Raw genomic sequence first — 57,671 nt, forward strand, 5'->3', positions numbered from 1 at the left:
AACTTCGGCTTAGGTGGCGGTGCCATGGATATCTCAGGTCTGGACCTGACCTTTATCCCGGGTGCCATCGGCTTTGAATACATTCCGCAGTTCTCAACCCGTCAGTTCATGGACCTGGTGGATCAGCAAGGGCTGCGCACACCTACCAGCCTGAGCAAAAACGGCATTGAAGAAGACACCACGGCTGCGTTTATGTCGCTGGATTTCGCCACCGATTTCAACGGCATGACCGTACGCACCAACGCCGGTGTTCGCTATGAAAAAACCAATGTGGATTCCTACACGGTGACCAATCCGGTAGTAGGCTTTAACTGGATTACCCCATTGGAAATGTCGAAGGTCCTGGCTGCTGATGAGCAGGCGGAAACGTTGGATGGTGACTATGAACACTTCCTGCCAAACCTGTCTGTGGCAATGGAACTGACCGACTCGGTTACCGCACGTGCCGCTTACAGCCGCACCGTTGCGCGCAGTAACATCGATGCCATGTATCCGGGTACCAATCTGACCAACCATCTGTCTACCGGGCCATTCAAAGCCAATCAGGGTAACCCGGGGCTGTTGCCTTACACCTCCGACAACATGGACTTCAGCCTGGAGTGGTACTACGACGAAGGCAGCTACATTTCCGGCGGTTACTTCCGTAAAAATGTAGACAACTTTATTGCTGTCGGTCAGGAAGACCGGGTAATCGAAGGTCCTGATGGCCCTCTGACTGACCCGTCGGCGGCCGCTCGTCCGGGATGTCCAGGTGGTTCTGCGCTGAATCCGGTTCCAGCTTGCTTGTCACAACCCGGCGACCCGGTCATTACCTGGGAAGTGACCACGCCCCAGAACCTCAACAACTCCACCGTTGACGGCTGGGAATTCAACGTGCAGCACATGTTCGGGGAATCCGGTTTTGGGGTGATTGCTAACTACACCATGGTAGACAGCAAGGACAAGTACGACGTCTACAGTCTGGAAAATGATCTGGCGCTGCCGGGTCTGAGTGACTCGGCGAACCTGGTGGGCTTTTATGAAAACCACGGCTTCCAGGCGCGTATTGCTTACAACTGGCGCGACAAATTCCTTCTGGCCAGCGGTATTGAACCCACCTTCACAGCGGCCTACAGCCAGGTGGACCTGAGTGCCAGCTACGACATCACTGAAAACTTCAACGTGTTTGTTGAAGGCCTGAATGTGACTGACGAAGCAACACATCGGTATGGTCGTTGGGAAAACCAGATCCGCGACTATGAGGAATATGGTCCCCGCTACAACATTGGCGTGCGCGCCAAGTTCTGATGTTTACATCCAAGACCGCCTTCGGGCGGTCTTTTCCCGATGTTTTTCGTAAGTGGCCCGTTATGTCGGCTACTTCCGTAAACCTTCGTGATAGGTTGATATGGAAAACAAAGCGGTAAGAAAAGTAGTGATCGTGGGCGGCGGCACGGCCGGTTGGCTGACGGCCGGTGTGCTTGCGGCCCGGCTACGTAGCCAATCAGGTCATGCGGTCAGCGTCACCTTGGTGGAATCGCCGGCTGTGAAAACCGTGGGCGTGGGTGAGGGCACCTGGCCGAGTATGCGGCGCACTTTGAAAGCGATAGGGGTCAGTGAAACCGAGCTGATTCGCCGCTGTAACGCCACCTTCAAACAGGGCGCAAAATTTGCGCGCTGGGTCACCGGCTCCGCACAGGATCACTACTATCATCCGCTGATTCAACCCAATGGTTTTCATGATTTCAATCTCGCACCCTACTGGCTGAAACAGAGCGAACAGGCCAGTTTCTCGGCCGCTGTTTGTCCCCAAGATGCTCTGTGCGACGCCGGACTTGCGCCCAAAAAAATCACCACGCCGGAGTACGCCGGCATTGCCAACTATGCCTACCATCTGGATGCGGGCGCCTTTGCGGATTTTCTGCGAGAGCATTGCGTGACCCGCCTCGATGTGCTGCATCGCCAGGCCCATGTGTCTGAGGTGCGAAGTGACGATCAGGGCGATATCGTGGGTGTCGAGACGAATCAGGGTTTGATAGCAGGCGATTTTTTTATCGATTGCACCGGCAGCCAATCCCTGCTCTTAGGGCAACAGCTTCAGGTTCCCTTCGTGTGCAAAAAGCATCAGCTGTTTGTTGATCAGGCCCTGGCGGTGCACGTCCCCTATGATTCGGATGATGCGCCGGTGGCGTCTCACACCGTCAGTACCGCGCAGAGTGCCGGATGGATCTGGGATATCGGTTTGCAGAATCGGCGCGGCGTGGGCCACGTGTATTCCAGCGCACACCAGTCGCCGGAGATGGCAGAGCGGGAGTTGATGGATTACATCGCGGCCTCTGGCGCGTCGGTAGAAAATTTGTCACCAAAACACATCGCCATTCATCCCGGTCACCGGGCGCAATTCTGGAAAAACAATTGCGTGGCCATTGGCATGTCGGCGGGCTTTCTCGAGCCGTTGGAAGCCTCGGCCATCTTACTGATCGAAATAGCCGCAGGCTATATTGCAGATCAGTTCCCCGCCAGCCGGTTTGCCATGGAGCAACTGGCACGCAAATACAATGACACCTTCCTGTACCGCTGGGAACGCATCATCGAATTTCTCAAGCTGCATTATGTGTTGAGTCAACGCAGTGATACCGCTTTCTGGCGCGATAACCGAAACGCGCAATCAATGCCTGAAAGCCTACAGCAGTGGTTGAGCTACTGGCGGGAACAAAGCCCCTGGCACGGTGACTTCGACCGCGCGGTAGAAGTATTTCCGGCCGCCAGCTATCAGTATGTGTTGTATGGCATGGGTTTTGAAACCCGAACGGACTGGCCACCGGTAAGCGAACAATCCCTTGCGCGCGCGCGCACGCTGTTTCAGCAAGCCCAGAGTGATACCAATCAGCTTCTGAGAGGCCTGCCGGACCACCGCACGCTGCTGAATAAAATCAAACACTATGGCCTGCAAGCCGTTTAAGAGGACTCTATGACCCGAGCAGAAATTATCCAACCCACTGAGCATGCCAAACTCCGGATAGTGCGCGGGCATGGCGCGTCATTTGGCGAAACCGCTCATTTTGTGCCGGTGGTGGCGGAAGAGTTGCGGGCTCTGGTGCTGGAGTACCCGGTGTTTATCATGAAGGATGAAGACACCGGCCAGTTCGGGCTCAACGCACTTTTAGGCCTGGCACCCGGAGAGAATCTGTATTTGCGAGACGATGGGTGGAATGCCAGCTACCTGCCCATCCATATTCAACGGCAGCCATTTTTGGTAGCGAATACCCACGAAGGTGAAGGAAAAATTGCGTTGGATATGGCCAGTAGCCGGGTGTCACAAACCGAAGGAGAACCCTTGTTTGATGAAAATGGCAATGCGACTGGTTATCTGGAGTCTATGCGTGCACTGTTGTCGCGGTTGATGCTGGGCATAAGGGCGACGCAGGCGTTTCTCGACAAACTAGTCGAGTTGGATCTGATTGAAGCTAAGCAACTGACTATTTCACTGCCGGGTGGCGAGCAAAAGCGATTTGCCGGATTTTACTCCATCAACGAACAACGGTTGCAGGCATTGGCGCCAGACCAGCTGCAGGCTTTCTACGCCAGCGGTTACCTGCAAGCCAGCTACCTGTTGCTGGCCTCTGCCGGCAATGTGCAGAAGTTGGTTGCCGCTAAGGTCGCGCGATGAACCGGTTTGGTGTGCTGGCGCTGGTTTTTATCAGCGTGGTGATCAATTACATGGATCGCACCAATATATCGGTAGCCTCTGGCGCACTCAGCGCGGAACTGAATCTTTCCAGTGTGCAAATGGGGCTGATATTTTCAGCCTTTGGTTGGACCTATTCCATTCTGCAGATCCCAGGCGGCATTGCCGTTGATCTGATCAGGGTGCGATTGCTGTACCCATTTATTTTGTTTGCCTGGTCCCTGGTCACACTGGTGCAGGGGCTGGTATCCAGCTTTGCCGCCTTGATCGGCTGTCGCATGGCTATTGGGGTGTTTGAGGCACCGTCCTACCCCTGCAACAACAAAATTGTTACCCAATGGTTTCCTGAACAACAGCGTGCCGGTGCAATCGCCGTTTACACCTCAGGCCAGTTTATCGGTCTGGCGTTTCTGATGCCGTTTCTGACTTACATACAAAGTGTTTTCGGTTGGCGTGGCTTGTTTATTATTTCCGGCGTCATCGGCATGGTATGGGCGTTTATCTGGTATTGGCTCTATCGCGATCCCGAGACGCCCGCTGAGGAAAAACACATTCAGCGTTATTCAGGTGCCGATCTGTGGGCTGCGTTAACGCACCCGAAACTGATGGGAATTTATCTGGCGCAGTTCTGCCTGGGTGGCACCCTGATCTTTTTTCTGACCTGGTTTCCCACCTATCTGGTGGAGTACCGGGGGCTCGATTTCATTAAGTCCGGTTGGTTGGCGTCGGTGCCATTTCTGGCGGCGTTTGCCGGTGTGCTTTTGTCGGGCTTTGTGTCCGATGCACTGGCACGCCGTGGTTATAGCGTGGAATTAGCGCGCAAAGCGCCGGTGGTACTGGGTCTGTTGTTGTCTGGTGCGATTGTGGGCGCCAATTACACCGAGGACACGGCTTGGGTGATTGCCTTCCTGTCCATTGCATTTTTTGGCAATGGCCTGGCCTCTATTGCCTGGGTTTTCGTGTCTTTGTTGGCGCCAGCGCGTTTTCTCGGGTTGGTTGGCGGCTGTTTCAATTTTATCGGCGGGCTCTCCGCGGTGGTGGTGCCCACGGTGATTGGCTTTCTGGTGACAGACGGGGATTTCAAACCGGCTCTGCTGTTTATCGCGCTGCTCGCCTTAGTGGGCTCGTGCAGTTATCTGTTTATCGTTGGGCGTATAGAAAAAGTATCGTTCAGCGCCGCAACAACAACCGACTTCAGTGAGGTAAAAGCAGGATGAAGTGGCTATTGGCGTTTGCAATGTTAGTTACTGGTCTGGTGGATGCGGGCGAGTTGGCGGGCTATCCCGAAACCGGGCGGATTGAACGCTTGAGTGCAGACGCCGACCAGTTGCTGGCGTCTGATGCAAAGGTTCGCGTGCTGGCCGAAGGGTTCAAATGGACCGAAGGCCCTTTGTGGATAACTGAAGGTGACTACCTGCTGTTTTCAGATATCCCCAACAACCGCGTATTGCGTTTTGATTTTGAGCAAGGGATCAGACCCTATCTCGAAAAAACCGGCGCCGACAACCTGCACCCTGGCGATTCACCCCAGGGGTCCAATGGCATGGTATTGGATGGAGCGGGGCGCTTATTGCTTTTGCAGCAGGGCAACAGACGCATAGTGCGTATGGACGCTTCGCTGGATAAGCCGGCCAAACCATTCAGCCCGGTTGCAGAAAATTATCAGGGCAAACGCCTGAACAGCCCAAACGACATGGTGCGCAACCCCAACGGTTTTTTCTATTTCACTGACCCTGCCTACGGCATGCTTTATGGCGTGGATGACCCCAACAAAGAACTTGCTTATCAAGGCGTATTCCGGTTGGCGGAAAATGGTGAGCTGGACCTGATGGACAGTGAACTCACTCATCCGAATGGCATTGGCCAGAGCCCGAATGGCGGTCGGGTTTATGTGGCGGTCTCTGATGCTGAGGCGCCGGCTTGGTATGAATACCGTGTCAACAAGCAAGGCGATCTGGTGGACCGGAAGCTGTTTTTTGATGCGTCGGCATTTGCGATTGAAGGTCATGGCGTGCCCGATGGTATGGCGGTGCATTCCAGCGGGGTGATCTTTGCGACCGGGCCAGGAGGGGTTTGGCTGTTCAGTCCGGATGCTACGCCATTAGCACGTATTTATACGGGCCGGCTCACGGCCAATTGTGCCCTGTCGGCGGATGAAAAGATTCTGTTTATTACCGCGCACGATAGCCTGATGGCCATAGCGCTCAAATAATAAGACCATTAAAAGGAGGAAACCGATGGAAAAGTTTACCCGCGGGCTGCTCTGCGCAGCACTCGCTACCACCCTGGTGGCATGCAGTAATTCGACCACTGCGCCTGAAGCACATGCGTCGAAAACGATAATGCTGGCCGATTTCAACAGTCCCACTGATGGCCTGCAGATTTCCACTGAAGGCGGGGCTGAGTTCACTCGCCTGGAATCGGGTGAATTGACCGTGACCTTTTCGCCCGTGGAGAAATTTTCCAAGCTGATTCTGCAGCCCAGTACACCTTGGGATCTGTCCGGTCGCCCGGAGCTGAATCTGGCGATGGATGTGCAGAATATGAGTGAGGAATCCATTCAGCTATATATCGGCTTTAAAAATGCGCAAGGGCGCGCCACCAACCATTCGGTGAATGTGGCTGCTGGTAGCACCAAAACGGTGTATGTACTGCTGGCGGGCCATGCCGCCAAAGTGGATCTGGGCTTTAAGCATTCGCGTATGCCCGCGTGGGAAAGCGATGATGCTTTAGCGTTCTTCCGTTATGGCGATGACCTGCTGGACTTGTCCGCATTATCAGAAATCTCTCTGTCGGTCAGGGGCAACCTCACGCCTAAACACATCCGGGTAGACAATATCCGCGCCCGGACCAATCCGGACTATCCGTCCGATTTCCACAAGGGCTATGTGGATGCCTGGGGTCAGAATGCCAAAGTGGATTTCCCCGGAAAAATCCAATCTGATGAGCAATTGAAAGCGGCTGCAGATGCTGAACTGGCAGCGCTTTCCAAGTCCGGTTTGATGCCAGATCGCTCTCGGTTTGGCGGTTGGAAAGATGGCCCAAGATTAGAAGCTACCGGTTACTTCCGGCGCGAGAAGGTCGATGGAAAATGGTGGCTGGTGGATCCGGACGGTTATCTGTTTTTCTCCCACGGCCTGGCGAATGTGCGCCTCGCCAACCTGAGCACCACTACCGGTATCGATTTCAAAGACGATTCGGTTCGCTATGTGGATCCGGATGCTGTCACTCCCGAAGATTCCATGGGGATGGTGAAGGTGTCGGATGCGGTGCGCGCAACCCGTTATGTGGCCAGTGAGTTGCGGCACAATGCTTTTACCTGGTTGCCAGGCTACGATGATCCCTTGGCCGATCATTATTCCTATCGGCGCTCGGTGTTTCTGGGGCCGGTAAAATCCGGCGAAACCTACAGTTTCTATCGCGCTAATCTGGAGCGGCGTTACGGCGAGACCGAGCCCGAATCCTACATGCGGACATGGGAGCAGGTTACGCTTGACCGGTTTAATGACTGGGGTTTTACGTCTATGGGTAACTGGGTTGACCCTGCGTTTTATACCAACGAGCAGGTACCTTACTTTGCTAACGGTTGGATTATTGGCAATTTCAAAACCCTGACCAGCGAGGTGAGCTATTGGGCTGATATGCCGGACGCATTTGATCCGGAGTTTGTTCGCCGGGCGCAGGTGACCATTGATGTGATTGCCGAAGAAATACAATCGTCTCCCTGGTGTGTGGGTATTTTCGTGGATAATGAAAAAAGCTGGGGTTTGCGTGAAGGCACTATCAGCCAACGCTATGGTTTGATTCTGGATGCGCTCTCGAAAACTACTGCAGACAGCCCGGCTAAAGCAGCTTTCGTTACGGCATTGAAACAAAAATACCCAACTATTGAAGCGCTGAACGAGGCTTGGGGCACCGAGCTGTCCGGTTGGGCGGCACTCTCTGAAAGCCAGACATTCGATGCATTCCCAGAAGCATTTGTAGCGGATTTATCCATGATGCTGGAAATGTTGTCCGATCAGTACTTCCGCGTAGTGCATGACGCGCTGGAAAAAACGCTGCCCAACCATCTGTACATGGGCGTGCGCATGGCCAGCTGGGGTATGCCGGATGAAACCATCAAGGCATCGGTGAAATACAGTGACGTGCTCAGTTTCAACGTATATGAAGAAGGTTTGCAGCCCAAACTGTGGTCTTTCCTTGATGAGATAGATTTGCCTGCGGTCATCGGTGAATTCCACATTGGCGCCACCAGCGACACCGGCCTCTATCACCCCGGCTTGGTACAGGCGGCCAACCAGCAAGACCGCGCTCAAATGTATCTGGCATACATGGAGAGCATCCTGGCCAATAAAAACCTGGTGGGCGCACATTGGTTCCAGTATGTGGATTCGCCCATTTCCGGCCGCGCCTTCGATGGCGAAAACTATAATGTGGGCTTTGTATCGGCAACCGATATTCCTTACCCGGACATGGTAAAGGCGACGAAAGCATTTAATGCCTCCGTTTATCCCAAGCGCTACAAGCTGGGACGGAAGTAGTTGCTATTGCGCTGATTGTTTTTTTCAATGCTTTAGCCGAAGGTGGCGTTCAGTTTTTCTGATCGTCATCTTCAATTTTATCCAACGCTGTTTTCGATTTTTCTTGGTAACGCTTCGCTATAGTTCTCCGCAGGATTCAGCTGTTCCTGACAACAAACCTGATAATGGAGAGCTTTATGAAGAAACTAACCCTGGCAGCCGCTGTCATGGCTGCGGTGATGGCGGCGCCCACATTGGCGGGCGCTGCAAAATCCAACCAGTTCTGGTGGCCTGAGCAACTCGATTTAACACCCTTGCGTTCCCATGACGTGGCGTCCAACCCTTATGGCGCAGAATTCAACTATGCGGATGCGTTTGCCAAACTGAACCTGGCAGAGGTCAAAGCAGACATCGCCAAAGTACTCACCACTTCCCAGCCTTGGTGGCCGGCAGACTACGGCACCTACGGTCCCTTTATGATCCGCATGGCCTGGCACAGTGCCGGTACTTACCGCGTGGGTGATGGACGCGGTGGCGCCGGCGGTGGCCAGCAGCGGTTTGACCCGCTCAACAGCTGGCCGGATAACGCCAACCTGGATAAAGCCCGCCGCTTGTTGTGGCCCGTCAAACAAAAGTATGGCGCAAGTCTTTCCTGGGCGGATCTGATGATTCTGGCCGGTAATGTGGCGCTCGAAGAAGCCGGCTTCAAAACCTTTGGTTTTGCCGGCGGCCGTGCCGATGATTGGGAGCCCGACGTAGTGTACTGGGGCCCCGAGCAGAAGATGCTGGACGACAAACGCCGTACCAAAGACGGCAAGCTCAAAGGCGACCTGGCCGCGGTACAGATGGGTCTGATTTATGTGAACCCCGAAGGCCCGGGCGGCAATCACGATCCCTTATCAGCGGCGCAGGATATGCGTTTGTCCTTCGGTCGCATGGCCATGAACGATGAAGAAATCGTTGCGCTGGTGGCGGGTGGCCATACCCTGGGCAAAGCCCATGGCGCGAAAAAACCGGGCAATTGTGTAGGCCCTGAGCCGGGTGCCGCGGGCATTGAAGAGCAGGGCTTTGGCTGGACCAACAAGTGTGGCAAGGGCAATGCCGAAGACACGACAACCAGTGGTTTGGAAGGTGCCTGGACAGCAACGCCGACGCGTTGGTCCATCATGTATCTGGATTTCCTGTTCCGGTTTGACTGGAAGCAGGTCAAGAGCCCAGCGGGTGCCGTGCAGTGGATCCCAACCGACCCAGCGGCTGCTAACCTCGTGCCGGATGCACACCTGCCCGACAAGCGCCACGCGCCCATCATGTTCACCACCGACCTGGCACTGAAGGAGGACCCGGGTTTCCGCAAGATTTCGGAACGCTTCCTGAAAAATCCGGCGGAATTTGACCTGGCATTTGCCAAAGCCTGGTTCAAACTGACTCACCGCGACATGGGCCCGCGTGCCCGCTATGTGGGCAGCGAAGTGCCTGCCGAAGTCTTGCTGTGGCAGGACCCGATTCCCGAGGTGAAGCACAAGCTGATCAGCGCGAAAGAAGCCGACAAGCTCAAGCAGAAGATTCTGGAGTCCGGCCTTAGCAATGCGGAATTGGTGCGCACCGCCTGGGCATCGGCGGCGTCCTATCGCTCAACCGATATGCGTGGCGGCGCCAATGGAGCACGGGTGCGTCTTGCGCCACAGAAAGATTGGGCCGTGAACAATCCGAAAGAACTGGCCTCCACATTGGCGAAGCTTGAATCTTTGCAGCAGTCTTTTAACAAGAGTCTGCGCGGCGGCAAGCAGGTGTCACTGGCCGATGTCATCGTGTTGGCGGGCAATGCCGCGGTTGAGCGTGCTGCCAAGCAGGCGGGCGTAAAAGTGTCCGTGCCCTTCGCACCCGGTCGTGCCGATGCGTCGCAGGAACAGACTGATGTGGCGTCCTTCGCAGTGCTTGAGCCCAAGGCCGATGGCTTCCGCAACTACTACAGCAGCGCAAGCTACTATGCGCCGGCTGAAGCCTTGGTGGACCGCGCTAACTTGCTGGGCCTGACCGTACCGGAAATGACCGCGCTGGTTGGCGGTATGCGTGCGCTGGATGCCAACACCGGTGGCGCCAAGCACGGTGTGCTCACCGATCGTCCTGGCCAGCTCACCAATGATTTCTTCGTCAATTTGCTGGACATGTCCACCCAGTGGAAAAAGTCCGCCAAAGCCGAAGGCATCTATGAAGGGGTTGACCGCGCTACCGGTAAAGCCCGCTGGACTGCTACCACGGTAGACCTGCTGTTCGGTTCCAATACCGAACTGCGTGCCGTGGCTGAAGTCTACGGTTCTGCCGATGGTCAGAAGAAGTTTGTCGAAGACTTCGTCAAGGCCTGGCACAAGGTGATGACTGCTGATCGGTTTGATCTGAAGTAATATCAGCAAGCGAGCAACCAAAGTACCAAGGGGTCTGGCGCGACCCGGTCTGGCGTGACCCGGTCTGGCGCGACCCGGTCTGACCCCCTTGGGACTTTGGTTTTTTTTACATTTCCTGAATCACCCGCCAGGCGGCGTCGATGGCGCCATCGACGTAGGCGAAGGCTTCGGAGTCGGAATTGCCGATGTGGATATTGCCGAAGGGCTTGCGGGCAAGTTCGTGCGGGGCTTGGCCGGGCGCATAGTCCGGGTCGAACAGGTCCACGTATTCGTAGGCGTAGCCGTGGGGCCAGCGGTTAACGGTAATGCCGGCAATGTCTTTGTCTGCGTTGAAACCAAATGGGCCAAGTGCTTCGTTCAGCTGATTCACAGCTTCGCGTTCAAAATCTGCAAAACTCAACCCCAGCAGCCGATAGCGTCCGAGCCGGTATTGTTCTTTGGCCGTGAGGCCGGTGCCCAGTTGTTTGGGGTAGTAGGGCAGGTGAAGTACCACGGGTTCATCGGCCGATTGAGGGTATTGGTAGCCACCCATGGTGACCGGAAAGTCCATCGATACCCAGGTGTAAAACGCGCGCGGGCAATTGAATTCGGAAACGCCCGCTTTGTGAAACGCACGCCAGTTATTGAGTGCCACGTTCACATACGCCATGGGCACTTTTACCTGTTCTTTCAATTTTGCTTTTTGCGCTGGGGGCAATGTCGGGCACAGGTGTGGGATGATGGCGTTGTAGCAGGCCAGCACACAGTGGCGGGCGTGTACCTTGTGGCTTTTTCCGTCTTTGACGTACACCACACGGGTGCCTTGGGCGCCATTCTCTGCATTCACCGCAGTGGCGTTCAGGCGGATGCGCACAGCTTGGTTTTCGGTATCGAGTTTTCCGTAATCAAACGCCGCCGACACCACGTCTTCCATGCTGTTGCCTGGGGCAATGCCAGGTATTAACTGGCGCACCAGAAGACGGGCAATACTGGCGTTGCCGTCGGGGAAATGAAAAATGTAGGGCTCGTTGCCGTGTTCTAATTCGGGTTCGGGCAAATTCAGCGCCGCCATCCCGGGCAGACCGTTGCGCCAGGCTTCCAGCGCGGAAATGGCATCGGTGCCGAGCCCCCACCAGCCATCGAGCCGTTCCTGCACCAGATCCAGCACTTTGGCTGGCATCTGCAAGTGTTCGGTGAGGCAATGGCTGTAACTCACAGTGCGCAGATAGCTGAGTTTCTGTGCATCGGTTTTTCCTGGCAGCCAGTCTGTGTTGCCGGTCAACAATACTTTCAGTTTTTGTTTTTCGTGATCAGAGAGCGGAAACTGATTCAGATATTGATCTGTGATTTTTGCCGGATCAGTGCCGGTACGCCAATTGTAGATCTGGTCGTCACTGATCAGGTGGCTGCTGCCGAAATGGGCGCTGTTCAGAAACAGGCCGGCCTTGAGTTGGCGCTTAGTGAAGTAGTCCTTATCGTAGTAATCGTAAAAGCGCTCGGTTTTTATACCAAGGGCGAGCAGCAGCCGTTTGGCAGCGTCGCTGTAGCTGGCCGGTGAATCGATGGATTGACTGCCGCCGTAGCCGAGCAGGGTTTTTCCGCCGGCGTTGAATTCATTGCGTTTGGCGTGGCCGCCAAAATCGTCGTGGTTGTCGAGAATCAGGATGCGTTTGTCGCGCCCGTACTTGGCCTGATAAAACCAGGCGGTGGCGAGCCCGCTGATACCGGCACCCACAACCACCAGATCGTAAGGCGCATCGGTGCTGGCTTCGGGTACCGGCCATTTCACGCCTTCCCGGGCGAGGCCATGGGCCACTTCAAAGCTGCCGGGGTGAGCTCCTCTCAGCCCGGTTTTTGCCGGCGGGTAGGGTGGAATATCGGCCCAACTTGGCACGCTGCCGGCCATTGCACTGGCCACTAAGGTGCCCTGGATAAATTCGCGCCGGTTGATGCCGGGGCCGAGCGGTAATTTATTCTTGCGTGGCATCCTCACCTCCCGTCGGTGAGTAGATCACATACACTTTTTTGTAATCCGTGGATTCCCACACGCCGGTCCATTCTTTGGGCAGGAGCACGGCGTCGCCGGCATTGATTTCGGTGACAGTGCCATCCGTTGATGTGAGTGTGACCTTACCTTCCAGAAACCACATGAATTCATCCACGCCATAGGGTTCGTTCACTGTGAACTTACCGGCGTTGGCCTGATACACCCCGGCGGTAACCTTTTGATCCGATGAGGTGAACATCAAAGCATCTCGCGCGGCCTGAGGGCCCTTGTCGGTGTGTTCGGTGTAGGGCTTGCCCGCTGCTGCCAGCAGTGCGTCGGGAACGGCATTGGCCGGCAGCAGAACGGGTTGGGGGGAGGCGGCTACCGTGCAGGGCAGTAACAGCAGGAGTATCTGGAGTGTGCGTTTGATCATAGGGCGCCCGTGATTTTTGGATTAGATTGGTCTTTGTCCCTAGACTAATGCTAACGCGTAATACTTGCCCTGCCCAAATCGGGGTAGAGTAGCGCAGCATTCAATATACGGAAGAAATTTATGCGTTGTACGCCGATCAAATTGCTGTCCCTGTGTGCGAGTGTCGTTTTACTGGCGGCCTGCGGCGGTGGAGGGGGTGACGGTCACAGTCACCCGGTGCCGAATGTCCCCGATACCAATGAGGTGACCGCCACTTCGGTGTCGGGCAGCGGGTGTTTTAACAATCTGGCCGGTAATTATCCCTGTCTGCACGTGTCCATGGTCTCTGGCCTGGATTTCAACGTGCAGGCATCCGATATCTGGGGCTGGCAAGACAATGTCAATGGTGATGATTACGCTTTTCTCGCGTTGACCACAGGCACCGCGTTTATCCGGATGACCAATCCCGAGCAGCCCGAATTTGTGGCTTTTCTCCCGTCCGCCACCGGCAGTTCTGCCTGGCGTGATGTGAAACTGATCAATGAGCACGCAGTGGTGGTCAGCGAGGCGGTCGGTCACGGCATGCAGGTGGTACACATCAAAGATCTGGTGAATCGCAGCGGCGGTGAAACCATTGCGCCCATTTACCACTACACCCAGTTTGGCAGCGCCCATAATGTGGCGGTCAATGAGGACTCCAAGTTCGCCTATGTGGTGGGCTCGAATACCTGTAATGGCGGCTTGCACATGATTGATATGAACGACCCGCACATGCCGGTATTTGCCGGTTGTTATGGCGGCGACGGCTATACCCACGATGTGCAGTGCGCCACCTATTGGGGGGATGACCTTGATTACCGGGGGCGGGAGATTTGTCTCGGCGCCAACGAGGACACCCTGACCATTGTGGACGTCACCGATAAATCCAGCCCGGTATTGGTTGCCAAACGCAGTTACCCGCAAGTGAGTTACACCCACCAGGGTTGGTTAACCCAAGACCACAATTATTTTGTGCTGGGTGATGAAACCGATGAGACCAGTTTTGGCATCAAAACCCGGACAGTCATTTTTGATACCCGCGATCTGGATAACCCCGTTTATATCAGTGCGTTCAATAACACCACCAACAGTATTGACCACAACCTGTACGTGAAAGACAAGCACATCTATCAGGCGAATTACACCAGTGGCGTGCGCATTTTGCGTCACGGGAATCTGGCCCAGGCGCAATTGCGCGAGGTGGCGTACTTTGACACCTGGCCGCAGAACAACAGCGCGGTATTTGATGGTGTCTGGAGTGTGTTTCCCTATTTCGACAGCGGACTGATCGTCACGGCCAATATCAGCGGCCGGTTTTTTATACTGCAACCGGATCTCGGCGCTATTCCGGAATGCGATGATACGCTGGATAACGACGGGGATGGCGATGTGGACTTTCCCGCCGACAGTAGCTGCTCCAGCGCACAAACAGAATTTGAAAATTAATGGCGCAATTGAATTCAGACGAGGACGTAAGCATGAGCAAAATCAAAGTGGTGTATTTTGATGTGGATGGCGGGCGCGGTGAACCTATCCGGATAGCCCTGCATGCAGCAAAGCTGGCATTCGACGACGAGCGTTTCAGCTTCAGTGAATTTCCCTCGGTCAAAGCGCGCACGCCTTTTGGTCAGGTGCCGGTGGTGGAAATGGATGGCGACATGCTCACCCAGTCCAATGCGCTGTGCCGGTATTTCGGCCGGCAAGCGGGCCTTTATCCCGCCGATGCGTTTCAGGCCTATTTGTGTGACGAAGCCATGGATGTGGTGGAAGACATTACCCATAAACTCACCAGTACCTTTGGTCTTGAAGGTGAGGCGCTGAAAAAGGCGCGCGAAGCGATTGCGCAGGGGCCGATGAAAACGGGCCTGGAGTGGATGAACAAACGCCTGGCGAAAACCGGTACCGGTTATTTTGCAGACGGCAAGCTCACCGTGGCCGATCTCAAGGTTTACTACCTCACACGCTGGATCGCATCCGGCATGCTGGATCATATACCGTCTTCATTAGTGGCAGATGTGGCGCCTTTGGTCGCGGCGCATATCGAGACGGTCGCCAGTGATGAGCGGGTGAAAAGTTACTACGCCAGCCGGCAGGGTTGAATTACTGGGTGGCGATGCACTGCTGCCCGGCAAAGCAAAGTTCGAAGTAAGGCCAGAAGGGGCTTTGGTAAAAGCTGGGCGTCAGCGTGCCGTCTGCGCGCATGGCCGCCAAAGCATCGCGCAACGGCGCTACCCAAGGGGCATTGGCGGCTTTGTGGGAAACATACAGATCTGCGCTGACATCAAATAAGGGCAGGGCAATGCGCAGTTGATCGCCGGCAAAGCCGGTGGCGTGCATGGCAAAAAGCAGGGATTGTTTGGTGGACGCCATGGCGTCGATGCGGCCCGCTTTCAGCATTCGGAGTGCCTGATCCACGTGGGGTATGCTCACGCGTTTGAACGCGGGGTTATTGTCAAACGCGGGCCCATACTTGGAGCCTCGCACCTGACCCACAACCATGCCGGCAAAATCTTCGAGGCGCTCGAATGTATGGGGGTTGTCTGCCAGCACCACGATGACCACGGGCACAGAGAGCACCTGCCCCAGTGATGTGGCGACTTCATCGGCCATAGGGCTTTTGAACATGACCGCCACATCGGCACTGCCCGATGCGACCGCGTGGATCACCCGCGGGTAGGGTTGGAGGTGATTCTGGTAAGCAATGCCGGCACGCTCGAACAGGCTGCGCTGAAAATCCACCAGCATGCCCTGCATAGTGCCCTGATCGTCCATAAAACCCCAGGGTTCCACATCTGAAGTCACTACCCGCGGGGTCGGGAAGGGCACCGTATCCGACACTGCGCCGGCGCCTTGCTGTTCCGGCGATTTACTGCAGGCGACCAGCGCAACACAGCAGGCCAGCAACAGGTAAACGATGGCCCGTGGCCCGGTGAATCGGTCAGAATGCTTGGACTGTGCCACTTGACTGAAAACGGCTTGGGCGGGCATACCGCGGTTTTCCTCTCGCTCAGCTGCGATAGCGCGTACCGGTTGGGGAATGGCGCTGGCTATTCGTTATTATGTAAAGACTAGCTGATAATAACCATGCAACACTTTATTGCCCAGTTCGATGGCGTACTCAATACCGATCAATGCAACAGTCTGATCGCCCGTTTTCAGCAGGATACCGCCCGCACGCCCGGGCGCACCGGCGCGGGTGTGGATATTGCGAAAAAAGACAGTACCGACCTCTACTTGTCCGGTTTGCCCCATTGGGCGGACGTTTGCGCGGATTTGAACCAGCTGCTGCTGCGCGCAGTGATGCAATATGCGCGCGCATTTCCCCACTTGTTGGTGGGCGCGCTGTCGCCAAAAGTTCTGAATGCGGCCGGCCAGCCGGAAGACCTCCGGCCGGATCAGATACCGGCGTTACCCGATGCTGCGCTCGCCGGCATCGTGCAGTCCATGTATGCCTTTGATGACATCAACCTGCAATCCTACCGCGCCGGCACCGGTGGCTATCACCACTGGCACTCGGAGCATTACCCGCACCCCACAGATGCCAGTCAGCGCAGCTTGCGACGGGTTTTGTTGTGGCTCTTGTACCTCAATGATGTGGATAACGGCGGCGAAACGGAGTTTCTTTACCAGGGGGCAAAAGTCAGCCCCAAGGCCGGCCGGCTGGTGTTGGCACCCTGCGGTTTTACCCATACTCATCGCGGCTGCGTGCCCGTTTCCAATGACAAATATGTGCTCGCCAGCTGGGTCATGTTTAAAGAGGCCAAGGCGCTATATGGACAGTAGCCGGGTCTGACCATTCGGCCATGGCCGCCTGCAGGACATAAAAAACGGCCCCGAAGGGCCGTGCAAAGGAGGGGTAATGGTCTTGCTCAGGAGGCTTTTGCCAGGCTCACGGACTCTGTGTCTGCGTGCAGGGCTTCCAACCGGTCGCTTTCTTTCAACAGGTAGTCAAACGCTGCCAGTGATGCCTTGGCGCCTTCGCCCATGGCCACCACAATCTGCTTATAGGGCACGGTGGTCACATCGCCGCAGGCATAAATGCCGGGCTCTGAGGTTTGCCCGCGCGCATCGATGACAATTTCACCGAAGCGGGTTTTCTCCACCAGGTCACCCAGAAAACCGCTGTTGGGCACCAGGCCAATCTGTACAAATACGCCATGCAGGGGTTGCGTGCGGGTCTCGCCACTGGCGCGATCCTGATACACAATGCCGTCCACTTTGCCGTTGGCAGCGGTGATTTCCTGCGTGGCCACGTTGCGGAAAATGGTGATGTTGCTTTTGCTCTCCGCTTTTTCCACCAGCACCTTGTCCGCTTTCAACTCCGGCATGAATTCGAACACGGTCACCGATTTCACAATACCGGCCAGATCCAATGCCGCTTCGATGCCCGAGTTGCCGCCACCGATCACGGCCACGTCTTTGCCTTTGAAGAAGGGGCCGTCGCAGTGCGGGCAGTAGGCGACGCCGTTGCCGATATTTTCCTTTTCGCCGGGGATGCCCAGCTCGCGCCATTTGGCGCCGGTGGCAATGATCAGGGTTTTGGTGTGAATCACTTCTCCCGATGAGAGTGTCAGGGTTTTGATATCGCCCTTTTCCACAGCACTCACTTTGAGATGTTCTTTGACCGTGACCTCATAATCATTCAGGTGCTGCATCAGCGCGCCCGATAATTCCGGCCCGGTGGTTTTGGGTGTGCCGATCAGATTCTCGATGCCCATGGTGTCTTTCACCTGGCCACCGATGCGATCGGCAATCAATGTGACTTTCAGGCCTTTGCGCGCACTGTAGATGGCACTGCTGATGCCGGCTGGGCCACCACCAATGATGGTCACGTCCTGCAGTGGCAGCTGTTCGGCGTTGTTGCCGTCGGCCAGGTGCGGATAGCGGGCCAGCAGTTTTTCAATCAACTGGGCGGCGTCTACCTTGCCGTTGGCAAAGAGTTCGCCGTTCAGGTACACAGTGGGCACACCCTGAATGTCGCGCGCTTTGATCACGTCCTGAAACAGCCCGCCGTCAATCATCTCGGCGCGGATGTTCGGGTTAATTAGTGCGAACTGGTTCAGCGCCTGCACCACGTCCGGGCAGTTGTGGCAGGAAAGACTGATGAAGGCTTCAAAGTGCAGCGGCTCGTCCACGCGTGCCAGCATGGCCTTCAGGCTTTCATCGAGCTTCATGGGGGTGCCGGTGGCGTGCAATACCGCCAGTACCAGCGAATTGAATTCGTGGCCACTGGGGATGCCGGAAAATTCGATGCCGGTGTGCTCGCCGTCCACTTCAAGCGTGAAGGTCACGGGACTGCGAAGGCCGGCGTCCTGCTCGCGCAGGCTCAGGTGCTCGCTCACGCTTGCGAAGTCGTTAAGGAATGTCACCAGTTCGTCGCGCTTGGTGTGTTGACCGGTCTGCAGCACGAAAGCCACAGGTGTCGCAATGTTTGCGGTGTACTGGCTGAGGGCTGCCAGAATGTCTTTGCTGATCATGACCTTCTCCTGAAAGTTAATTGGGTAAGTTTTTGTCCGAATCTTTGGATAGCCACGGCGGTGCCCTGGCTATGCAGAGATCGCCGGGGCCGGGGCCCCGGACAATGTTTTGCGTTTAGATCTTGCCCACCAGGTCCAGTGAAGGCGCCAGTGTGGTTTCGCCTTCTTTCCAGGCGGCGGGGCAGACTTCGCCCGGGTGATTGGCCACGTACTGGGCCGCTTTCACCTTGCGCAGCAGGTCTTCGGCGTCGCGGCCGATACCTTCGGCGGTGATTTCCATGGCCTGAATCACACCGTTGGGGTCAACCACGAAGGTGCCGCGGTCAGCCAGGCCCTGCTCTTCGCGCATCACGTCGAAGTTGCGGGTAATGCGGCCAGTCGGGTCGCCGATCATGGTGTACTGGATCTTGCCGATGGTCTCGGAGCTGTCGTGCCAGGCTTTGTGGGTGAAGTGGGTGTCGGTGGACACCGAGTAAATCTCCACGCCACGCTTCTGGAACTCGTCGTAGTGGTCCGCCAGGTCGCCCAACTCGGTGGGGCACACAAAGGTGAAATCCGCCGGGTAGAAGAAAAACACGCTCCACTTGCCTTCGAGGTCTTTGTCGCTCACTTCGATGAATTCACCGTTTTTGAACGCCTGAGCGGTAAAAGGTTTGATCTGGGTATTGATAAGTGCCATGTGAAAATCTCCTTGAGTCGGTTGTGTTTTGGCAACGGGGTCTAATGTAGGGAATTCCCTTGTTTCGGTAAATTTGATTAAATTGGACGTGTCGTTCACTTAAATGGATCAAGGCGATGATCAGTCTCAAACAGCTCCATTACGCACTGGCCGTGGGCGAGCACCTGCATTTCCGCAAGGCGGCCGAGGCCTGCCACGTGAGTCAGTCGGCCTTGAGCTCGGCGTTATCTGAGCTGGAGAAGCAGTTAGGCGTGCAGCTGTTCGAGCGGGACAATAAAAAAGTGCTGGTCACCCCCGAGGGGCAGGAATTACTCAAACGGGCCAGGCGCATCCTGCTGGACGTGGACAGCCTGACCCAGCTGGCGCACAGCGCCCAGGGGCCGCTGAAGTTCCCCATGAGCGTGGGGGTGATCCCCACCATCTGCCCTTATCTGCTGCCCAATCTGCTGCCCTGTCTGCAGGCTGCGCACCCGGAGTTTGAGCTGACCGTGGTGGAAGAGCAGTCGGCGGATCTGGTGGACCGGGTCCGCAACGGCGAAATCGATGCCGCCATACTGGCGTTGCCCTATGAACACGAGGGCCTTTTGGCGTTTGAATTCTGGCAGGAAGATTTTTACTGGGTGGCGCACAAAACCCAGGTGAAATCCGGCTTGCGGGAAGTGGCCAGCAAGGAGCTGGAACAGGCCAAGCTGATGCTGCTGAAAGAGGGCCATTGCCTGAAGGACCACATTATCGATGCCTGCAAACTGGGCAAACAAACGGCGAATCAGGGCTTTGGCGCCACCAGCCTGAATACCCTGATCCAGATGGTCACCGGCAAACTGGGTTCTACCCTGGTGCCGGCCATGGCGCTGGATTCGCTCCTGGGCCACCACCCGGAACTGGTGGCGGTACACCTGAAGGAGCCGGGCCCACACCGACGCATCGCCTTTTTGGTTCGGCCCAATTACGCACGGGTGGAGGATGTGCAGATCCTGATGAAACTGTGTGAGCAAGCGCTGTCCGCTTGAGTCGGCTAATTGGCACAAGTTTTTACACGGATTGTCCAGAATACCCTGTAAAAATGCCGCGCCCACTTCGCGCAGCAGCGGGTGCAATGCTATCCTTGCGCCCCATTCGTTACTGTTGAAACCTTTCGTTTACCGATAGGAAGACAGGTGACACGCCAACCAGCCAGAGAGTTGCAATGACCGAAGATCGTCAGACCCCCAGCCGCCATCCCGCCCTCGATTATCACGAGTTCCCCAAGCCCGGCAAACTTGAGATCCGAGCCACCAAGCCCATGGCCAATGGCCGTGATCTGGCCCGCGCCTACTCGCCTGGCGTGGCTGAAGCCTGTATGGAAATCAGCAAAAGTCCGGTGGAGGTCAGCCGTTATACCGCGCGCGGTAATCTGGTGGCGGTGGTCAGCAACGGCACGGCGGTGTTGGGTCTGGGCAATATCGGCCCGTTGGCGTCCAAACCGGTAATGGAAGGCAAAGCGGTGTTGTTCAAAAAGTTCGCCAATATCGATTGCTTCGACATAGAGGTGAACGAGTCCGATCCGGTGAAGCTGGCTGAAATTGTTGCATCACTGGAGCCCACGTTTGGTGCAATCAACCTGGAAGATATCAAAGCCCCCGATTGCTTTATCGTGGAAAAATTGTGCCGGGAAAAAATGAACATTCCGGTGTTTCACGATGACCAGCACGGCACTGCGATCGTGGTGGGCGCGGCGGCCACCAATGCCCTGCACGTGGTGGGCAAGAAATTTGAAGACATCAAAATTGTTTCCACCGGCGGTGGTGCCGCCGGTATTGCCTGTCTGAACATGCTGCTGAAACTGGGTGTGAAGCGCGAAAATGTCTGGCTGTGTGATCTGGATGGATTGGTGTACCAAGGTCGCACCACGCAAATGACCGAACAGAAAGCGGCCTATGCACAGGCGTCGGATTTGCGCACGCTGGATCAGGTGATTGAAGGCGCGGATCTGTTTTTGGGGCTTTCAGGTCCCGGTGTGCTGAAGCCCGAGATGGTGAAAAAAATGGCCGCCAAGCCAGTGATTTTTGCTCTCGCCAATCCAACCCCGGAAATCATGCCCGACCAGGTGCGCGCCGTGGCACCCGATGCCATCATCGCTACCGGCCGTTCGGATTATCCCAATCAGGTCAATAATGTTCTGTGCTTCCCGTTTATTTTCCGGGGCGCACTGGATGTGGGTGCCACCGAAATCAACGACGCCATGCAGATTGGTTGCGTGGAAGGGATTGCGGCGCTGGCGCGTGCCACCACCAGCGCGGAAGCGGCGGCGGCCTATGAAGGCGAAAACCTCACCTTTGGCGCCGAGTATCTGATTCCCAAGCCGTTTGATCCACGCCTGCTGGCCACCGTCGCGGGTGCAGTGGCAAAAGCCGCGATGGAAACCGGTGTCGCCACCCGGCCATTGCCTGATCTGAAGAGCTACAAAGAATCGCTCAACCGCTCCGTATTCCGCTCGGCGTTCATTATGAAGCCGGTGTTTGAAGTGGCCCGGGCCGCCAAGCAGCGCATAATTTTTGCGGAAGGCGAAGATGAAAGGGTACTGCGTGCAGCCCAGGCCATGCTCGAAGAGGGTACCGGCAAACCGATTCTGATTGGCCGGCCCGATGTGGTAGAAGACCGCTGTGAAAAATTCGGCTTGTCGGTTAAACCCGGGCGCGATTTTCATCTGGTCAACCCGGAGCACGACGACCGCTTCCGCGACTATTGGAGCACTTACCACGAACTGATGCAGCGCCGGGGTGTGACCCCCGATCTGGCCAAAGCGGTGATGCGTACCAACACCACCGCCATCGCCGCCGTGGCGGTACACCGGGGCGATGCAGACTCCATGATCTGCGGTACCTTTGGTCAGTATCTGTGGCATTTGAACTACATTGAGCAGATTCTGGGTGATGCCAAGCGCCAACCCCAGGGCGCATTGTCGCTCATGCTGATTGAACAGGGTCCGCTGTTTATTGCCGATACCCACGTATTCCCCGAACCCACGGCCGAACAGGTGGCGGCCATTGCTGTGGCCGCTGCGCGCCATGTGCGACGCTTCGGCCTTGAGCCGCGCATTGCGCTGTGTTCGCAAAGCCAGTTTGGCAATATGCAATCGCGTTCCGGCCAGACCATGCGCGATGCCATTGCCCTGTTGGACAGTGTGCCGAGGGATTTTGCCTATGAGGGTGAAATGACACTGGACCTGGCACTCGATCCTGCCCTGCGTGAACGCATCTTCCCCAATGCTCGCTTCGAGGGCGCCGCCAACGTGCTGCTGTTCGCCAATGCAGATGCCGCCAGCACCGCGCGCAACATGCTGAAAACCTGTGCCAATGGCCTGGAAGTCGGGCCCATCCTGATGGGCATGGCCAACCGGGCGCACATCGTCACGCCCACCATCACCGCCCGCGGCTTGTTGAATATTTCCGCGCTGGCCGGCACGCCGGTGCAGAATTACGGCTGATCGATTGTGGTAACCCGGATTGAATTCGTGTATTCATACATTGATTCAATCCGGGAGACGCCCATGCGTGGATTTATACTGACTCTGGCATTGCTGTTTGCACTGCCCACTTTTGCCGATGACAAGCAGGCACTCCAGCAGCTGCTTGATCAGTTTCTTGCCGGTGCCCATCTGAAGACCCAACACCAGCGGTTCTGGACCGACGATCTGATTTACACCAGTTCATCGGGCACTCGCTTCGGTAAAGCGGACATTCTCGCCGGTTTCAAAGATGACACACCCGCTGAAGCGCCCGACAGCGTGTATCGCGGTGAAGATGTGGATATCCGCCTGCTCGGCGATGTGGCCGTGGTGGCCTTTACGCTGGTGGGGGTGACCGGCGACAGCGAGCAACGCTATTTCAATACCGGCACCTTCATCAAGCGCGATGGCGAATGGCGCGCCATGGCCTGGCAGGCAACCAAGGCCCAGGCCAAGGACGTAGCTGGGAAATAGCGCCCATGATCAGCCATTTCTTCGCCTACATCAGCAAGCTTCGGTGGATTTCCCGATGGGGCTTAAAGCGCAATGCCATTGCTGAAAACGTCATGGAGCACAGCTGGGAAGTGGCGACCATTGCCCATGCCCTGGGTGTGATCCGCAACCGCGAATACGCCGGGCAGGTGGATGTATATCGCCTGGCCACGCTCGCGCTCTATCACGACTGCAGTGAAGTAATTACCGGCGATATGCCTTCGCCCATCAAATACCATTCACCCGCCATCAAAGATGCCTACAAGGCCATAGAGGCCAGTGCAGAAAGAGAACTGGTGGCTTTGTTGCCGGTCAATTTGCAGCAAGACTTTGCGGCGGTGATGTTGCACGAGCGCATGAGCGATGCTGAACAGCAACTGGTGAAAGCCGCCGATACGCTTTCAGCCTATTTAAAGTGCCAGGCCGAAATTGCGGCCGGCAATCGCGAATTTACCGGCGCGGCCGAAGATATTGCGCGCAGACTGAAGAAGCTCGCATTGCCGGAAGTGAATTATTTCCTGCGGGTGTTTGCGCCCAGTTATCAGCTGACCCTCGACGAACTATTGGCCACGGAAACTTGATCCGTGTCATGGCTTAGGCATGAGGCTGTGCTAGGGTGGTAGCTGAACCAATGCTTGGGAGGTGAACAATGGACGATCTGAAAAAACTGTTGGAAGACGCGTCAGCCCGGCTGAAAGATGTGCGGGAAAAAGTGAAATCCGGTGCAGACGAATTAGGCGATAAGGCTGAAGATTACCGTGATGCATTGGCGGCTAGCCTACATAAAATGGATCATCGGCTGCAGGAAGGATTACAACACCTGCACGAGAGCTCTGATGAGGCCCGCTTGCAGGCTCATCTGGCGGCAATGGAAGTCGGCGATTGGTGGCGCGGTGCCAGCAAAGAGCTGGACCAGCTGAGCCAGAAAGCGCGTACCGAAATGGATACCGCAGCACTCAAACTGCATTTAGCCAAACTGGAGGCTAAAGATTTCATGGCCCACGACGGTAAAGCTTACGCCCAACGATTTAACAAAGCCCGTAAAGACGCCGAGGCTGAGGCCCGTGATGTTTTAAAATACCTGCGTGAGCACGCCGAAAAAGTGGCGGCTAATTATCGCCGTGAAGGCCCCTGATATTTAACAGACTGCTATGCCACAACGCGTTTACGCCATTCCGGGTACCCAGTGTGATGAGCGCTTGTGGAACCCGTTGACAAGTCACCTGCCAGAATTGGAATGGATACACCTGCCAATCTCCACAGCGGATGGAATGGATCGGTTGGTGCAGGATCTGTTGCAGCAGTTGCCGCCAGAGCCGGTGGCGCTTCTGGGCTTTTCTCTGGGGGCCTATCTGGCCGCCGGTATGGCGTGCGCTGCACCTGCGCGTATTGAGCGTTTATTCCTGTGTTCCAATACCCCGTGCGCATTGCCCGATGAAGAATTGCAACAGCGAGAACAACTGCTGCAATGGGTGCGACGCAATGGCTATCAGGGCATCAGTGACCGCAAAATCCGCACCATGTTATCGCCCATCAATCACCACCGCATGGATGTGTTTGCCACCATTAAGGCAATGGATGCCAATCTGGGGGCCGCCTCGCTCGTACAGCAGCTATCCGCCACCAGCCGGCGGCAAGATTTGCTGACGCCCTTGAGTCAGCTTGCGATCCCGATCCACTTTTGCGCCGGGCGTGATGATGCGCTGGTCAGTGTGAGCTGGTTGTCAGCGTGGGAGGCACTCGGGAAGCTGCCCTGTTGCTGGGTGGAAAAAGCGGGCCACATGTTGCCTTTGGAAGCGCCGGAAGCCTTATCGGGCGCAATTCGTCGTTGGCTGGATTGTTCACCGGAGAATGTATCGCTGACCGATTAAGAGCGTATACGGATTTCAGTCTGTTGGCGTTTCCGACATTCTGGATGTTTCTGCCAGGCCTTTTATGTAGTTCACAAAGTCCGGGTCCTCCCCTTGCAGCATCTGCGGCAGCAGCGAGCGATAGTGGGGCTTGCGGCACCATTCAATAATGTAGTCTTCCCACGAGTTCCAGCGCCGTTTCTGTTTGGCGGTCATGGCATCTTCGTACAACAGCAGGTAAGCGCGCTCGAACAATGATGTGAGCATGCTGAAAATAATCAGTTGCCGCTCGCGCTGTTCTTCCGTCGCCGGCTCCAGACCGGTTTGGGAAAACAGCCGGAGGTCGGGATTGTCGAGCGCGACCCGCAGAAAATCCTGGTAGTTGTCTGACAGCAGCTGGTACACCTCTTCTTCCTCACTTTCCAGCGATTTCCGGTGCTCAAACAGAAACACGAAAATGGCCAGCGGCAGACCAATCACAGTGACGACGTAACTCAACAATTCCCAGGTTTCGGTAGAGGGCATAGGCGGTTTCCGTGGCAGGCTTTGCGGCCACTATAGCTGATCCCGTGGGCTTTTCAGTAGCCTGCTACACTTTCAATAGCGCAGTCCGCGCTGATTCAGGAGGAAGTGCAATGCACAAGAAGCCATTTGCCAACGCATCAGACCAGTCCGATATCGATCTCACGCCCATGCTGGACGTGGTGTTTATCCTGTTGATCTTCTTCATTGTCACCGCAAGCTTTGTGAAAGAGCAGGTACTGGACGTGTCCTTACCCGAGTCGATCACCGAAGATAAATCCACCGTGCAGCAGCCGATTGTGGTGAAAGTGGATGCAAGTAATCGCATCTGGCTGGAGGAAAGACAGGTGGATGCGAGGGCGCTCCGGGCCAATTTTGAACGGCTGCATGCGGAAGATCCGAAGGCGCCGGTCGTGGTGCGGGCGGACCTTAAATCCAACGCGGCAACTTATGTGGCGGTGGCCGATGCGGCCAGACAGGCGTCAATAGTGCAGGTGCAGCTGTTGCCGGTGAGCGAATCCATCTAGCAGGCTGCCTGCCGTTGTCATAAAAAAAGCCGCATTTGCGGCTTTTTTCGTGCTGGGCTTGTTAACCCAGGCTCAACCAAAACGCGGCCAATATGAGCAGCGGGCAAATGATCTTGACGTACAAAGGCCAGATCTTCCAGAACAGGGTTTGTGCGATATCTTCCTGGCCTTCCTGCAGCTCTTTCAGCAGTGCGTGGCGTTTGAATATCCAGCCGCAGTAGAGACAGATCACAACGCCAAGCAGCGGTTGGCTGTACTTAGTAGTCAGATCGATGACAAAGCCGAACAGGGTGCCGAAATTGAAAATCAGCAGGCAGGAGATGGCAAAGATACTGCCGCCAATCACCAATGCGGCGACCGGGCGTGACACGTTAAAACGCTCGACCGTCATGGAGACCGGCACTTCCAGCATGGAGATGGAGGAGGTTAGGGCGGCGATGGTCATCAGGGTGAAGAATGCCAGCGCGACGAAATTACCCGCCGGACCCATGGAGTCGAACAGAGGCGGCAGCACCTGGAACACGATGTCGGAGTCACCGATCAGATTGCCCGCGGCATCGGTAATGGTAATGCCGGCTTCCTGTGCCACAAACATGGCGGGCAGAATCAACAGGCCGGCGGTGAAGGCAATGCCGACATCAATGACCGTCACCAACGCACCCATGCGCGGCAGGCTTTCTTCCTTTGACAGATAGGAACCGTACACCAGCATGGTGCCCACACCCAGGCTCAGAGAGAAAAACGCCTGGCCCATGGCGGACACAATCAGGGTGGGTTCAAACACGCGGGACAGGTCAGGTAACAGGTATACCTTCAGGCCTTCCATGGCGCCCTTCTGGGTCAACACATAGGCGATCAGCAGGAGCAGCAGGCCAATGAGTGCCGGCATCAGTCGGCTGGACCACTTTTCAATCCCGTCCTGAACGCCGCTGGAAATAATGTACAGCGTCAGACCGGCAAACACGGCACTGGAGAGCAGGTTACGCTCGGTGCTCATGCTGGTGAGCCACTGGGTTGCCTGGTCTTGCCCCAGGAGGTCGGTGCCTGCGGCGGCCAGGTAGCAGATCATCCAGCCGGCGACGATGGTATAGAAACTGAGAATCAGGCTGGCGGTAATCACACCATAGAAGCCCGTAAACCGGCCAAAGAGCGAGGCGGCAGGCTTATCGGACAGGCCGCCCAGCGCGGTAACGATATTGGCCCGCGCATGCCGGCCAATCACCAGTTCGGCCATGAGTGCAGGGTAGGCCAGTAAAAAGGCGAGTACAAAATAGACCACCACAAACGCCGCTCCGCCATTGCTGGCGGTCTGGGTGGGGAAGCCCCAGATATTACCCAGACCCACTGCCGAACCGGCCGCAGCCATGATGAAACCGAATTTGGTGGAGAATTGACCTCGGGGTGCGCTCATTACATCGTCCGTTTTTCATTATTCTGGTGGGGCAGGCCGCAGGCCACTACCCCTTTGGTGTTATCTTAAACGGGCGAGGCGGAAAAATCCGCAATACGGGTGCTATCGGTTGTGGTCGCGTACGATGCGTTGCTTTTCACGGCCCCAGTCGCGATCTTTTTCGGTCTGACGCTTATCGTGTTCGGCCTTACCCTTGGCCAGAGCCACAGCGGCTTTGACCAGATGGTTTTTCCAATAGAGCGCGGTACACACCACGGTGTAGCCCTTTTGCTCAACCCCTTGCTGCAGGCGAGCGAGCTCGCGCCGGTGCAACAGCAGTTTGCGCTTGCGGTTGGGTTCCGCCACATAGTGCGTGGATACAGACTGGATGGGGGAAATAAGCGCGCCCATCAGCCAGGCTTCACCGCGGTGAAACTGAACAAAGCTGTCCACCAACTGTACCTTACCGGCGCGCAGGCTTTTCACTTCCCAGCCTTGCAGCTCAATGCCGGCTTCGAACTTTTCGCCCAGGGCATAGTCGAAGCGCGCCTTCTTGTTCTGGGCGATAGTGTTGTCTGCGGTTTTTTTCTTTGCTTTTGCCATAGGGCGGCGATTATATAGAGGGGGCGTGACAGGCGCCAGCGGCGCCTGCACGGAGCGGTGGCGTTCTGCTCAGAAGCCGATGGCCGCGAGCAGGGAGTGGCCGAAGAACTTGATGGCCACGGTGTTGATGAAAATCACCGCAAGAATGAAGGGGATAAAGGTGCCGAGCGAGAAATGCATATAGCGCTCCAGCAGAGACCCTTTGAAGCCTTCGTCACCGGACTCCAGCTCCGCATCCAGATTGTGCTTTTTCCAGCGATAGATCACAAACAGACAGATCAGCAGGCCATTGAGAGGCAGGATGGTGTCGTAGAACACGTCGTACACAATATCGAACAGAGACTTGGGTGCGCCCGCGTAGCGGGTGAACTCGGTCAGCCAGTCCACCATGCCAAATGAGGCGGTACAGGCCAGGGTAAACACCAGCATCAGTGCATTCAGTACCAGCAGGGATTTTTTCCGGCTGTATCCCTTCTGGTCCACCAGGCTGGCGGCGGGCACTTCGATGATCGAAACCAACGATGTCAGGGCGGCAAAAAACACCAACAGGAAAAATACACTGGCCACAGCCGAGGCGCCGGTGTAGCCAATGCTCGCTTCCAGCGCCAGGAAAATTTTGGGCAGGAAGGTAAAAATCAATGATACGGAAGAATCCGACAGGTTGGCCGGGTTGGTATCCGGGTTAAAGCTGAAAATGGCCGGCAAAATCATCAGGCCCGCGCAAAAGGCCACGCCGGTATCGGCCAGCGCGACCATTTTGGCCGAGCCCGGGATCGAGCTGCGTTTGTCCATGTAGGAGCCGTAAGTAATCAGAATACCCATGCCCAGGCTCAGGGAGAAGAATGCCTGTCCCAGCGCCCCGCTGACTACGGGCCCGGTGATTTTGCTGAAATCGGGGATCAGGTAGAACTCAACACCGGCCATGGCGTTGTCGCGGGTGAGCACGAAAATCACCATGCCAATCAGCATCAGGAACAACGTTGGCATAAGCACTTTGGCACTGCGCTCAATCCCTTCTTTCACGCCCCCCACCAGAATCAGGTTCACAATCGCCAGCACAATGGCCAGATGGACAAAGATGGTGCCCCCGCTGATGAATTCGCCGAAGGTGCCGGGCTCGGCCAGCAGGCGCAGGTCGCCGGTGATCGCGTTGTAAAGGTATTCGAAAATCCACACGGTAATAACCGTGTAGAACACTGCAATCATGAAGGGCGTAATGGTGGACAGCCAGCCGGCGATAGCCCAGCCGCGGTGCTTGTTGGTCAGGCTGGCGTACATGCCCAGCGGGCCTTTGGCCGAATGGCGGCCAGCGGCCAGTTCCGCCATCATCACCGGTACGCAAATGGTAAACACGAAGATGGCGTACATCAGCAGGAAGGCACCGCCCCCGTTTTTGGCCGCATTCACCGGAAAACCCACCAGGTTCCCGATACCCACAGCGGAACCCGCAGCAGCCAACACAAACCCTAAACGGGACCCAAATTGCTCTCGCGATGCAGCCATAAGATGTCACTTCTTGTTGTTTATTGTGTGCTTTGACACCGGTGCACAGGCAGCGGTAGGCGCCCGTTCGGCCAGGTGTCGACAAAGGAGACGATTCTAACAGCCTTTGCCACAAGTATGTGATGGCGCCGCACAGCGGTTTTCCGATGAGCCCGCACTGGCTACAATGCGAGCCCTGTTGATGAGGAGAGGCTATGGCCGACATCGAACGCACGGCCTTGGTGGCCTATCGCTGTGAGCAGATGTTCGCGTTGGTGAATGATGTTGCACGCTATCCGGAGTACATGCCGGGATGCCTGGCGGCCGAGATTATCGACCAATCGCCCACCCAGCTCAGTGCCCGACTGACATTGGGCAAGGCCGGGATCAAGCAGGTCTTTGCCACCTGCAACCGATTGGAGCCGCCACACCTGATGGACATGGTGCTGATCGACGGGCCATTTGAAAATTTTACCGGGCGCTGGCACTTTCAGCCCCTGGGGGAGCTGGGCTGCAAGGTAACCTTCAGCCTGCGCTTCCGGATGACCAGCCGGCTGCTGGAGGCAACAGTGGGTAAGTTAATTGAGTCCTCCGCCAGCGAGCAGGTGGATGCCCTCTGCCGACGGGCAGAATTGATATATGGAGCCTGAATAAATGCCTGACCGAGACCTGATCCGGGTGGAAGTGGCCTACGCCTTGCCAGACCAGCAGAAGATAGTGGCGCTGTTGGTGGAACCCGGGACAACTGCCTGGCAGGCGGTAGAACGCTCGAACATCACCCAGTATTTCAAGGGGCTGGATATCGAAAACGCCAAAATGGGGATTTTCGGCCAGGCCCTGGGAACCAAGGGGCTCAAGCCCGCCAAAGAGCACGTACTGAGTGCGGGTGACCGGGTAGAAATCTACCGTCCGCTGATCTCAGACCCCAAAGAGGCCCGCAAAAAGCGGGCGGCGAAAAAGACCGAGGACTGAACCCCGGCGGCGGTCAGATGGGTTGGTCCTGCGGGGAGTCAGTCTCTTTCTGCACCTGACCTTTGACGTAGTCACCTTCGAACTTGGCCAGATTTTCACCGTCGAAATAAACCGTGAACAGCTTGCGTTTGGTGTCGCCGTTAGGGTATTTCATGGTCCACATGTAGTCCCAGCGATCCGCATGGAAGGTATCTTCTACCAGGGGTGTACCCAGAATGAAGCGCACCTGACGCCGGGTCATCCCCTGTTGCAGCTGATCGACCATCTCGTCGGTCACAATGTTGCCCTGCTGCACGTAGATGCGGTAAACCCCGGGGAATTGAAAGTAGCTGCAGCCACCTAAAACGCCCGCTAACAATAATAAAATCAAGGTGTTAGCGCGTAGTCGGGACTGAATGAAACGGATCGGGGACTGCATTTAAGGGGTTCCACAAGTTCAAGCGAACGGGGATAATACCGGACTCACTCGCAAGTCGCCAGATAATCAAAAGAGGATGCCAAATGAGCTCAGAGAATCAGGAACTTCGCAAAGCGGGGCTCAAAGTGACCCTGCCACGCGTGAAAATTTTGCAGATCCTGGAGAGTGATGGCACCCATCATTACAGCGCGGAAGAAGTGTACAAAACCTTGTTGGAGCAAGGCGAAGACGTGGGCCTGGCGACGGTTTACCGGGTGTTGACCCAGTTTGAGACGGCCGGTCTGGTGACGCGTCACAACTTCGATGGTGGCCATTCCGTGTTCGAAATGGATCGCGGTGACCACCACGATCACATGGTCTGCACCGAAACCGGCAAAGTTATAGAGTTTCACAACGATGAAATCGAAGCGCTGCAGGAGATGATCGCTGAGAAACACGGCTATGAGCTGGTAGACCACAACCTGGTGCTTTACGTGAAGCCGAAGAAGTGACGTCATTCCCTTGGCGCGCGGGCGTTTTGTGGGAGCGGCTTCCCAGCTGCGAAAGGTGGGGACCTATCCTGATTAATATCGACGTCGCCAGATGTTTCGCGGCTGGGAAGCCGCTCCCACAGGGCCGCCGCGCCGCTTCAGTAAATTAATCCAGGTTTCTCAGCAACTCAGCTCCAGCATCTCGCGCGCATGCGCGCGCGTCTGCTCGGTCAACTCCACGCCGCCCATCATGCGGGCAATTTCCTCGATTTTTTCTTCGCCGGCCAGGTGCACCAGAGTGGACTGGCTGTTGCCTTTACGTTGCAACTTGCGCACTTGCAGGTGCTGGTGGGCCTTGCTGGCGACTTGCGCCAGGTGGGTGACGCAAATGACCTGCCCGTCTTTCCCCAGCTGGCGCAGCAGTCGGCCAACGATATCCGCAGTCGCGCCGCCAATGCCCACATCCACTTCGTCGAATACCAAGGTGGGGATGGTGGATTTGTTGGCCACGCAAACCTGAATGGCCAGGCTGATGCGCGACAATTCACCGCCCGAGACCACTTTGGCCATCGGCCGCGCCGGTTGCCCGGGGTTAGTCGCAACATTGATGGCGATGGCATCGGTACCGGTCGCCGAAGCGTCGGCGTCGGTGACGGCGATATCCACCAGCGCGCCGGCCATGCTCAATTGTTGTAATTGACGATTGATGCCACGTGATAACTGGGTGGCGGCCTGCTTACGCTGTTGCGACAACTCTGTGGCCAGCTTGCGGTAATTAAGCTCAGCCTCTGCGGTAGCGTGGGCAAGGCCATCCAGGCCGCCTTCTGCTGCCGCCAGCGGCGCCAGTTCTTCCGCCAACTGCTGATGTAACTCTGTCAGCTGTCCGGGGCTGACGCGGTGTTTACGCGCGATCTGGTAAATGCTGTCGAGGCGGGCCTCCAGCCATTGCAGGCGTTCCGGGTCGGCTTCAAAACTGTCGATGTGGTGCTCGATGGCGCTGACGGCTTCCTCGATGTGTATCTGAGCGTTGATCAGCAATTGCTCTGCTTCTTGCAATTGGCTCGATTTATCGGGCAGCTCCCGCAGTAGCCATAAGCCTTTGCGCAGCCCATCCAGCAGGCCCTGCTCGTCATCGCTGCACAGAGCCGCGAGTTGCTGGCTGCTGGTGAGTACTTGCTCCGCATTGGCCTGCTGCCGGTGCTCGCTTTCCAGTTGCTCCAGCTCGCCCGGCTGCAGGTTGAGTTGATCCAGCTCCTCTACCTGATAGCGCAGCAGCTGGCTGCGCGCGCTCATCTCGGCCTCGTTGTCGCGTTGGTACTGCAGTTGAGCGGCAAGTGATTGCCACTCTTTCCAGCTGGCCTTGACCGCCTGATACAGGCTGGTATGGCCGCCAAACTGGTCTACAAGCGCGCGTTGGTGGTCGGGTTTGAGCAGGTTCTGGTGAGCGTGCTGGCTGTGAATATCCAACAGCAGCTCGCCCAGGGTTTTCAGTTGTGCCAGTGTTGCGCTCTGGCCGTTGATGAAGGCCCGTGACCGCCCTTCAGCAGTGAGTGTGCGACGGAGTATGCACTCACTATCGGTCTCGAAATCATTGTTTTTCAGCCACTTGTTGGCGCGGGGTAACTGGGTGATATCAAAGGTGGCGCTGACTTCCGCCCGCTGACAGCCATGCCGTACCTTATCGGCATCGGCTTTTTCGCCCAGCGCCATACCCAGCGCATCCAGCAGCAGTGATTTGCCTGCGCCGGTCTCGCCGGTAATGGCGGTTAATCCGTCGTGCAGTTCAAGATCCAGCTGCTCTACCAACGTGAAATTGCGGATGCACAGAAGCGTTAACATAAGCGGTCACCAGGGCGAAAAATCCATGTATATGTAAACAGTGTTTATTTATACAGTAATTTTTGCGCTTTTCAAGCCCGGCATAACACTTGAATGGCGCGTGTGAGCCCCCATATAGGCTGCAGGTTGTGGTAATCACACCGCAGTAATCATTTATCAGAGTACTTATCAGCCAGTTTGAACAGGGGAACACGCGTGTCGACTGAACAACAAAAGCCGCCCGTTGAAGAAACCGATGTAGCGGTAGAAGCCGAAGCCAGCCCGGATGTGGAGGTTGAGCTGTCAGAACCCCAGGGCCTGGAGGCCGACATTGCGCGCCTTGAAGCCGAGTTGCAGCAGGCAAAAGACACCGCGCTGCGCGCCGCTGCCGAGGCCCAGAACGCCCGTCGCCGTGCGGAGCAGGACGTAGAGAAGGCCCACAAGTTCGGCCAGGAGAAACTGGTGCAGGACATGTTAGTGGTGGCCGACAATCTCGAGCGTGCCCTGGCCAACGTGAACGCCGATGACGAGGCGATGAAGTCGGTGGCCGAAGGGCTTGAGTTGACGTTGAAAAGTCTCATTGACGGTCTCAAGCGCCATCAGGTGGTCCAGATTAACCCCGTGGGCGAACCGTTTGACCCCAATCTGCACCAGGCCATGACCCAGGTGCCCAACCCGGACATGGAACCCAATACCGTCATGGATGTGTTCCAGAAGGGTTACACCCTGCACGGTCGCCTGGTGCGTCCGGCCATGGTGGTGGTATCAAAGGCACCATAAATTGCTGTTATCACGCCTTGAAAATTGGCAAACAGCGCCAATATAGAGAACAAGGCAAAACAACCGGCCGCGCTGGACTGAACCGGCGCCGCATTTGAAACAAGTTTTTATTCGGAGATTTTTCCATGGGCAAGATTATCGGTATTGACCTGGGCACCACCAACTCTTGTGTGTCCGTTCTGGAAGGCGACAAGACCCGCGTGATCGAAAACGCGGAAGGTGATCGCACCACGCCCTCAATCGTCGCTTTCACCGAAGATGGCGAAGTACTGGTTGGCCAGAGTGCCAAGCGCCAGGCCGTCACCAACCCCACTAACACCCTGTTCGCGGTGAAGCGCCTGATCGGCCGCAAGTTCACCGATGACGTAGTGCAGAAAGACATCAAAATGGTGCCCTACAAAATTGTTGGCGCCGACAATGGTGATGCCTGGGTAGAAGTGAAGGGTGACCGTAAGGCGCCGCCGCAGATTTCTGCCGAAGTGCTGAAAAAGATGAAGAAAACCGCCGAAGACTACCTGGGCGAAGCGGTGACCGAGGCGGTAATTACCGTACCGGCTTACTTCAACGATTCCCAGCGTCAGGCCACCAAAGACGCCGGTAAAATTGCCGGTCTGGAAGTGAAGCGCATCATCAACGAACCCACTGCCGCGGCCCTGGCCTACGGCATGGACAAGGTGAAAGGCGATCGCACCATTGCGGTTTACGACCTGGGTGGCGGTACCTTCGATATCTCCATCATCGAAATCGCCGACGTGGATGGCGAGCACCAGTTTGAAGTGCTGGCCACCAACGGTGACACCTTCCTGGGGGGTGAAGATTTCGACCTGCGCCTGATCGACTACCTGGCGGACGAGTTCAAAAAGTCCAACGGCATTGATCTGCACAACGATCCACTGGCACTGCAGCGTCTGAAAGAGGCTGCAGAAAAGGCCAAGATCGAGCTGTCTTCCAGCCAGCAGACTGAAGTGAACCTGCCCTACATCACCGCTGATGCCACCGGTCCCAAGCACTTGGTGGTGAAGCTGACCCGCGCCAAGCTGGAGTCACTGGTCGAAGATCTGGTGAAGCGCTCTATGGAGCCGGTGAAGCAGGCCATTGCCGACGCCGACCTGTCTGTGGGCGAGATCAACGACGTGATTCTGGTGGGCGGTCAGACCCGTATGCCGCTGGTACAGAAATACGTGACCGAATTCTTCGGCAAAGAGCCGCGCAAGGATGTGAACCCCGATGAGGCGGTGGCCATGGGTGCTGCGATTCAGGGTGCGGTACTGTCCGGCGACGTGAAAGACGTACTGCTGTTGGACGTAACCCCGCTGACCCTGGGTATCGAAACCATGGGCGGCGTGGCCACGCCACTGATCGACAAGAACACCACTATCCCGACCAAAAAGTCGCAGGTGTTCTCTACAGCCGATGACAACCAGACTGCCGTGACCATTCACGTGGTTCAGGGTGAGCGCAAACAAGCGGCGCAGAACAAATCGCTGGGTCGTTTTGACCTGGCCGACATTCCGCCCGCACCCCGTGGCATGCCGCAAATTGAAGTGACCTTCGACATCGACGCCAACGGTATTCTGAACGTGAGCGCGAAAGACAAGGCCACGGGCAAGCAGCAGTCCATCGTGATCAAGGCTTCTTCGGGTCTGTCCGATGACGAAATCGACAAGATGGTGCGCGATGCCGAAGCCAATGCCGAGGCAGACAAAAAGTTCGAAGAACTGGTCACTGCGCGCAACACCTTGGATGGCCTGATTTCTGCCACCAAAAAGACGCTGACCGAGGCCGGCGACAAGGCGACCGAGGAAGAGAAAGCGGCTATCGAAGCGGCACTGACGGAAGCCGAAACGGCGGTCAAAGGTGACGACAAGGCGGCCATGGAAGCGGCGACCCAGAAGCTGACCGAAGCATCCAGCTCGCTGGCACAGAAGCTTTATGCCGAGCAGGCGCAGGCCCAACAGGCCGCCGGCGGCGCGGGCGCAGCCGGTGCCGAGCAGGCCAAAGCCGATGACGGTGTGGTAGACGCCGAGTTTGAAGAAGTGAAAGACGAGCAGAAATAAAGTCTCGTGGCTCGGACACGGGCGAACGCGTTGTTCGCCCGGTGTTAACCTTCTCTCAGGCGCGGCCCGCAAAGCCGCGCCATTGTTTTTAGCGAAGATACCGAAACTATGTCAAAGCGTGATTATTACGAAGTGCTGGGTGTGGAGCGCGGCGCCGACGAAAAGGAGCTGAAAAAGGCCTATCGTCGCGTGGCTATGAAATTTCACCCGGATCGCAACCCCGATAACAAAGAGGCCGAAGACAAGTTCAAAGAGGCTAACGAAGCCTATGAAGTTTTGTCCGATGCTCAGAAGCGCGCCGCCTACGACCAGTACGGTCACCGCGGTGTTGAGGGTATGGCGGGCGGCGGTGGCGGCGGCCAGGGCTTTGGTAATTTCAGCGATATTTTTGGCGATGTGTTCGGCGACATTTTTGGTGGCGGCGGTGGCCGCGGTCGGGGTGGCCCTGCGCGCGGCTCCGATTTGCGTTATACCCTCGATCTGGATCTGGAAAGCGCCGTCAAAGGCACCACGGTAAAAATCAAAGTACCGACGCTGGTCGCCTGCGAGCCCTGTGATGGCACGGGTGCGAAAAAAGGCACCAAAGCCAGTACCTGTACCACCTGTGGTGGCATCGGTCAGGTTCGCATGCAGCAAGGGTTTTTCTCGGTACAGCAAACCTGTCCCAACTGTCGCGGGCGTGGCACCATCATTACCGATCCTTGCACCAGCTGTCACGGCCAGGGTCGCAAAGAGGAAACCCGCACCCTGTCAGTCAAAGTGCCGGCAGGCGTTGATACCGGCGATCGCATTCGTCTGGCCGGTGAAGGGGAGGCCGGTGAGGCCGGTGGCCCGCCCGGTGATCTGTACGTGCAGGTGCACGTGAAAGAGCACAGTATTTTTGAGCGCGATGGCCGCAACCTCTATTGCGAAGTGCCTATCAGTTTTGTGGATGCGGCACTTGGCGGTGAGTTGGAAGTGCCCACGTTGGACGGTCGGGTCAAACTGAAAGTGCCGGCGGAAACCCAGACCGGAAAAATGTTCCGTTTGCGCGGCAAAGGGGTTGTGCCCGTGCGGGGAGGCAGCCCCGGTGACCTGATGTGCAAAGTGGTCGTGGAAACACCGGTCAATCTCAGCAACAAGCAAAAAGAACTGTTGAAAGAGTTCCAGTCCACCATGACCGGTGACAAGCACTCGCCACGCCAGAGCAGCTGGTTTGAAGGCATGAAAAACTTTTTTGGCGATATGAAAATATAAGCGACTGATTTATTGCTAGTCACTGGCAACATTAGGATTTTTTATGACCGTTAAACTTGCAGTAACCGGTGCCGGCGGGCGCATGGGGAAGATGCTGATCGAGGCGATTGCCAATGCCGACGGCGTCGAGCTGGCGGCGGCGATCGAACGCCCGGGTTCCAGCCTGGTGGGGGCAGACGCCGGTGAAATTGCGGGTGTCGGCAAGCTGGGTGTGGCCGTGGTGGACGATATTCACGCGGTGATCGATGATTTTGATGTGTTGATCGACTTCACAATCCCCAAAGCCACGCTGGCCAATGCCCGGGTCTGTGCCGACGCGCACCGCTCTATAGTGATAGGCACCACCGGCTTCTCCGACGATGAAAAAACCGAGCTGCTGGCGGCCGCCGATGCCACCGGGATGGTGATGGCAGCCAATTACAGCACAGGTGTGAATCTGTGCTTCAAGTTGCTTAAATCTGCTGCGGAAATACTGGGTGACGACTACGACGTCGAGGTCTACGAGGCGCATCATCGCCACAAAATCGATGCCCCGTCCGGTACTGCCTTGCGCATGGGGGAGGTCCTGGCGGATGCACTGGGCCGCGACCTGGACAAGGTGGCGGTCTATGGCCGGGAGGGGCAGACTGGCGCCCGCGAGCGCGATACCATCGGTTTTGCCACCGTGCGGGGCGGGGACGTGGTTGGCGATCACACGGTGATGTTCATGGCCGAGGGCGAGCGCATTGAAATCACCCATAAGGCTTCGTCCCGCATGTCGTTTGCCCGCGGTGCGGTGCGGGCTGCCGCCTGGCTTAAAGGCAAAGACAGTGGCCTGTTTGATATGCAGGATGTTTTAGGCTTGCGCTGATCCTGCGCGTTATCCGTTCTCCTTAAAGCCCGCACCTTGCGGGCTTTTTTCTGACTCAAATCCCTCCTTTGGTCGGGCCAATTTGGTGCTTTGGCTGATTGATGACTATGCTCAAGTGTGCTCGCCACTTTTTGCGTGCCTGTATAAATACCGTCTGAAGGAACCACTGTGGCGTTTGGGGAAACCTTTGCGAGATCTGTGCATTTGCTTCTCAGAGGCACGCTGCTGCTCGGCCTGTGGCTGGTGCTTTCCCAGCAGTCGCTGGCGGATCGTCTCAGCGACACCTACAACGGGCGCAAGGTGCTGGCGGATTTTATGGTGGGTTTGGCCAAGCACGTAACCTGGCCGGATGAAGCCTTTGCAGGCAGTCGGTCGGATTTTGTGGTGTGTGTGCTCGGACCCGATCCGTTTGAGGGCAGTCTGGCTGCCAAATTCGGCGGACGCCGGGTCGGGCCTCGCGAAATCGTGGTCCGCGTGATGGAGCAGGTACCCGACGGGGGATTTACGGGTTGTCATCAGTTGTTTATTGCCGCGGGTTTAAGGGCCGAAGTTAAAGAAATCCTGCAACGGCTCGATAACCTGAAGGTGCTGTCGGTAAGTGACATGGAGGGATTCGCCTCCGCAGGTGGCATGGTGGGTGTAGTGGGTTCGGGTAACCGGGTCTCTATGCAGATTAATCGCACTGCATTGCTTGCCAGCGGGTTGACCGTGTCACCTGCATTATTGAGATTGGGTCGATAGTGGCCCGGAAATACTAAGTGCTTGAAAGTTAAGGTATCTATCACATGAATATGTTCAGCCTGTCGTTAAAGTGGAAGGTGTTTCTGGGCATAACCGTCACCAGTCTGTTGGCGGTCATTATCTCCAGTACCCTGTCGGTACGGGCGGAGGTTAAGCGCGCTGAGGCAACGATCCAATCGGATACCCAGGACCTTGCAGAGATTATCGGCAATGCCACCGTGGGTGCCATTGCGTTTGGCGACAGTGCGTCGGCCCGCGATATTCTCGGCAGCTTGCAGTTGCAGAACCGGGTGTTGAGCGCAGTCATTTACGGCAGTGATGGCAAACCCTTTGTTTGGTACGAGCGCGGCCGTAAAGGCAGCGAAAGCTTGCCGGCAGGGGCCCCGTCGAGCCCGGGCAACCTCGGCGTTGTATTGCTTGAAGACAGGGTCAGTGTGACCTCGGTGATCGAATCGGGCGGCAGCAAAGTCGGTACCATCTACTTGTTGACCAGCCTGGATGAGTTGAAAGAAGCCGTTGCTGATGCAGTCTGGGGCGCGATTGTCACCGTGGTGGTCATCGGTGTTCTGGCTGCGATCATATCCTTCGTACTGCAGGCCGGTATCGTGGGCCCCATCAACTCGGTGGCCGAAGCGTTGGAAGACATTGCCGGGGGCGAGGGCGATCTGACCCGGCGTTTGCCGGTGAATTCCCAGGACGAAGTGGGGCGCCTGTCGACCGCGTTCAATACCTTTGTTGATAAGGTGCACGGCATTATCGCTGACTTTGCGGAAACGGCGACTGACCTCAACAGCCAGGCCAATGGCCTGTCCGGCACGGCGAAAGAAACCGAGCGCGGCGTGGTGCGCCAGCAAACGGAAATCCAGCAGGTGGTGACCGCAGTGCGGGAAATGGCCGCCGTGGTGGGCGACGTGGCGTCCAATGTGTCACAGGCTGCCGCCAACGCCGAGGAAGCCGACAAGCAGGCCAATGCCGGTCGTGCCGTTGTGAGCAGTACAGTAAGCAAAATTGAAGGGCTGGCCCGCGACATTGATGCCGCCGCCGAAGTGATCGACAAGCTGCGCGCAGAGACGGATTCCATTGGCAGCGTGTTGGACGTGATCCGGGGTATCGCCGAGCAAACCAACCTGTTGGCATTGAACGCGGCCATTGAGGCGGCCCGGGCCGGTGAACAGGGACGCGGCTTTGCGGTGGTCGCAGATGAGGTGCGCACCCTGGCCTCGCGCACGCAATCGTCCACCCAGGAAATTCAGGTGATGATTGAGCGCTTGCAGTCGGGTGCCCGCGAAGCGGTGCAGATGATGGAAAAGGGCACAGGTCAGGCCTCTGAGTCGGTTACCCAGGCCGAGGAAGCCAGCCAGGCGCTGGATGCCATCACCGGTGGTGTGGGTGCCATCAAAGATAAGACCAACCAGATTGCCAGTGCATCGGAAGAGCAAAGCGCCGCGACCCGTGAAATGGAACGCAACATGGAAAACATTGCCGATGTTGCCCGCAAGGCCTCCGAGGGCTCGATTGAAATCGCCACCAGCACAGCACGATTGGCGGAAATGGCGGCCCGCATGGCCAAGATTGTTAAGCAATTCAAGGTGTGAGGACAAAAGTGTGCCGGCCGGGTGAAATTTACCCGGCTTTTACGTGGACACTGGCGGCACCATTGCGTAAAATTGCGGGCTAAGTAAGGTCTGACCAAAGCCCAAGGCCGCAGGAAATGTCCAACGCCAAATTCTGAAAAGCGAGATGAAACCCTGTTTCATCTCGCTTTTTTACAACCTGCGGCGCTCTTCTTGTCATGAAAAGCTGTAAACGTCGGCAAACGTGCAGAAATGCATGGTTGCTTTGCTCAGCCTGAAAAAGGTGTTACCCATGGCCCGCGCGCGGGTTTTGGGTGCGTTGACCCGAACTTTATGCCAGCCCTCAGGAGGTCGACTTGTTTACTGGTGCCCATCGTCCCGCCATTCTCGTGTTAGAAGACGGCAGTATTTTCCGCGGTAAAGCCATTGGTGCTGACGGTCAGTCAGTGGGAGAGGTGGTGTTCAACACCGCCATGACCGGTTATCAGGAAATCCTCACCGATCCCTCCTATGCCCGCCAGGTGGTCACACTGACCTACCCCCATATCGGTAACACCGGTACTAACAGTGAAGACGAAGAGTGCGAAACCATCTGGGCTGCAGGCCTGGTGATTCGCGACCTGCCCCTGTTGGCCAGCAATTTCCGCAACACCCAGACGCTGGAAGACTATCTGGCCACGCGCGGCATCGTCGGTATCGCCGATATCGATACCCGCCGCCTGACCCGGATCCTGCGTGACAAAGGCGCTCAAAGCGGCTGCATCATGGCCGGCGAGATCGATGAAGACGCCGCGCTGGCCGCTGCCAAAGCCTTCGGTGGCCTGAAAGGCATGGATCTGGCAAAGGAAGTGACGGTAGACAAGCCCTATGCCTGGACTGAAGGTTCCTGGCAGCTGGGCCAGGGCTTCCCGACGCCCACCGAGAAAAAATTCAAAGTGGTGGCCTACGATTACGGCGTCAAGCGCAATATCCTGCGCATGCTGGTAGACCGCGGTTGCGACCTCACCGTGGTGCCGGCGCAGACACCTGCCGCCGACGTGTTGGCGATGAATCCCGATGGCATCTTCCTGTCCAACGGCCCGGGTGACCCGGAGCCTTGTACCTACGCTATTGACGCGATCAAAGCCTTCCTGGACACCGACATTCCGGTGTTTGGTATCTGTCTGGGCCACCAGCTTCTGGCGCTGGCCAGTGGTGCCAAAACGGTGAAAATGAAGTTCGGTCACCACGGGGGTAACCACCCGGTGCAGGACCTGGACAACAAGACCGTGATGATTACTGCACAGAACCACGGTTTTGCGGTCGACGAGGCCAGCTTGCCCGCGAATCTGCGTGCAACCCACAAGAGCTTGTTCGATGGTTCGCTGCAGGGCATTCATCGCACCGACAAACCGGCCTTCAGCTTCCAGGGGCACCCGGAAGCGAGCCCCGGTCCGCACGATGCGGCCCCTTTGTTCGACCATTTTGTCGAGTTGATGAGCGCGCGGGCCTGACAGGACCCGCTCTGTACACCCAAAACCAGACAAACTAATTTTGAGATTCAGGCGACAGCACAATGCCAAAAAGAACTGACATTAAAAGCATCCTGATTATCGGTGCCGGCCCCATCGTGATTGGCCAGGCCTGTGAATTCGACTACTCCGGCGCTCAGGCTTGTAAAGCCCTGCGCGAAGAGGGTTACCGGGTTATCCTGGTGAACTCCAACCCGGCCACCATCATGACCGATCCGGCCATGGCGGACGCCACCTACATCGAGCCCATCGAGTGGCAGACGGTTGCGGCGATCATCGAAAAAGAGCGTCCCGATGCGGTGCTGCCCACTATGGGTGGCCAGACAGCGCTTAACTGTGCGTTGGCGTTGCACAAGCACGGTGTGCTGGAAAAGTTCGGCGTTGAATTGATCGGTGCCAACGAAGAGGCGATCGAAAAAGCCGAAGACCGCGAACTGTTTGACCAGGCCATGAAAAAAATCGGCCTGGAGTGCGCACGCGCCAAGATCGTTCACACCATGGAAGAAGCCAAGGAAGTGCCGAAAGAATTTGGCTTTCCGTGCATCATCCGCCCGTCGTTCACCATGGGTGGCTCTGGTGGTGGTATCGCCTACAACTGGGAAGAGTTTGAAGAAATCTGTGCCCGCGGCCTGGATCTCTCGCCCACTAATGAGCTGTTGATTGATGAATCGCTCATCGGTTGGAAAGAGTACGAAATGGAAGTGGTGCGCGACAAAAACGATAACTGCATTATCGTGTGCTCGATCGAAAACTTTGATCCCATGGGTGTGCATACCGGCGATTCCATCACCGTGGCACCGGCGCAAACCCTGACCGACAAAGAATACCAGATCATGCGTAACGCCTCGGTGGCGGTATTGCGCGAGATCGGTGTGGAAACCGGCGGCTCCAACGTGCAATTTGCGGTGGACCCGAAAACCGGTCGCCTGGTGGTGATTGAGATGAACCCGCGCGTGTCGCGCTCATCCGCGCTTGCCTCCAAAGCCACCGGTTTCCCCATCGCCAAGGTGGCGGCGAAACTGGCCGTGGGTTACACGCTGGACGAATTGCAAAACGACATCACCGGTGGTGCCACCCCGGCGTCGTTCGAACCGTCTATCGACTATGTGGTTACCAAAATTCCGCGCTTTACCTTCGAGAAATTCGGCGAAGCCGATGCGCGTCTGACCACGCAAATGAAATCCGTGGGCGAAGTGATGGCCATCGGCCGCACCTTTCAGGAATCGGTTCAAAAGGCACTGCGCGGTCTGGAAGTGGGCTCGGCCGGTTTTGAGCCTATCGTCGATCTGAATGAACCCGATGCCATGACCCTGATTCGTCGCGATCTCACCACGCCCGGTGCCAAGCGCATCTGGTACGTGGCCGATGCGTTCCGCGCCGGACTGAGCGTAGACGACGTATTTAATCTGTCGGCCATCGACCCTTGGTTCCTGGTGCAGATCAAAGACATTGTGGATACCGAATTGAGCCTGGCGTCTGTGACAATGTCGTCACTGGACGCGGAAAAAATGTTCGCGCTCAAGCGCAAAGGGTTTTCCGACAAGCGCCTGGCCAAACTGTTGGGCGTTACCGAGAAAACTTTCCGCAAACACCGTCAGGGGCTGAATATCCGCCCGGTGTACAAGCGGGTGGATACTTGTGCGGCCGAGTTCTCTACATCCACTGCTTACATGTACTCAACCTACGAGGAAGAGTGCGAAGCGAATCCGTCAGGGCGCGATAAAATTCTGGTTTTGGGTGGCGGCCCGAACCGCATTGGGCAGGGTATTGAATTCGATTACTGCTGTGTGCACGCGGCGCTGGCCATGCGCGATGACGGTTACGAAACCATCATGGTCAACTGTAACCCGGAAACCGTGTCCACCGATTACGACACCAGTGATCGCCTGTTCTTCGAGCCCGTGACACTGGAAGATGTGCTGGAAATCGTTGAACTGGAAAAACCCAAAGGCGTGATCGTGCAATTCGGTGGCCAGACGCCGCTGAAACTGGCGCGCGCGCTGGAAGAGGCCGGTGTGCCGATTATCGGCACCAGCAGTGACGCCATCGACCGCGCCGAAGACCGTGAGCGGTTCCAGCAGATGGTGATTCGTTTAGGCCTTAAGCAGCCCGCCAACGCCATTGTGCGCTCCACCGAAGAAGCGTTGCGTTCGGCTGAAGGGGTGGGCTATCCATTGGTGGTTCGCCCTTCCTACGTGCTGGGTGGTCGCGCCATGGAAATCGTCTACAACGAATCCGAACTGAAAACCTACATGCGCGAAGCGGTGCAAGCCTCTGAAGATGCGCCGGTATTGCTGGATCACTTCCTGAATAACGCCATCGAGGTGGATATCGACGCAGTATCCGACGGCAAGGATGTGGTGATCGGTGCGATCATGCAGCACATTGAACAATGTGGTGTGCACTCGGGTGACTCCGCTTGTTCACTGCCGCCTTACTCGCTGGATAAGGATGTGCAGAATGAGATGCGCGAGCAGGTACGCAAAATGGCCATCGAGCTGGGTGTGATCGGCTTGATGAACGTGCAGCTGGCGTATCAGGACGGCGAGATTTACGTCATCGAAGTGAACCCTCGTGCGTCGCGCACGGTGCCGTTCGTGTCCAAGTGCATCGGCGTGTCTCTGGCCAAAGTGGCCGCGCGCTGCCAGGCGGGTATGTCGCTGGCTGATCAGGGCTTCACCCGCGAAATCGTACCGAGCTATTACAGCGTTAAAGAAGCGGTGTTTCCGTTTAATAAATTCCCTTCAGTGGATCCGATTCTTGGTCCGGAAATGCGCTCCACCGGTGAGGTGATGGGTGTAGGTGATACCTTCGCCGAAGCCTTTGCCAAAGCCCAGTTGGGTGCAGGCGACGTGTTGCCCACCAAGGGTAAAGCGTTTATCTCTGTGCGTGACTTTGACAAGGATTCCATGATCACCGTAGCCAAAGAGTTGGCTGATCTTGGCTTTGAATTGTGCGCCACCCGTGGCACCGCCGCCGTGATTGAGGCTGCGGGTTTAACCGTGCAAACCGTCAATAAAGTCAATGAGGGACGGCCTCATATTGTCGATATGATCAAGAACGATGAAATCGATCTGATCATCAATACCACTGAAGGTAAGCAGGCGATCAAGGATTCAGCCTCGATCCGCCGTGGTGCAGAAGGTCATCGGGTCTATTACACCACCACCCTGGCTGCGGCCGAGGCATTGTGTGTTGCCATTCGCTTTGGTCTGAAGACAGAAGTCCGTCGCCTGCAGGATTTGCATAAGAGGATCATTGCATGACTAAATTCCCTATGACCGTAGAAGGCGCCGAAGCGCTGCGTGCGGAATTGGAGCACCTGAAAAAAGTGGAGCGGCCACGCATTGTGACCGCCATTGCCGAAGCGCGTGAACACGGCGATCTGAAAGAAAATGCTGAGTATCACGCCGCGCGTGAACAGCAGGGTTTTTGCGAAGGCCGTATTCAGGAAATTGAAGGTAAGTTGGGCAATGCCCAGATTATCGATATCACCAAGATCCCGGAGGGGGATAAGGTGATCTTTGGTACCACCGTCGATATTCTGAATATTGAAACCGACGCGGTCGTAACCTACAAAATTGTGGGTGAAGACGAGGCCAATGTGAAAGAGAATAAAATTTCCATTACCTCACCCATCGCTCGCGCCTTGATAGGTAAAACGGTCGGCGATGTTGCTCTGGTGCGCACACCGGGCGGCGAAGTGGAATACGAAATCGACGCGGTGTATCACCGCTAAAACAAATCGGGGTCAGACCCTATGGTACTTTTCACCTAGCGCTCTGCGCTAAGTAAAAAGTACCATAGGGTCTGACCCCGCTTTTCTTTACGTTACACCCGCAATTTATCCGCAATACAAAACGCCAATTCCAGTACCTGATCGCCGTTCAGACGCGGGTCGCATTGGGTGCGATAACAGTTGGCCAAATCCTCGTCACTCAGTTGATAGGCGCCACCGGTACATTCGGTGACGTGCTGGCCGGTCATTTCCAGATGGATGCCGCCGGGTTCGCAGTTTTCACTTCTGAGTGCAGCAAAAAACTCATTGATCTCTGTGAGGATGGCATTGAAGTCGCGGGTTTTGTAACCATTGCTGCTGGTGACCGTATTGCCGTGCATGGGGTCGGACGACCAGACCACCTGCCGGCCCTCGGCTTTCACTTTGCGTGCCAGTAACGGCAGTTTATTCGCCAACTTGTCTGCACCCATGCGGGTGATCAGGGTCAGCCGGCCGGGGATATTGTCGGGGTTGAGCGCATCGATCAGCCGGATCAATTCGTCTTCACCCATGCCGGGGCCGACTTTCACGCCAATGGGGTTGTGAATGCCGCGGAAAAATTCCACGTGGGCTTCATCCAACTGGCGCGTGCGTTCGCCAATCCACAGCATGTGCGCCGAGCAGTTGTACCAGTCGCCGGTGAGGCTGTCGCGGCGGGTCAGCGCCTGCTCGTAATTGAGCAATAACGCTTCGTGCGACGTAAACAGGCTGGTGGCGTGCAGCGGCGGGGTGTTGTCGGAATTCACGCCGCACACTTCCATAAACGCCAGTGCGTCCTGAATGCGTTCGGCTACCGCCAGATAACGTTCGCGCAATGGACTCGCTTCGGCAAAATCGAGATTCCACTGGTTGACCTTGTGCAGGTCGGCCAGGCCGCCGGTGGCGAACGCGCGCACCAGATTCAGTGTGGCCGTGGACTGGTGATAAGCCTGCAGCATGCGATGCGGATCGGGCGTGCGCGCGGCTTCAGTGAAATCCAGTTGATTGATGATATCCCCGCGGTAGGAAGGCAATGAAACCCCGTCCTGGGTTTCCAGATCAGCAGAGCGTGGCTTGGCGAACTGGCCTGCCATGCGTGCCACCTTAACCACGGGTTTGCGGCCGGAGTAGGTCAGCACCACGGCCATCTGCAGCAGGACTTTGAATGTATCTCGAATGGAGTTGGCGGAAAAATCCGAAAAACTTTCGGCGCAATCCCCACCCTGCAATAAAAATGCTTTGCCCTGGGCCGCGCGGCCCAGCTGCTCACGCAGATCGCGCGCTTCCTGGGCAAATACCAAAGGCGGCATTTTGGTTAATTGGGCTTCTACCTGCGCCAGTTGATCGGCGTTCGGGTACTGGGGTTGCTGGCGAATGGGATAGCCGCGCCAGCTGTCGGGGGTCCATGATTTCATGTTATGCCTTAAACAGGTGCGGGGTCAGATCCTATGGTGCTTCTTTCTTCCGGGCGCTACCTGGCGGGTAGCCCTAAGAGGAAAGTACCATAGGGTCTGACCCCCATGTTAAAACGCAAGGTTATTTCTTCAGTACGGCAACGATCGATTCGGCCAGGTAGTCTACGTTGGCCTGACTGATACCGGCGATATTGATGCGGCTGGAGTCTACCAGATAAATGCTGTAATTCTGCACCAACTGCTGGACCTGGTCTTTATTGATGCCCAGAAAAGAGAACATGCCGGATTGATGCTCAATAAAGCCGAAATCCTGTTGCGCGCCTTTTTCGATCAGCTTTTGATTCAGTAATGCGCGCAGCGCTTTGATGCGATTGCGCATTTCCGCCAATTCATCGTGCCACATGTTGGTGAGTTCAGTACTGGCCAGAATGGTCTCCACAATGGCGCTGCCATGATTCGGCGGCATGGAATAGATACCGCGCACCACACTCAGCAGGTTGCTCTGGCCTTTGTCCGCATCGGCGGCACTTTGGTACACAATGGACAATCCGCCCGCGCGCTCGCGATAGAGACCGAAGTTTTTGGAGCAGGAGCTGGACACAATCAGCTCCGGTACTTTTTCCGCCATCAGGCGCACGCCGTAAGCATCTTCATCCAGGCCTTCGCCGAAACCCTGATAGGCCATATCGATAAACGGGGTAAAGCCGTTTTTCAACGCCAGCTCCGTGATCGCCTGCCATTGCTCGCGGTTCAGGTCGGCGCCACAGGGGTTGTGACAGCAGCCGTGCAGCAGCACCAGGTCACCTTTACCCACCGTGCCAAGCGTTTCCATCATGGCGTTGAAATTTACCGCGCGGGTGGTGGCATCATAGTAGGGGTAGGTCTTGATGGTGAGCCCGGCATTGCCCAGCAGGGGAATGTGGTTGGCCCAGGTGGGGTCAGACACCCAGATAGTGGCGGGTGGGTTGGCCTTCTTGATGAATTCGGCCGCTACCCGTAATGAACCGCAACCGCCCGGGGTCTGGATGGTACGCACGCGGGTGCTGGTCACGGCCGGATGCGAAGCGCCGAAAATCAGGTTCTGCAACAGGGTGTTGGCGCCGGCCGCGCCGGGCGGGCCAATATAGACTTTGGAGCTTTCGCTGTTGAAATAGGCAAGCTCTGCCTGTTTTACCGCCTTGAGTACTGGCGTGTTGCCTTGCTCGTCTTTGTAAACGCCTACACCCAGATCAATTTTTTTAGCGTTGGTGTCGGCTTTGAAGGCGGCGGACAGGCCGAGAATCGGATCGGCGGGCAAAGCTTTCAGTATTTCAAACATCGGTTATTCCTTGTTCAGTGTGGCGGGATTGACGTTGTTGCGCTCCCACTGATTGACGCGTTTTTGCAATTTATTGGTAATTTGCTTGAGCGCTTGTTGCTCCTCATCGCTGAGTTGATTGAGCAGGTCCTGCTCATAGCAGCGCGCAAGCGGAATAATGCGCTGGTAAATATCACGGCCCTTGGGCGTTAGCGTGAGCAATGCGCGGCGCCGGTCGTCTTCGTCCAGCTCCCGGTGTATGCACTCCATGTCCAGCAGGCTGGACACGGCCCTGCTGATGGCAACTTTATCCATTGCCGTGCGCGACACCAGGTCGGCCGCGGTGAGATTGTCCTCCAGCCCCAGCACAGCCATGACTCGCCAGGCGGGTATCGTCAGGTGAAACCGGCTCGAATAGGCTTCGGCAATGGCGTAACTGATACGGTTGGCCAAAGTGGCAAGCCGGTAGGGCAGAAAGTCGGCCAGTTGTAACAGCTCAGTTTTTTCGTTTTGTGTGGTCATACGGCAAAAGGGCGATCTCAGGGTTGCCAACAGCGGCGCACAATGGTTTCATATGTAACCTTATCTTGCAAACCTTTCGACGCAGAGAGGCGTCGGGGTTTGTCCCCGGCCGCAAGCCACAGTCCGGCGTGGCATATAAGCATAACCAGAACAGGACGATTCCATGGCCAGCATACACGGTCAAGACGCATTTATTCCCTTGCAATACAGCCGCATGCCTGAACAGGACATGTGCCGGGAAGCGCAAGCATTCTACCAGAGGATGAAGACGCGTAGGAGCGTGCGCGACTTTTCCGCTGACCCGATTCCACGGGCAGTCATCGAGCAAGCGCTGCGCACGGCCGGCACTGCGCCCAGCGGTGCAAACAAGCAACCGTGGCATTTTGCGGTGGTGACAGACCCTGCCGTCAAACGCGAAATTCGCCTGGCCGCAGAAGCGGAAGAGCGCGAGTTCTATGAGCGCCGCGCCAGCGATGAATGGTTGAAAGATCTGGCGCCGCTGGGAACTGATGATCAGAAGCCTTTCCTGGAGACCGCGCCCTGTTTGATTGGTGTATTCCTGCAGAAATTCAATCCGGGTGACGACGGTGGCAAGCATAAAAACTATTACACCAGCGAATCGGTGGGGTTGGCCACAGGCATGCTGATCAGTGCGCTGCACCTGTCGGGGCTGGCAACACTGACCCATACGCCCAGCCCGATGAAATTCCTCAACCGTATTCTGAAGCGGCCCGACGATGAGCGGCCCTTTCTTCTGTTGGTGGTGGGTTATCCGGCAGAGGGAGTGAAAGTACCCAACATTTCCCGCTATGAGCTGGAACACACCTGTTCTTTTTTTGACTAATTGACACCATTGGATTTCACGAGTTTTACATGGCACTCACTTACGGCGATTACCTTAAAGTCAACGAACTCATTCAGTTGCAAAAACCTTTATCCAAAGGGCCTGAGCACGATGAGCTGTTGTTTATTACCATACATCAGGCCTACGAGCTCTGGTTCAAGCAATTGCTGCATGAACTGGATCACCTGTGTGTGTTGTTTCGCGAGGACGAACGATTCCGGTGCCTGCACACACTCAAACGCGTACGCACCATACTGAAGACGTTGGTGCAACAGGTGGATATTCTGGAAACCATGAGCCCGTTGGAGTTTTCTTCCTTCCGCGAATTTCTGGATACAGCTTCGGGCTTTCAGTCGTTCCAGTTCCGTGAAATTGAATTCTTGCTGGGGCTGAAAAACCCGGCAAAAATGAAACCCTATCCGGAAGGCTCGCCCGAACGTGAACGCCTGGAAAAGCGCCTGAAAGCGCCGGCAATGTGGGATGTGTTTCTGGCCTTTTTGTCCCGTCGCGGATTTGCCGTGCCGCTGGATGTGATGCAGCGGGATGTGACCGAGTCGATCAAGCCTGATACCGAATTGCAGGACTTGCTGATCATGATCTATCGCACTGAGCCGCTGTTGTCAGAACTGATGGAAGCGATTGTGGATATTGATGAGGGCCTGCAGGAGTGGCGTTACCGACACGTCAAAATGGTGGAGCGCACCATTGGCATGAAGCCCGGCACTGGCGGCTCAAGCGGTGCAGAATATCTGCGGTCGACCCTGTTTGCACCGGTCTATCCGGATTTGTGGAATATTCGGTATCGGCTTTAAATAACGTTGCTGGCTACTGGCAATCAGGAACTGAACCACCATGCCGTTGAGCATAGAAGATTTGCAAAAACCCGTTAACCCGCTGGCGGATGATTACCGGCATTTTCGCGTGGCCGACAGGCTGCTGCTCACCGGCCATTCCCACCAAGCCTGGCCCGATTGCGCCTTCAGCGCTCAACAGCAGGCCTGGTTGGATGCGGCTGAGTACGTTGACGACAAGTGGGCGCTGGCCGCGGAAAAGGCAGACCAGGTTAAGGCCGGGTTTGCCCGGCTGCTGAACGAGCCGGCGGCGGATATCGCGCTGGGTCAGAATACCCACGAGCTGGTGTTGCGTTTCTTGTCAGCGCTGGATCTGAATGCGCGCCCTCGCCTGATTACCACCGACAGTGAGTTTCACACACTGCGTCGCCAGCTCAACCGCCTGAAAGAGACCGGGGTTGAGTTGGTGGTGGTGCCACAAGTGCCCATGCAGTCACTGGCCGGGCGCATCATCGATGCCATGGATGATTCAACAGCGGCTGTCATGGTATCTCAGGTGTTTTTTAATAGCGGTAGAATATTTGCTGATTTGCCTGCGGTGGCCGAGGCGGCAAATCGGAAAGGCATACCGCTGTTAGTGGATGTGTATCACGCGCTTAACGTGGTGCCCGTTGATGTTCAGGCCATGGGGCTGGTGCAGGCATTTATTGTGGGCGGTGGCTACAAATACTGCCAGCTCGGTGAGGGCAATTGTTTTTTGCGGGTGCCGCCCGGTTGCGATTGGCGCCCCGTGAATACCGGTTGGTACGCGGAGTTCGCACTACTGGAATCGAGCCACGGCGACCAGGTGCAGTACGGTAAGGGCGCCGCGGCGTTTGCCGGTTCTACCTATGACCCCACCAGCCATTATCGGGCGGCAGCGGTGTTCGATTTTTTCCAGCAACGGGCGCTAACGCCGGCACTGTTACGACAGATCAGTCAGCATCAGACTGGGGTATTGCTCGACTGCTTTGATGCCCTCAATTTACCGGAAACCATCGGCCCGGATCGCGCCATGGCGCGGGAGGAGCGGGCCGGTTTTCTGGTGCTGGACACGGAATGGGCACAAGCCCTGAGCGCGGGCCTGAAACAGCGCGGCGTGCTCACCGATGCGCGTGGCCGCAGTTTACGCTTCGGTCCCGCGCCTTATCTTTCCGATCATCAGTTGTATGAGGCAATGCAGGCGCTGGCTGAAGCCTGGCGCGCGCTTTAATCCGCGCGTTAATCAGAGGTTGTTGAGGCCCAGCCGGGCCTTGTCGAACCAAACCCGCTCGGGCGTTTCGTCGGTGGGTGCGGCGTTGTCGCCGTCCAGCAGGGTTTGCCAGGCGGTGCGAGCGGCTGATCGATTGCCCAGCTTTTCTTCACACAAGCCCAGGCGATAACGCACCTTGGCGGTGGCGTTGTATTGGCTTAACGCCTGGTATTCGTCCCGCGCCGCCGGCCACTCTTCGAGCGCGTAAAGTGCCTCGGCATAGAGTTCATGCCCGCTGGTGGAGCGGTGGTCCGGGTTTTTCGCAATCAGGGTTTCCAGGGTTTGCCGGCAGGCCGCCGGCCGTTGATCTGCCAGCTGTACCCGCGCGATACGTTGCAAAATGTGCGGGTCGTGCTGGTACTGGCCGGTCAGCGCCTGCTCGTAATACTGCTCTGCGTCGGACAGCATGCCGGCCTGCTCACACTGTTCGCCCATGCGGACAAAATTATCCACGCTCTGCTGTCGCTTGAGGGCGTGGGCGGCTTCCCGCATGCCGCGGCTTGGGTCGAGCCTTTGATTAAACTTTTCGCTTGCACGTTTGACGTTGCGGTTGTGCTTGAGGCCCGGTAGCACCTCGATGATCAGGTACGCGAGGCCGCCAATCAGCGGCGCCATCAGTAAAACCCAGACCCAATAGCGGTCGCGGCCGGTTTTCATGACATGGACCACCAGGGCCAATTGGAGGAGTACCGATAACACGAGAAAGGGCATGGGCTGGTTCCTTTGCATTAGATTTATGCAGACCTGACGGGAGAGCTTAATGCATGCAGGCGCCATAGGATATACTGCGGCCTTTCCAAGCAGCAGTCAGGATCAGACGCCAAGATGTCACAGTCGCGTTTATGGAGCCCCGCGGTCAGCCGGCTCGAGCCCTATGTACCCGGCGAACAGCCGAAAGTCCTCAATCTGGTCAAGCTCAATACCAATGAGAGCGCTTTTGCGCCGTCACCGCGCGTGGCCAAAGCCCTGAGCGCGGACCAAATCGACCGTTTGCGGCTCTACCCTGACCCGAATTCCACCAACCTTAAAATGGCTATCGCCCGGCATTTTGATTTGCAGGTGAATCAGGTGTTTGTGGGCAATGGTTCGGATGAAGTGTTGGCGCATGCGTTCTATGCGTTTTTCCAGCAGGCGTCGCCGCTGCTGTTCCCGGATATCACCTACAGTTTCTACCCAACCTACTGCAACCTCTACGGCATTGAGCACGAGCGCATTCCGCTGGCCGACGACTTCAGCCTGAACCTTGCGGATTATCATAAACCCAATGGCGGCATCATTTTTGCCAACCCCAATGCACCGACGGGCATGCTGGTCGGGTTGGCGGATATTCGCGCGTTGCTCGAGCACAACCGGGATTCGGTGGTGCTGGTCGACGAGGCCTATATCGATTTTGGTGGTGAGTCTGCGGTGAGCCTGATCAACGAGTTTGATAATGTCTTAGTGGTGCATACCACCAGCAAATCACGTGCTCTGGCGGGTATTCGTCTGGGGTATGCGTTGGGGCATCCGGGCCTGATTGACGCTTTGGATCGGGTGAAAAACAGTTTTAACTCCTACCCTGTCGACCGGCTGGCGGAGCTCGCCGGTATTGCCTCGTTTGAAGATGATGATTATTTTCAGCAAGGTTGCGCCGATGTGATTGCCAATCGAGAGTTCTGTGTTGAGCAGTTAACCAAGCTTGGTTTTGACGTTTTGCCCTCGGCGGCAAATTTTGTGTTTGCTAAGCCAACGTTTGCGCCGGCGGCAACGGTGTTTGAACAGTTGCGCGAGCGCGCGGTGCTGGTGCGTTATTTCAACAAACCGCGGATCAGCGACTATTTGCGTATCAGTATTGGTTCGCGCGCCGATATGAAAGCGCTGGTGGCGGCGCTGAAAGACATCGTTCAAAAAGGTTAATCGTTTTGAGTATCGATCGCAGGACCGAGCTGCCGGATTGGCAGGAGACCCACGCGGCCATCTGGCGACCGCGGCGCCAGCAAATGCGGGCAGTGACCCAATTGGACAGTGTCCGGCTGGCGGATCTGTTGGGCATCGACCGGCAAAAGGCCGCGGTGGTGGATAATACCGAGCGTTTTCTGGCGGGCAGGAAAACCAATAACGTGTTGTTGTGGGGCTCGCGCGGCACGGGCAAGTCCAGTCTGATCAAGGCCCTGTTGAATGAGTACGCCGAACGGGGCTTGCGCGTTATCGAAGTGGATAAAGACGATTTGATTGACCTGCCGGAAATCGTTGATGACATCCGCGACTTGCCCCAACGCTTTATTATTTTTTGTGACGACCTGAGTTTCGAGGCGGGCGAGGGAGGCTATAAGCACCTGAAAAGTGTGCTGGAAGGTTCGATCGAACTGCCGCCCGACAATGTGTTGATTTACGCCACCAGCAACCGCCGTCACCTGATGCCGGAACATACCAGTGACAATGACGGTACCCGCATCGTCAACAACGAACTGCATCACGGCGATGTGGTGGAAGAAAAACTTTCGCTGGCCGATCGGTTCGGTTTGTGGTTGAGTTTTTATCCGATTCACTGGGATGAATATTTCCGGGTGGTGGATCATTTGTTTGGCGACCTGCCTGCCGATGAAAGGGCATCGCTGCACAAAGCCGCGCGGGAATTTGCGCTGGACCGGGCCAATCACAGCGCGCGGGTGGCCAGACAGTTCTGGTTGTCCAGGCAGTAGCCGTTGGGTGTTTTCTGGCGCTTACTTTGCGCGGTGACCTGACCTGCCTTTGCACTGACGGCTGCCGGAAACATACACCATCAATAATAAGCGCCGGACCTTACCGGCCAGGGGGCAGCTTTGTTCAGACAATGGCAGGATCACCTTATCTATGTGGCGCCGTTGGTGGGTGCGTTGCTGGCGTGGTTCATGCACGCCCACGGTTGGCAAACCCATGCCTGCCTCACCGCCGGGCTTACGGTGGTGTGTGCCCTCTGGTGGATTTTTGAGCCCATCCCCATTCCGATTACATCACTGATTCCGCTGGGTGTTTTTCCGCTGCTGGGTATTCTGGATGGCAAACAGGTGGCTCAGGCCTACGGTTCGCCACTGATCTTATTGCTTGCCGGCGGTGCCATGTTGTCCAAGGCGATGGAAAAATCCGGTGCGCATAAACGCCTGGCCGTGGGCATGGTGCGCCTGTGCGGCGGCAGTTCCCATCGCCGGCTGGTGGTGGGCTTTATGCTGGCATCAGCCATTTTGTCCATGTGGATTTCCAACACCGCCACCGTGTTGATGCTATTGCCTGTGGCTCTGGCCATTGTCGAGCGTGCGCACGACAAATCCTTTTCCGTTCCGCTGCTGTTGGGTATTGCCTACGCGGCCAGTATCGGGGGATTGGGGACGCCCATTGGCACGCCTGCCAATGTGATTTTTCTGCAGGTGTATGCCAACACCACCGGTGAGCCAGTGAGTTTTCTGGGTTGGATGCTGATGGCACTGCCGGTTGTGGTACTGCTGATACCGCTGGCGGCCTGGTGGCTGACCCGTTCGTTGAGCTCCAGCGGCGCATTGGCGTTGCCTGAAATGGGCGCCTGGCGGCCGGCCGAGCGGCGAGTGTTATGGGTTTTTGCGGCTACGGCGTTGGCCTGGATGACGCTGTCGGAGCCGGCGGGCGGCTGGACTCAATGGCTCGGGCTTGAAACTGCAAATTATGCTGCGGTGGCGCTTACCGCCGTGATTGTGCTGGCGTTGATCCCCGACGGGGATGGTGGCCGCTTGCTGGATTGGGAATCAGCGCGGGACATTCACTGGGGCGTTTTGCTGCTGTTTGCGGGCGGTATTGCTCTCGCGGCCGCGTTCACCGCGACGGGCTTGTCGGAAGCCATCGGCAATGTGCTGTCGGGTCTGGTTAACCTGCCGGTGTGGCTGCTGGTATTGGTGGTAGCGCTGTCGGTTACCTTCCTGACCGAAATAACCAGTAATACGGCGACCGCCACGTTGCTGATGCCGATACTGGCTGCCGCCGGTGTGGGCGCGGGCCTCGACCCTATGCTGCTGATGCTGCCTGCGGCACTGTCGGCCAGTTGTGCATTCATGCTGCCCGTGGCCACAGCACCCAACGCCATTGTGTTTGGCACTGGCGAACTCACGGTAGCGCGCATGGCGCGCGAGGGCTTTGCGATCAATCTACTGGGTGCCGGGATCATTACACTGGTAATCAGTGTAATGATCTGAGAACTTACTCCGACAGGTGCCTGAGGCTGTCGGCGTGCTGTTCCCAGTTCTGGCCATCAAACGGCTCAAGGGTTACGCGTGGCGGGCGGGTCTCCAGGCAGCGCAGATTGACGCTGAACCCGTCCGGGTTTGAGCGCGGCGTATAAAAAGGCTTTACACCACAACGGCTGCAGAACGTATGTTTGGCAACACCGGTATTAAACGTGTAAGTGGTAATGGCGTCCGCGCCCTGAATCAGTCGAAAGCGCGAAGTGGGCACAATAATGTGTTGAAAACCGAGCTTCTGGCACATGGAACAGTTGCATTCCTGTACCGTAATAGCATCGGGCAGCAGGCATTCGGCTTTCACTGCGCCGCAGTGACAGCTGCAGATATAAGATTTCTCAGTCGTCGACATAATAAAATCCAGCAGGAGAATAACTATGACTAAGCAGATTATCACAGGCATTGCCGGCCTGGTGTTTATCCTGACTGCCGCGATCAGCGTGCCAGCAGTGGCCGGTGCTACCGAAGTGCAGGCATTGCTGGCCGCACCGGAAAGAAGCGCGGAGGACCGGCAGCGGGATCAGAGGGACAAGGCTGCTGAGCTGGTTGCGTTCATGAATCTCAAGTCGGGAGATCAGGTGGTGGATGTTTTCGCCGGCGGCGGCTATTGGAGCGAATTGTTTGCCGCGGCCGTCGGGTCCACCGGTAAAGTGTTGGTCCACAATAACAAAGCCTACCGAAGCTTCGTCGGGCCCGATGTCCACAAACGCTTTCACGACAAACCCCTGTCGCAGGTGGGGCTGCATGACCGGGAAGTGGATGATCTGGATCTGACGCCGGCCAGTCAGGATGTCATCTTCATGGGATTGTCATTTCACGATCTCTATTTCGCCGATGCCGCGCAAGGTTGGCCAGCGATTGACGATCAGGCCTTCATACAGCAGTTAGCCGATGCCCTGGTCACACAAGGGCGGTTGATTATTGTCGATCACGAGGCCAAATCCGGCACCGGTGTGAGCGCGGCCCAGACCTTACACCGCATCGAGCGTAAAGCCGTCATCGAACGTGTCACGCCCTTTGGTTTTAAGCTGGTGGCCCAATCGGCGTTGTTGGAAAACAAGACAGATCCACTCGATATCAGCGTATTTGACCAGCGGGTCAGAGGTAAAACCAGCCGGTTCATTCTGGTATTTGAGAAAATGAGCAAGATACAATCAAACTAAACTACCAAGCTGGTGCGACAGCGTTCAAACACTAGCGTTTAACCAGTAGTATTGCGGGCATTAACACTGGTGAATAAGAGTTCAGATTAATGCACGTAAGAATACTATGGGGCTTGCTGTTGTTGCCGGCTTTGCTGTCATGTACGGATGGGCGGGATCAACATGCAGGTGCCAGCGCGGAGGGGCAGGCATATGACGCGACTGACATACCGCTTAGTTCACGCTCCGAACCTGCTAGTTCCGGGTTGGCTGGTTCTGGCACCTCTGGCACCGAACCATCGCCTGAGGTCCGTGAACCAGCGTCTTCTTCCACTGAGATCGGACCTGGTGCGTCAGTAGCACCGGCCTCTGGAGCCGTCGAGCGAGAAATTCTCACCACGCACAAGCCACGTAATGCCATTGAAACGGCCAGGAACAGCACGGTGT

Annotated in this window: 53 protein-coding genes (2 of these 53 cut by a window edge); 37 read left to right on the forward strand and 16 right to left on the reverse strand. The window is 56.5% G+C overall.

All coding sequences use genetic code 11. The features are described 5' to 3' along the window. From M5M_RS16690 to katG, 7 genes are all read left to right on the forward strand, one after another. A protein-coding gene (locus tag M5M_RS16690) for a TonB-dependent receptor (protein WP_015048682.1) crosses the window boundary here: on the forward strand, positions 1-1,287 show its final stretch. 1,485 nt of this gene lie to the left of the window's left edge; the window shows 1,287 of its 2,772 coding nt (coding positions 1,486-2,772); its start codon lies off the left edge, out of view; it ends in the stop codon at positions 1,285-1,287. 100 nt (positions 1,288-1,387) lie between these two features. After that, positions 1,388-2,941: a tryptophan halogenase family protein gene (locus tag M5M_RS16695; RefSeq protein WP_015048683.1), complete on the forward strand. Its 1,554-nt coding sequence runs from the start codon at positions 1,388-1,390 to the stop codon at positions 2,939-2,941. Positions 2,942-2,950: 9 nt separating this feature from the next. Next, the gene (locus M5M_RS16700; protein ID WP_015048684.1) at positions 2,951-3,649 is read left to right on the forward strand and encodes a SapC family protein; all 699 of its coding nucleotides are present in this window, start codon (positions 2,951-2,953) and stop codon (positions 3,647-3,649) included. Continuing rightward, entirely contained in the window at positions 3,646-4,884 is a 1,239-nt protein-coding gene (locus M5M_RS16705; protein ID WP_015048685.1) for an MFS transporter, read from the forward strand. The genes M5M_RS16700 and M5M_RS16705 overlap by 4 nt, the downstream gene beginning before the upstream one ends. A gap of 20 nt (positions 4,885-4,904) precedes the next feature. Then, on the forward strand, positions 4,905-5,879 hold the full coding sequence (locus M5M_RS16710) for an SMP-30/gluconolactonase/LRE family protein (RefSeq protein WP_162141138.1): 975 nt from the start codon (positions 4,905-4,907) through the stop codon (positions 5,877-5,879). 25 nt (positions 5,880-5,904) lie between these two features. Beyond that, positions 5,905-8,208, forward strand: coding sequence for an agarase (locus tag M5M_RS16715; RefSeq protein WP_015048687.1), 2,304 nt, complete (start codon positions 5,905-5,907; stop codon positions 8,206-8,208). 176 nt (positions 8,209-8,384) lie between these two features. Next, positions 8,385-10,589, forward strand: a complete 2,205-nt coding sequence (katG, locus tag M5M_RS16720; RefSeq protein ID WP_015048688.1) for a catalase/peroxidase HPI — start codon at positions 8,385-8,387, stop codon at positions 10,587-10,589. 106 nt (positions 10,590-10,695) lie between these two features. On the opposite strand, the gene M5M_RS16725 is transcribed toward katG, so the two are convergent. Next, entirely contained in the window at positions 10,696-12,555 is a 1,860-nt protein-coding gene (locus tag M5M_RS16725) for an NAD(P)-binding protein (RefSeq protein WP_015048689.1), read from the reverse strand. Continuing rightward, entirely contained in the window at positions 12,539-12,988 is a 450-nt protein-coding gene (locus M5M_RS16730; RefSeq protein ID WP_016389829.1) for a cupin domain-containing protein, read from the reverse strand. Before M5M_RS16730 ends, M5M_RS16725 begins: the two co-directional genes overlap by 17 nt. A gap of 120 nt (positions 12,989-13,108) precedes the next feature. Between M5M_RS16730 and M5M_RS16735 the strand changes: the two genes are divergently transcribed. Both M5M_RS16735 and M5M_RS16740 read left to right on the forward strand, forming a co-directional pair. Next, the gene (locus M5M_RS16735; RefSeq protein ID WP_015048691.1) at positions 13,109-14,452 is read left to right on the forward strand and encodes a choice-of-anchor B family protein; all 1,344 of its coding nucleotides are present in this window, start codon (positions 13,109-13,111) and stop codon (positions 14,450-14,452) included. A 32-nt stretch (positions 14,453-14,484) separates the two neighbouring features. Then, positions 14,485-15,105, forward strand: coding sequence for a glutathione S-transferase family protein (locus tag M5M_RS16740; RefSeq protein WP_024330132.1), 621 nt, complete (start codon positions 14,485-14,487; stop codon positions 15,103-15,105). 1 nt (position 15,106) lies between these two features. Here M5M_RS16740 and M5M_RS16745 read toward each other — a convergent pair whose 3' ends face one another. Continuing rightward, positions 15,107-15,994: a substrate-binding periplasmic protein gene (locus M5M_RS16745; protein WP_015048693.1), complete on the reverse strand. Its 888-nt coding sequence runs from the start codon at positions 15,992-15,994 to the stop codon at positions 15,107-15,109. A gap of 96 nt (positions 15,995-16,090) precedes the next feature. On the opposite strand from M5M_RS16745, the gene M5M_RS16750 reads away from it, so the two are divergent. After that, entirely contained in the window at positions 16,091-16,789 is a 699-nt protein-coding gene (locus M5M_RS16750; RefSeq protein ID WP_015048694.1) for a 2OG-Fe(II) oxygenase, read from the forward strand. 86 nt (positions 16,790-16,875) lie between these two features. Here M5M_RS16750 and ahpF read toward each other — a convergent pair whose 3' ends face one another. Together ahpF and ahpC are read right to left on the reverse strand one after the other, a co-directional pair. Then, entirely contained in the window at positions 16,876-18,483 is a 1,608-nt protein-coding gene (gene ahpF / locus M5M_RS16755) for an alkyl hydroperoxide reductase subunit F (protein ID WP_015048695.1), read from the reverse strand. Positions 18,484-18,598: 115 nt separating this feature from the next. After that, the gene (ahpC, locus tag M5M_RS16760; protein ID WP_015048696.1) at positions 18,599-19,162 is read right to left on the reverse strand and encodes an alkyl hydroperoxide reductase subunit C; all 564 of its coding nucleotides are present in this window, start codon (positions 19,160-19,162) and stop codon (positions 18,599-18,601) included. A gap of 116 nt (positions 19,163-19,278) precedes the next feature. On the opposite strand from ahpC, the gene M5M_RS16765 reads away from it, so the two are divergent. From M5M_RS16765 to M5M_RS16790, 6 genes are all read left to right on the forward strand, one after another. Beyond that, positions 19,279-20,172: a hydrogen peroxide-inducible genes activator gene (locus M5M_RS16765; RefSeq protein WP_015048697.1), complete on the forward strand. Its 894-nt coding sequence runs from the start codon at positions 19,279-19,281 to the stop codon at positions 20,170-20,172. Between the two features lie 176 nt (positions 20,173-20,348). Then, complete coding sequence (locus M5M_RS16770) at positions 20,349-22,628, forward strand: NADP-dependent malic enzyme (protein ID WP_015048698.1); 2,280 nt, start codon at positions 20,349-20,351, stop codon at positions 22,626-22,628. Between the two features lie 63 nt (positions 22,629-22,691). Next, positions 22,692-23,123 (forward strand): nuclear transport factor 2 family protein, encoded by a 432-nt coding sequence (locus tag M5M_RS16775; RefSeq protein WP_015048699.1) that lies wholly within the window; start codon positions 22,692-22,694, stop codon positions 23,121-23,123. 5 nt (positions 23,124-23,128) lie between these two features. After that, the gene (gene yfbR / locus M5M_RS16780; RefSeq protein ID WP_015048700.1) at positions 23,129-23,722 is read left to right on the forward strand and encodes a 5'-deoxynucleotidase; all 594 of its coding nucleotides are present in this window, start codon (positions 23,129-23,131) and stop codon (positions 23,720-23,722) included. Positions 23,723-23,790: 68 nt separating this feature from the next. Continuing rightward, positions 23,791-24,276, forward strand: a complete 486-nt coding sequence (locus M5M_RS16785) for a hypothetical protein (RefSeq protein WP_015048701.1) — start codon at positions 23,791-23,793, stop codon at positions 24,274-24,276. A 16-nt stretch (positions 24,277-24,292) separates the two neighbouring features. Further along, positions 24,293-25,012 (forward strand): alpha/beta fold hydrolase, encoded by a 720-nt coding sequence (locus M5M_RS16790; protein ID WP_016389834.1) that lies wholly within the window; start codon positions 24,293-24,295, stop codon positions 25,010-25,012. A gap of 15 nt (positions 25,013-25,027) precedes the next feature. On the opposite strand, the gene M5M_RS16795 is transcribed toward M5M_RS16790, so the two are convergent. Then, a complete protein-coding gene (locus tag M5M_RS16795; RefSeq protein WP_015048703.1) occupies positions 25,028-25,516 on the reverse strand; it encodes a hypothetical protein in 489 nt (162 codons plus the stop codon). A 110-nt stretch (positions 25,517-25,626) separates the two neighbouring features. Here M5M_RS16795 and M5M_RS16800 point away from each other — a divergent pair, with 110 nt between their 5' ends. Then, entirely contained in the window at positions 25,627-26,040 is a 414-nt protein-coding gene (locus M5M_RS16800; protein ID WP_015048704.1) for an ExbD/TolR family protein, read from the forward strand. A gap of 61 nt (positions 26,041-26,101) precedes the next feature. Here the strand turns inward: M5M_RS16800 and M5M_RS16805 are convergent, their stop codons facing one another. The 3 genes from M5M_RS16805 to M5M_RS16815 form a co-directional block, all read right to left on the reverse strand. Further along, positions 26,102-27,451, reverse strand: coding sequence for a sodium-dependent transporter (locus tag M5M_RS16805; protein WP_015048705.1), 1,350 nt, complete (start codon positions 27,449-27,451; stop codon positions 26,102-26,104). A 102-nt stretch (positions 27,452-27,553) separates the two neighbouring features. Then, positions 27,554-28,033, reverse strand: a complete 480-nt coding sequence (smpB, locus tag M5M_RS16810) for an SsrA-binding protein SmpB (RefSeq protein ID WP_016389837.1) — start codon at positions 28,031-28,033, stop codon at positions 27,554-27,556. A 69-nt stretch (positions 28,034-28,102) separates the two neighbouring features. Continuing rightward, entirely contained in the window at positions 28,103-29,536 is a 1,434-nt protein-coding gene (locus M5M_RS16815; RefSeq protein WP_015048707.1) for a sodium-dependent transporter, read from the reverse strand. 194 nt (positions 29,537-29,730) lie between these two features. Here M5M_RS16815 and M5M_RS16820 point away from each other — a divergent pair, with 194 nt between their 5' ends. Together M5M_RS16820 and M5M_RS16825 are read left to right on the forward strand one after the other, a co-directional pair. Beyond that, positions 29,731-30,165: a type II toxin-antitoxin system RatA family toxin gene (locus tag M5M_RS16820; RefSeq protein WP_015048708.1), complete on the forward strand. Its 435-nt coding sequence runs from the start codon at positions 29,731-29,733 to the stop codon at positions 30,163-30,165. A gap of 4 nt (positions 30,166-30,169) precedes the next feature. Continuing rightward, the gene (locus tag M5M_RS16825) at positions 30,170-30,487 is read left to right on the forward strand and encodes an RnfH family protein (RefSeq protein WP_015048709.1); all 318 of its coding nucleotides are present in this window, start codon (positions 30,170-30,172) and stop codon (positions 30,485-30,487) included. A gap of 13 nt (positions 30,488-30,500) precedes the next feature. Here M5M_RS16825 and M5M_RS16830 read toward each other — a convergent pair whose 3' ends face one another. After that, positions 30,501-30,905 (reverse strand): outer membrane protein assembly factor BamE, encoded by a 405-nt coding sequence (locus M5M_RS16830; protein ID WP_015048710.1) that lies wholly within the window; start codon positions 30,903-30,905, stop codon positions 30,501-30,503. 83 nt (positions 30,906-30,988) lie between these two features. Here M5M_RS16830 and fur point away from each other — a divergent pair, with 83 nt between their 5' ends. After that, the gene (gene fur, locus M5M_RS16835) at positions 30,989-31,396 is read left to right on the forward strand and encodes a ferric iron uptake transcriptional regulator (protein WP_015048711.1); all 408 of its coding nucleotides are present in this window, start codon (positions 30,989-30,991) and stop codon (positions 31,394-31,396) included. A gap of 159 nt (positions 31,397-31,555) precedes the next feature. On the opposite strand, the gene recN is transcribed toward fur, so the two are convergent. After that, the gene (recN, locus tag M5M_RS16840; protein WP_015048712.1) at positions 31,556-33,214 is read right to left on the reverse strand and encodes a DNA repair protein RecN; all 1,659 of its coding nucleotides are present in this window, start codon (positions 33,212-33,214) and stop codon (positions 31,556-31,558) included. 195 nt (positions 33,215-33,409) lie between these two features. Between recN and grpE the strand changes: the two genes are divergently transcribed. The 9 genes from grpE to greA all read left to right on the forward strand — a co-directional run bounded on the left by grpE (position 33,410) and on the right by greA (position 45,681). Next, the gene (grpE, locus tag M5M_RS16845; RefSeq protein ID WP_015048713.1) at positions 33,410-33,973 is read left to right on the forward strand and encodes a nucleotide exchange factor GrpE; all 564 of its coding nucleotides are present in this window, start codon (positions 33,410-33,412) and stop codon (positions 33,971-33,973) included. Between the two features lie 125 nt (positions 33,974-34,098). Beyond that, positions 34,099-36,030 (forward strand): molecular chaperone DnaK, encoded by a 1,932-nt coding sequence (dnaK, locus tag M5M_RS16850; RefSeq protein WP_015048714.1) that lies wholly within the window; start codon positions 34,099-34,101, stop codon positions 36,028-36,030. A gap of 108 nt (positions 36,031-36,138) precedes the next feature. Then, positions 36,139-37,266, forward strand: coding sequence for a molecular chaperone DnaJ (gene dnaJ / locus M5M_RS16855; RefSeq protein WP_015048715.1), 1,128 nt, complete (start codon positions 36,139-36,141; stop codon positions 37,264-37,266). A gap of 43 nt (positions 37,267-37,309) precedes the next feature. Continuing rightward, positions 37,310-38,116, forward strand: a complete 807-nt coding sequence (dapB, locus tag M5M_RS16860) for a 4-hydroxy-tetrahydrodipicolinate reductase (RefSeq protein ID WP_015048716.1) — start codon at positions 37,310-37,312, stop codon at positions 38,114-38,116. 168 nt (positions 38,117-38,284) lie between these two features. Continuing rightward, positions 38,285-38,857, forward strand: a complete 573-nt coding sequence (locus M5M_RS16865; RefSeq protein WP_015048717.1) for a YfiR family protein — start codon at positions 38,285-38,287, stop codon at positions 38,855-38,857. A gap of 44 nt (positions 38,858-38,901) precedes the next feature. Beyond that, on the forward strand, positions 38,902-40,452 hold the full coding sequence (locus M5M_RS16870) for a methyl-accepting chemotaxis protein (protein WP_015048718.1): 1,551 nt from the start codon (positions 38,902-38,904) through the stop codon (positions 40,450-40,452). 335 nt (positions 40,453-40,787) lie between these two features. Next, positions 40,788-41,924, forward strand: coding sequence for a glutamine-hydrolyzing carbamoyl-phosphate synthase small subunit (carA, locus tag M5M_RS16875; protein ID WP_015048719.1), 1,137 nt, complete (start codon positions 40,788-40,790; stop codon positions 41,922-41,924). Positions 41,925-41,986: 62 nt separating this feature from the next. Next, positions 41,987-45,208: a carbamoyl-phosphate synthase large subunit gene (gene carB, locus M5M_RS16880; RefSeq protein WP_015048720.1), complete on the forward strand. Its 3,222-nt coding sequence runs from the start codon at positions 41,987-41,989 to the stop codon at positions 45,206-45,208. After that, positions 45,205-45,681, forward strand: coding sequence for a transcription elongation factor GreA (greA, locus tag M5M_RS16885; protein ID WP_015048721.1), 477 nt, complete (start codon positions 45,205-45,207; stop codon positions 45,679-45,681). The genes carB and greA overlap by 4 nt, the downstream gene beginning before the upstream one ends. 92 nt (positions 45,682-45,773) lie before the next feature. Here the strand turns inward: greA and M5M_RS16890 are convergent, their stop codons facing one another. The 3 genes from M5M_RS16890 to M5M_RS16900 all read right to left on the reverse strand — a co-directional run bounded on the left by M5M_RS16890 (position 45,774) and on the right by M5M_RS16900 (position 48,933). After that, positions 45,774-47,114: a class II 3-deoxy-7-phosphoheptulonate synthase gene (locus M5M_RS16890; protein ID WP_015048722.1), complete on the reverse strand. Its 1,341-nt coding sequence runs from the start codon at positions 47,112-47,114 to the stop codon at positions 45,774-45,776. Positions 47,115-47,235: 121 nt separating this feature from the next. Then, complete coding sequence (locus tag M5M_RS16895; protein WP_015048723.1) at positions 47,236-48,432, reverse strand: amino acid aminotransferase; 1,197 nt, start codon at positions 48,430-48,432, stop codon at positions 47,236-47,238. Positions 48,433-48,435: 3 nt separating this feature from the next. Next, positions 48,436-48,933, reverse strand: coding sequence for a MarR family winged helix-turn-helix transcriptional regulator (locus tag M5M_RS16900; RefSeq protein WP_016389845.1), 498 nt, complete (start codon positions 48,931-48,933; stop codon positions 48,436-48,438). A 163-nt stretch (positions 48,934-49,096) separates the two neighbouring features. Between M5M_RS16900 and M5M_RS16905 the strand changes: the two genes are divergently transcribed. From M5M_RS16905 to M5M_RS16915, 3 genes are read left to right on the forward strand one after another with little or no spacing between them, the layout of a single operon-like run. After that, entirely contained in the window at positions 49,097-49,777 is a 681-nt protein-coding gene (locus M5M_RS16905) for a nitroreductase family protein (protein WP_015048725.1), read from the forward strand. An 8-nt stretch (positions 49,778-49,785) separates the two neighbouring features. Beyond that, positions 49,786-50,589, forward strand: a complete 804-nt coding sequence (locus M5M_RS16910; RefSeq protein ID WP_276324571.1) for a tryptophan 2,3-dioxygenase — start codon at positions 49,786-49,788, stop codon at positions 50,587-50,589. Positions 50,590-50,629: 40 nt separating this feature from the next. Beyond that, entirely contained in the window at positions 50,630-51,820 is a 1,191-nt protein-coding gene (locus tag M5M_RS16915) for an aminotransferase class V-fold PLP-dependent enzyme (protein ID WP_015048727.1), read from the forward strand. A 12-nt stretch (positions 51,821-51,832) separates the two neighbouring features. Here the strand turns inward: M5M_RS16915 and M5M_RS16920 are convergent, their stop codons facing one another. Continuing rightward, on the reverse strand, positions 51,833-52,570 hold the full coding sequence (locus tag M5M_RS16920; protein ID WP_015048728.1) for a tetratricopeptide repeat protein: 738 nt from the start codon (positions 52,568-52,570) through the stop codon (positions 51,833-51,835). A 114-nt stretch (positions 52,571-52,684) separates the two neighbouring features. Here M5M_RS16920 and hisC point away from each other — a divergent pair, with 114 nt between their 5' ends. The 3 genes from hisC (at position 52,685) to M5M_RS16935 (ending at position 56,037) form a co-directional block, all read left to right on the forward strand. Further along, the gene (hisC, locus tag M5M_RS16925) at positions 52,685-53,755 is read left to right on the forward strand and encodes a histidinol-phosphate transaminase (protein WP_015048729.1); all 1,071 of its coding nucleotides are present in this window, start codon (positions 52,685-52,687) and stop codon (positions 53,753-53,755) included. 5 nt (positions 53,756-53,760) lie between these two features. After that, entirely contained in the window at positions 53,761-54,540 is a 780-nt protein-coding gene (locus M5M_RS16930) for an ATP-binding protein (protein ID WP_015048730.1), read from the forward strand. A gap of 120 nt (positions 54,541-54,660) precedes the next feature. Continuing rightward, the gene (locus tag M5M_RS16935; RefSeq protein ID WP_015048731.1) at positions 54,661-56,037 is read left to right on the forward strand and encodes an SLC13 family permease; all 1,377 of its coding nucleotides are present in this window, start codon (positions 54,661-54,663) and stop codon (positions 56,035-56,037) included. A gap of 4 nt (positions 56,038-56,041) precedes the next feature. Here the strand turns inward: M5M_RS16935 and M5M_RS16940 are convergent, their stop codons facing one another. Next, positions 56,042-56,434, reverse strand: coding sequence for a GFA family protein (locus M5M_RS16940; RefSeq protein ID WP_016389850.1), 393 nt, complete (start codon positions 56,432-56,434; stop codon positions 56,042-56,044). Between the two features lie 25 nt (positions 56,435-56,459). Here M5M_RS16940 and M5M_RS16945 point away from each other — a divergent pair, with 25 nt between their 5' ends. After that, positions 56,460-57,245, forward strand: a complete 786-nt coding sequence (locus M5M_RS16945; protein ID WP_015048733.1) for a class I SAM-dependent methyltransferase — start codon at positions 56,460-56,462, stop codon at positions 57,243-57,245. A 422-nt stretch (positions 57,246-57,667) separates the two neighbouring features. Further along, on the forward strand, positions 57,668-57,671 hold the start of the coding sequence (locus M5M_RS21010; RefSeq protein WP_015048734.1) for a trypsin-like peptidase domain-containing protein. It continues 1,565 nt past the right edge of the window; the window shows 4 of its 1,569 coding nt (coding positions 1-4); its start codon is at positions 57,668-57,670; the stop codon falls past the right edge of the window.

The organism is Simiduia agarivorans SA1 = DSM 21679 (assembly GCF_000305785.2).
GTDB classification, from domain to species: Bacteria; Pseudomonadota; Gammaproteobacteria; order Pseudomonadales; family Cellvibrionaceae; genus Simiduia; species Simiduia agarivorans.

Excerpts from the sequence above, each read along its gene's own strand:
- greA (WP_015048721.1), top strand. The coding sequence starts at position 45,205 with ATGACTAAATTCCCTATGACCGTAGAAGGCGCCGAAGCGCTGCGTGCG.
- M5M_RS16700 (WP_015048684.1), top strand. The coding sequence starts at position 2,951 with ATGACCCGAGCAGAAATTATCCAACCCACTGAGCATGCCAAACTCCGG.
- M5M_RS16815 (WP_015048707.1), bottom strand. The coding sequence starts at position 29,536 with ATGGCTGCATCGCGAGAGCAATTTGGGTCCCGTTTAGGGTTTGTGTTG.
- yfbR (WP_015048700.1), top strand. The coding sequence starts at position 23,129 with ATGATCAGCCATTTCTTCGCCTACATCAGCAAGCTTCGGTGGATTTCC.
- fur (WP_015048711.1), top strand. The coding sequence starts at position 30,989 with ATGAGCTCAGAGAATCAGGAACTTCGCAAAGCGGGGCTCAAAGTGACC.
- M5M_RS16790 (WP_016389834.1), top strand. The coding sequence starts at position 24,293 with ATGCCACAACGCGTTTACGCCATTCCGGGTACCCAGTGTGATGAGCGC.
- M5M_RS16745 (WP_015048693.1), bottom strand. The coding sequence starts at position 15,994 with ATGCCCGCCCAAGCCGTTTTCAGTCAAGTGGCACAGTCCAAGCATTCT.
- M5M_RS16765 (WP_015048697.1), top strand. The coding sequence starts at position 19,279 with ATGATCAGTCTCAAACAGCTCCATTACGCACTGGCCGTGGGCGAGCAC.
- carB (WP_015048720.1), top strand. The coding sequence starts at position 41,987 with ATGCCAAAAAGAACTGACATTAAAAGCATCCTGATTATCGGTGCCGGC.
- ahpC (WP_015048696.1), bottom strand. The coding sequence starts at position 19,162 with ATGGCACTTATCAATACCCAGATCAAACCTTTTACCGCTCAGGCGTTC.
- M5M_RS16870 (WP_015048718.1), top strand. The coding sequence starts at position 38,902 with ATGAATATGTTCAGCCTGTCGTTAAAGTGGAAGGTGTTTCTGGGCATA.
- M5M_RS16750 (WP_015048694.1), top strand. The coding sequence starts at position 16,091 with ATGCAACACTTTATTGCCCAGTTCGATGGCGTACTCAATACCGATCAA.
- M5M_RS16695 (WP_015048683.1), top strand. The coding sequence starts at position 1,388 with ATGGAAAACAAAGCGGTAAGAAAAGTAGTGATCGTGGGCGGCGGCACG.
- M5M_RS16725 (WP_015048689.1), bottom strand. The coding sequence starts at position 12,555 with ATGCCACGCAAGAATAAATTACCGCTCGGCCCCGGCATCAACCGGCGC.
- dnaK (WP_015048714.1), top strand. The coding sequence starts at position 34,099 with ATGGGCAAGATTATCGGTATTGACCTGGGCACCACCAACTCTTGTGTG.
- M5M_RS16795 (WP_015048703.1), bottom strand. The coding sequence starts at position 25,516 with ATGCCCTCTACCGAAACCTGGGAATTGTTGAGTTACGTCGTCACTGTG.
- ahpF (WP_015048695.1), bottom strand. The coding sequence starts at position 18,483 with ATGATCAGCAAAGACATTCTGGCAGCCCTCAGCCAGTACACCGCAAAC.
- dapB (WP_015048716.1), top strand. The coding sequence starts at position 37,310 with ATGACCGTTAAACTTGCAGTAACCGGTGCCGGCGGGCGCATGGGGAAG.
- smpB (WP_016389837.1), bottom strand. The coding sequence starts at position 28,033 with ATGGCAAAAGCAAAGAAAAAAACCGCAGACAACACTATCGCCCAGAAC.
- M5M_RS16915 (WP_015048727.1), top strand. The coding sequence starts at position 50,630 with ATGCCGTTGAGCATAGAAGATTTGCAAAAACCCGTTAACCCGCTGGCG.
- M5M_RS16945 (WP_015048733.1), top strand. The coding sequence starts at position 56,460 with ATGACTAAGCAGATTATCACAGGCATTGCCGGCCTGGTGTTTATCCTG.
- M5M_RS16820 (WP_015048708.1), top strand. The coding sequence starts at position 29,731 with ATGGCCGACATCGAACGCACGGCCTTGGTGGCCTATCGCTGTGAGCAG.
- M5M_RS16905 (WP_015048725.1), top strand. The coding sequence starts at position 49,097 with ATGGCCAGCATACACGGTCAAGACGCATTTATTCCCTTGCAATACAGC.
- dnaJ (WP_015048715.1), top strand. The coding sequence starts at position 36,139 with ATGTCAAAGCGTGATTATTACGAAGTGCTGGGTGTGGAGCGCGGCGCC.
- recN (WP_015048712.1), bottom strand. The coding sequence starts at position 33,214 with ATGTTAACGCTTCTGTGCATCCGCAATTTCACGTTGGTAGAGCAGCTG.
- M5M_RS16900 (WP_016389845.1), bottom strand. The coding sequence starts at position 48,933 with ATGACCACACAAAACGAAAAAACTGAGCTGTTACAACTGGCCGACTTT.
- M5M_RS16740 (WP_024330132.1), top strand. The coding sequence starts at position 14,485 with ATGAGCAAAATCAAAGTGGTGTATTTTGATGTGGATGGCGGGCGCGGT.
- M5M_RS16940 (WP_016389850.1), bottom strand. The coding sequence starts at position 56,434 with ATGTCGACGACTGAGAAATCTTATATCTGCAGCTGTCACTGCGGCGCA.
- M5M_RS16895 (WP_015048723.1), bottom strand. The coding sequence starts at position 48,432 with ATGTTTGAAATACTGAAAGCTTTGCCCGCCGATCCGATTCTCGGCCTG.
- M5M_RS16715 (WP_015048687.1), top strand. The coding sequence starts at position 5,905 with ATGGAAAAGTTTACCCGCGGGCTGCTCTGCGCAGCACTCGCTACCACC.
- M5M_RS16800 (WP_015048704.1), top strand. The coding sequence starts at position 25,627 with ATGCACAAGAAGCCATTTGCCAACGCATCAGACCAGTCCGATATCGAT.
- M5M_RS16920 (WP_015048728.1), bottom strand. The coding sequence starts at position 52,570 with ATGCCCTTTCTCGTGTTATCGGTACTCCTCCAATTGGCCCTGGTGGTC.
- M5M_RS16805 (WP_015048705.1), bottom strand. The coding sequence starts at position 27,451 with ATGAGCGCACCCCGAGGTCAATTCTCCACCAAATTCGGTTTCATCATG.
- M5M_RS16825 (WP_015048709.1), top strand. The coding sequence starts at position 30,170 with ATGCCTGACCGAGACCTGATCCGGGTGGAAGTGGCCTACGCCTTGCCA.
- M5M_RS16770 (WP_015048698.1), top strand. The coding sequence starts at position 20,349 with ATGACCGAAGATCGTCAGACCCCCAGCCGCCATCCCGCCCTCGATTAT.
- M5M_RS16775 (WP_015048699.1), top strand. The coding sequence starts at position 22,692 with ATGCGTGGATTTATACTGACTCTGGCATTGCTGTTTGCACTGCCCACT.
- hisC (WP_015048729.1), top strand. The coding sequence starts at position 52,685 with ATGTCACAGTCGCGTTTATGGAGCCCCGCGGTCAGCCGGCTCGAGCCC.
- M5M_RS16785 (WP_015048701.1), top strand. The coding sequence starts at position 23,791 with ATGGACGATCTGAAAAAACTGTTGGAAGACGCGTCAGCCCGGCTGAAA.
- M5M_RS16890 (WP_015048722.1), bottom strand. The coding sequence starts at position 47,114 with ATGAAATCATGGACCCCCGACAGCTGGCGCGGCTATCCCATTCGCCAG.
- M5M_RS16710 (WP_162141138.1), top strand. The coding sequence starts at position 4,905 with ATGTTAGTTACTGGTCTGGTGGATGCGGGCGAGTTGGCGGGCTATCCC.
- M5M_RS16705 (WP_015048685.1), top strand. The coding sequence starts at position 3,646 with ATGAACCGGTTTGGTGTGCTGGCGCTGGTTTTTATCAGCGTGGTGATC.
- M5M_RS16735 (WP_015048691.1), top strand. The coding sequence starts at position 13,109 with ATGCGTTGTACGCCGATCAAATTGCTGTCCCTGTGTGCGAGTGTCGTT.
- M5M_RS16830 (WP_015048710.1), bottom strand. The coding sequence starts at position 30,905 with ATGCAGTCCCCGATCCGTTTCATTCAGTCCCGACTACGCGCTAACACC.
- katG (WP_015048688.1), top strand. The coding sequence starts at position 8,385 with ATGAAGAAACTAACCCTGGCAGCCGCTGTCATGGCTGCGGTGATGGCG.
- M5M_RS16730 (WP_016389829.1), bottom strand. The coding sequence starts at position 12,988 with ATGATCAAACGCACACTCCAGATACTCCTGCTGTTACTGCCCTGCACG.